Annotated in this window: 44 protein-coding genes and 1 tRNA gene (1 of these 45 cut by a window edge); 21 read left to right on the top strand and 24 right to left on the bottom strand. The window is 37.8% G+C overall.

The window, feature by feature from the left end; translation table 11 throughout:
* A protein-coding gene (locus AC5YDM_RS12240; RefSeq protein WP_496152367.1) for a glycosyltransferase crosses the window boundary here: on the top strand, positions 1-69 show its final stretch. The gene continues 660 nt to the left of window position 1, outside the view; 69 of the gene's 729 nt are visible here — the last part of the coding sequence; its start codon lies beyond the left edge, outside the window; its stop codon occupies positions 67-69.
* Positions 70-177: 108 nt separating this feature from the next.
* On the opposite strand, the gene zapE is transcribed toward AC5YDM_RS12240, so the two are convergent.
* Positions 178-1,338, bottom strand: coding sequence for a cell division protein ZapE (gene zapE, locus AC5YDM_RS12245; RefSeq protein ID WP_496152368.1), 1,161 nt, complete (start codon positions 1,336-1,338; stop codon positions 178-180).
* A gap of 113 nt (positions 1,339-1,451) precedes the next feature.
* Positions 1,452-2,459, bottom strand: coding sequence for an AraC family transcriptional regulator (locus AC5YDM_RS12250; protein WP_496152369.1), 1,008 nt, complete (start codon positions 2,457-2,459; stop codon positions 1,452-1,454).
* 155 nt (positions 2,460-2,614) lie between these two features.
* Here AC5YDM_RS12250 and AC5YDM_RS12255 point away from each other — a divergent pair, with 155 nt between their 5' ends.
* Together AC5YDM_RS12255 and AC5YDM_RS12260 are read left to right on the top strand one after the other, a co-directional pair.
* Positions 2,615-4,147 (top strand): flavin-containing monooxygenase, encoded by a 1,533-nt coding sequence (locus tag AC5YDM_RS12255; protein ID WP_496152370.1) that lies wholly within the window; start codon positions 2,615-2,617, stop codon positions 4,145-4,147.
* Between the two features lie 124 nt (positions 4,148-4,271).
* On the top strand, positions 4,272-5,180 hold the full coding sequence (locus tag AC5YDM_RS12260; RefSeq protein ID WP_496152371.1) for a LysO family transporter: 909 nt from the start codon (positions 4,272-4,274) through the stop codon (positions 5,178-5,180).
* Positions 5,181-5,262: 82 nt separating this feature from the next.
* Here the strand turns inward: AC5YDM_RS12260 and AC5YDM_RS12265 are convergent, their stop codons facing one another.
* Both AC5YDM_RS12265 and msrB read right to left on the bottom strand, forming a co-directional pair.
* On the bottom strand, positions 5,263-5,745 hold the full coding sequence (locus tag AC5YDM_RS12265) for a glutathione peroxidase (RefSeq protein WP_496152372.1): 483 nt from the start codon (positions 5,743-5,745) through the stop codon (positions 5,263-5,265).
* A complete protein-coding gene (gene msrB / locus AC5YDM_RS12270; RefSeq protein WP_496152373.1) occupies positions 5,742-6,161 on the bottom strand; it encodes a peptide-methionine (R)-S-oxide reductase MsrB in 420 nt (139 codons plus the stop codon). Before msrB ends, AC5YDM_RS12265 begins: the two co-directional genes overlap by 4 nt.
* A gap of 227 nt (positions 6,162-6,388) precedes the next feature.
* On the opposite strand from msrB, the gene AC5YDM_RS12275 reads away from it, so the two are divergent.
* The 12 genes from AC5YDM_RS12275 (at position 6,389) to AC5YDM_RS12330 (ending at position 23,956) form a co-directional block, all read left to right on the top strand.
* On the top strand, positions 6,389-7,819 hold the full coding sequence (locus AC5YDM_RS12275) for a pyridoxal phosphate-dependent aminotransferase (RefSeq protein ID WP_496152374.1): 1,431 nt from the start codon (positions 6,389-6,391) through the stop codon (positions 7,817-7,819).
* A 191-nt stretch (positions 7,820-8,010) separates the two neighbouring features.
* Positions 8,011-9,069 (top strand): asparaginase, encoded by a 1,059-nt coding sequence (locus tag AC5YDM_RS12280; protein WP_496152375.1) that lies wholly within the window; start codon positions 8,011-8,013, stop codon positions 9,067-9,069.
* Between the two features lie 275 nt (positions 9,070-9,344).
* On the top strand, positions 9,345-12,914 hold the full coding sequence (gene dnaE, locus AC5YDM_RS12285) for a DNA polymerase III subunit alpha (RefSeq protein ID WP_496152376.1): 3,570 nt from the start codon (positions 9,345-9,347) through the stop codon (positions 12,912-12,914).
* Positions 12,915-12,950: 36 nt separating this feature from the next.
* Positions 12,951-13,805: an RNA methyltransferase gene (locus tag AC5YDM_RS12290; protein ID WP_496152377.1), complete on the top strand. Its 855-nt coding sequence runs from the start codon at positions 12,951-12,953 to the stop codon at positions 13,803-13,805.
* The gene (cysE, locus tag AC5YDM_RS12295) at positions 13,798-14,610 is read left to right on the top strand and encodes a serine O-acetyltransferase (protein ID WP_496152378.1); all 813 of its coding nucleotides are present in this window, start codon (positions 13,798-13,800) and stop codon (positions 14,608-14,610) included. The genes AC5YDM_RS12290 and cysE overlap by 8 nt, the downstream gene beginning before the upstream one ends.
* 108 nt (positions 14,611-14,718) lie before the next feature.
* A complete protein-coding gene (locus tag AC5YDM_RS12300) occupies positions 14,719-15,633 on the top strand; it encodes an ABUW_2363 family tetratricopeptide repeat lipoprotein (protein WP_496152379.1) in 915 nt (304 codons plus the stop codon).
* Between the two features lie 141 nt (positions 15,634-15,774).
* The gene (locus AC5YDM_RS12305; RefSeq protein ID WP_496152380.1) at positions 15,775-17,784 is read left to right on the top strand and encodes a lipase family alpha/beta hydrolase; all 2,010 of its coding nucleotides are present in this window, start codon (positions 15,775-15,777) and stop codon (positions 17,782-17,784) included.
* A 188-nt stretch (positions 17,785-17,972) separates the two neighbouring features.
* Complete coding sequence (locus AC5YDM_RS12310) at positions 17,973-18,443, top strand: hypothetical protein (RefSeq protein WP_496152381.1); 471 nt, start codon at positions 17,973-17,975, stop codon at positions 18,441-18,443.
* A 238-nt stretch (positions 18,444-18,681) separates the two neighbouring features.
* Positions 18,682-21,303 carry a DNA mismatch repair protein MutS gene (gene mutS / locus AC5YDM_RS12315; RefSeq protein ID WP_496152382.1) on the top strand — a complete coding sequence of 874 codons (2,622 nt, stop codon included), beginning with the start codon at positions 18,682-18,684 and terminating at the stop codon, positions 21,301-21,303.
* 629 nt (positions 21,304-21,932) lie between these two features.
* Positions 21,933-22,256 carry a ferredoxin FdxA gene (gene fdxA, locus AC5YDM_RS12320; protein ID WP_496152383.1) on the top strand — a complete coding sequence of 108 codons (324 nt, stop codon included), beginning with the start codon at positions 21,933-21,935 and terminating at the stop codon, positions 22,254-22,256.
* Between the two features lie 130 nt (positions 22,257-22,386).
* Entirely contained in the window at positions 22,387-23,106 is a 720-nt protein-coding gene (locus AC5YDM_RS12325; protein ID WP_496152384.1) for a D-Ala-D-Ala carboxypeptidase family metallohydrolase, read from the top strand.
* 184 nt (positions 23,107-23,290) lie between these two features.
* Entirely contained in the window at positions 23,291-23,956 is a 666-nt protein-coding gene (locus AC5YDM_RS12330) for an O-methyltransferase (RefSeq protein WP_496152385.1), read from the top strand.
* 314 nt (positions 23,957-24,270) lie between these two features.
* Here the strand turns inward: AC5YDM_RS12330 and AC5YDM_RS12335 are convergent, their stop codons facing one another.
* The 13 genes from AC5YDM_RS12335 to cysS form a co-directional block, all read right to left on the bottom strand.
* A complete protein-coding gene (locus AC5YDM_RS12335) occupies positions 24,271-25,113 on the bottom strand; it encodes a universal stress protein (RefSeq protein WP_496152386.1) in 843 nt (280 codons plus the stop codon).
* A gap of 123 nt (positions 25,114-25,236) precedes the next feature.
* A complete protein-coding gene (locus AC5YDM_RS12340) occupies positions 25,237-25,872 on the bottom strand; it encodes an acyltransferase (RefSeq protein ID WP_496152387.1) in 636 nt (211 codons plus the stop codon).
* Positions 25,865-26,461 (bottom strand): IMPACT family protein, encoded by a 597-nt coding sequence (locus AC5YDM_RS12345; protein ID WP_496152388.1) that lies wholly within the window; start codon positions 26,459-26,461, stop codon positions 25,865-25,867. Before AC5YDM_RS12345 ends, AC5YDM_RS12340 begins: the two co-directional genes overlap by 8 nt.
* Positions 26,462-26,597: 136 nt before the next feature.
* Positions 26,598-27,785 carry an HlyD family type I secretion periplasmic adaptor subunit gene (locus AC5YDM_RS12350; RefSeq protein ID WP_496152389.1) on the bottom strand — a complete coding sequence of 396 codons (1,188 nt, stop codon included), beginning with the start codon at positions 27,783-27,785 and terminating at the stop codon, positions 26,598-26,600.
* Entirely contained in the window at positions 27,782-29,920 is a 2,139-nt protein-coding gene (locus AC5YDM_RS12355) for a type I secretion system permease/ATPase (protein ID WP_496152390.1), read from the bottom strand. Before AC5YDM_RS12355 ends, AC5YDM_RS12350 begins: the two co-directional genes overlap by 4 nt.
* Positions 29,917-31,401, bottom strand: coding sequence for a TolC family outer membrane protein (locus AC5YDM_RS12360; RefSeq protein ID WP_496152391.1), 1,485 nt, complete (start codon positions 31,399-31,401; stop codon positions 29,917-29,919). The genes AC5YDM_RS12355 and AC5YDM_RS12360 overlap by 4 nt, the downstream gene beginning before the upstream one ends.
* Before the next feature lie 195 nt (positions 31,402-31,596).
* Positions 31,597-32,343 (bottom strand): LPS export ABC transporter ATP-binding protein, encoded by a 747-nt coding sequence (gene lptB, locus AC5YDM_RS12365; RefSeq protein WP_496152392.1) that lies wholly within the window; start codon positions 32,341-32,343, stop codon positions 31,597-31,599.
* Positions 32,343-32,906 carry a lipopolysaccharide transport periplasmic protein LptA gene (lptA, locus tag AC5YDM_RS12370; protein WP_496152393.1) on the bottom strand — a complete coding sequence of 188 codons (564 nt, stop codon included), beginning with the start codon at positions 32,904-32,906 and terminating at the stop codon, positions 32,343-32,345. The genes lptB and lptA overlap by 1 nt, the downstream gene beginning before the upstream one ends.
* Positions 32,893-33,438 carry an LPS export ABC transporter periplasmic protein LptC gene (lptC, locus tag AC5YDM_RS12375; RefSeq protein WP_496152394.1) on the bottom strand — a complete coding sequence of 182 codons (546 nt, stop codon included), beginning with the start codon at positions 33,436-33,438 and terminating at the stop codon, positions 32,893-32,895. Before lptC ends, lptA begins: the two co-directional genes overlap by 14 nt.
* Positions 33,439-33,475: 37 nt before the next feature.
* Positions 33,476-34,015, bottom strand: coding sequence for a KdsC family phosphatase (locus AC5YDM_RS12380; protein WP_496152395.1), 540 nt, complete (start codon positions 34,013-34,015; stop codon positions 33,476-33,478).
* Between the two features lie 3 nt (positions 34,016-34,018).
* Entirely contained in the window at positions 34,019-34,996 is a 978-nt protein-coding gene (locus tag AC5YDM_RS12385; protein ID WP_496152412.1) for a KpsF/GutQ family sugar-phosphate isomerase, read from the bottom strand.
* Positions 34,997-35,280: 284 nt separating this feature from the next.
* A tRNA-Gly gene (locus AC5YDM_RS12390) sits at positions 35,281-35,356 on the bottom strand.
* A 62-nt stretch (positions 35,357-35,418) separates the two neighbouring features.
* Positions 35,419-36,840, bottom strand: a complete 1,422-nt coding sequence (cysS, locus tag AC5YDM_RS12395) for a cysteine--tRNA ligase (RefSeq protein WP_496152396.1) — start codon at positions 36,838-36,840, stop codon at positions 35,419-35,421.
* An 807-nt stretch (positions 36,841-37,647) separates the two neighbouring features.
* Here cysS and AC5YDM_RS12400 point away from each other — a divergent pair.
* Positions 37,648-38,463, top strand: a complete 816-nt coding sequence (locus tag AC5YDM_RS12400) for a M48 family metallopeptidase (RefSeq protein ID WP_496152397.1) — start codon at positions 37,648-37,650, stop codon at positions 38,461-38,463.
* Positions 38,464-38,572: 109 nt separating this feature from the next.
* Here AC5YDM_RS12400 and AC5YDM_RS12405 read toward each other — a convergent pair whose 3' ends face one another.
* The gene (locus AC5YDM_RS12405) at positions 38,573-39,403 is read right to left on the bottom strand and encodes an SDR family oxidoreductase (RefSeq protein WP_496152398.1); all 831 of its coding nucleotides are present in this window, start codon (positions 39,401-39,403) and stop codon (positions 38,573-38,575) included.
* Positions 39,404-39,734: 331 nt separating this feature from the next.
* Here AC5YDM_RS12405 and AC5YDM_RS12410 point away from each other — a divergent pair, with 331 nt between their 5' ends.
* Positions 39,735-40,745: a pirin family protein gene (locus AC5YDM_RS12410; RefSeq protein WP_496152399.1), complete on the top strand. Its 1,011-nt coding sequence runs from the start codon at positions 39,735-39,737 to the stop codon at positions 40,743-40,745.
* Positions 40,746-40,958: 213 nt separating this feature from the next.
* Here AC5YDM_RS12410 and AC5YDM_RS12415 read toward each other — a convergent pair whose 3' ends face one another.
* The 3 genes from AC5YDM_RS12415 to AC5YDM_RS12425 are packed head-to-tail and all read right to left on the bottom strand — an operon-like array spanning position 40,959 to position 46,872.
* Entirely contained in the window at positions 40,959-41,729 is a 771-nt protein-coding gene (locus AC5YDM_RS12415; protein ID WP_496152400.1) for a lysophospholipid acyltransferase family protein, read from the bottom strand.
* A gap of 53 nt (positions 41,730-41,782) precedes the next feature.
* On the bottom strand, positions 41,783-42,898 hold the full coding sequence (locus AC5YDM_RS12420; protein WP_496152401.1) for a beta-ketoacyl-ACP synthase III: 1,116 nt from the start codon (positions 42,896-42,898) through the stop codon (positions 41,783-41,785).
* 47 nt (positions 42,899-42,945) lie between these two features.
* On the bottom strand, positions 42,946-46,872 hold the full coding sequence (locus tag AC5YDM_RS12425; RefSeq protein WP_496152413.1) for a DUF3418 domain-containing protein: 3,927 nt from the start codon (positions 46,870-46,872) through the stop codon (positions 42,946-42,948).
* 338 nt (positions 46,873-47,210) lie between these two features.
* On the opposite strand from AC5YDM_RS12425, the gene AC5YDM_RS12430 reads away from it, so the two are divergent.
* On the top strand, positions 47,211-48,215 hold the full coding sequence (locus AC5YDM_RS12430; RefSeq protein WP_496152402.1) for a pirin family protein: 1,005 nt from the start codon (positions 47,211-47,213) through the stop codon (positions 48,213-48,215).
* A gap of 364 nt (positions 48,216-48,579) precedes the next feature.
* The gene (gene ahpC / locus AC5YDM_RS12435) at positions 48,580-49,143 is read left to right on the top strand and encodes an alkyl hydroperoxide reductase subunit C (RefSeq protein WP_496126487.1); all 564 of its coding nucleotides are present in this window, start codon (positions 48,580-48,582) and stop codon (positions 49,141-49,143) included.
* Between the two features lie 102 nt (positions 49,144-49,245).
* Here the strand turns inward: ahpC and AC5YDM_RS12440 are convergent, their stop codons facing one another.
* Positions 49,246-50,379 (bottom strand): low temperature requirement protein A, encoded by a 1,134-nt coding sequence (locus tag AC5YDM_RS12440; RefSeq protein WP_496152414.1) that lies wholly within the window; start codon positions 50,377-50,379, stop codon positions 49,246-49,248.
* A 350-nt stretch (positions 50,380-50,729) separates the two neighbouring features.
* On the opposite strand from AC5YDM_RS12440, the gene AC5YDM_RS12445 reads away from it, so the two are divergent.
* Positions 50,730-50,939 (top strand): KTSC domain-containing protein, encoded by a 210-nt coding sequence (locus tag AC5YDM_RS12445; protein ID WP_496152403.1) that lies wholly within the window; start codon positions 50,730-50,732, stop codon positions 50,937-50,939.
* A 106-nt stretch (positions 50,940-51,045) separates the two neighbouring features.
* On the opposite strand, the gene AC5YDM_RS12450 is transcribed toward AC5YDM_RS12445, so the two are convergent.
* Entirely contained in the window at positions 51,046-51,636 is a 591-nt protein-coding gene (locus tag AC5YDM_RS12450) for an O-methyltransferase (protein ID WP_496152404.1), read from the bottom strand.
* Between the two features lie 36 nt (positions 51,637-51,672).
* Complete coding sequence (locus tag AC5YDM_RS12455; RefSeq protein ID WP_496152405.1) at positions 51,673-51,894, bottom strand: DUF1653 domain-containing protein; 222 nt, start codon at positions 51,892-51,894, stop codon at positions 51,673-51,675.
* Between the two features lie 319 nt (positions 51,895-52,213).
* Between AC5YDM_RS12455 and ahpF the strand changes: the two genes are divergently transcribed.
* Positions 52,214-53,757: alkyl hydroperoxide reductase subunit F (ahpF, locus tag AC5YDM_RS12460; protein WP_496152406.1), on the top strand; the 1,544-nt coding region annotated here is incomplete at its 3' end.

Here is a 53,757-nt window from a genome sequence, read left to right on the forward strand (position 1 = left end):
ACTTTAGATGATTTCCCAATGCGAAATGAAGATCGTGAGTTCTATAGGAACCTGCATAAGCAGTATTAACTTAAAATTTAGGTTAATGATTTATATAAAATTAAGCCTAGAAAAGACTAACTATTCATCAACAAAAAAGGAGACCTAAAGTCTCCTTTTTCTTAACTAACTCTAAGTTTACAACTGTTCTACAGCAGTTTTATCATTTGAAGTAATTTGCTTATGTTCAGATTGTAAGTATTCATCTGACTGCATTTCTAACAAACGTGAACGTGTACGTTCAATTTCAAAAGCTAAACGCTCACCACTATAAATATCAATAATATTGGCATGAGAAGTCAAAATGAGTTTTACACCACGATCATAAAACTCATCGACCAAATAAATAAAACGACGTGTCCCTTCAGACAACACATCATTCAAATCAGGTACATTGCTCACCAAAATCGTATTATAGATATTCGCAATTTCAATAAAGTCAGCAGGACTGCGTGGTTTCATACACAGCTCTCTAAAGTCACACCACAATACATCTTCTGTATGTCCAATCGTTTCAACAATACGATTGTTAATAGTAATTGGTTCTTCGCTCACCGTTTGAGTTTGAGTTAAAGCAGCAAATCGTTGCGCAATCCAAACTTGGTGATCATGTGTTAAAGGCGATTTAAACAACTGTGCCTGCTTTAAAACACGTAAACGATAGTCAACACCTGCATCAACATTCAGAATCTTACAATTTTTCTTTACCATCTCGATGGTTGGAATGAATCGATCACGGTGAATACCATTTTTATATAAACCATCTGGAGCAATATTCGATGTTGCCACCAAAGTAATGCCACGATTAAATAGTTTTTGGAACAGATCACTAATAATCATTGCATCAGTAACGTTAGAAACGAAAAACTCATCAAAACAAATCACGACCGCATCTTTATAGATTTGGTCAGCAACAATATCCAATGGGTTCTGTTTACCTGAGTTTCTATTTAATTCTTTATGTACGTGTTGCATAAAGTGATGGAAATGCATACGCATTTTACGGCGAAATGGAATAGATTCATAAAACTGATCCATTAACCATGTCTTACCACGACCTACACCGCCCCACATATACACACCTTTAGGTGGTGTTTGGCGGCGAAAACGACGAAATGCTTTTTTAGATGCTTTGTAGCGATTGATCAACTCTTCCCAGACACGATTCAACTCATGTACTGCTTCAGCTTGAGCATCATCAGGCATAAATTGACCTGAAGATATCGCTTGTGCATATCTTTCAGATGGCGAATAAATGGTGCTATTGCTCGTATTTGGTACTAAATTTTGATCTGACATAACATTTATATACTATTTTTGGGCTAGTGAAATTATATAGAAATATTTAAAGAGTTAAATAAAACTTTGGGCTTAGCAAATACCTAATGATATTAAATTTTATCCACATTAGGTTATTTTCGATATTGACGTGGACTTTGACCAAACCAACGCTTAAATGCATGATTAAAAGCAGCAGATTCGGAATACCCAAGCATTTCTGCAATACGCTCAACTGACACACTCGGATCATCAATCAACTTCAGTGCTTTCTGACGAATCAATTGCTCGCGTAGATCTTTATAACTGGTCTTTTGCTGCTGTAATTGATGACGTAAGGTACGCTCAGGAATATTCAAAGCTTGAGCAGTCTCTGCCATACTCGGAATATAACCCCGCTGAATATCTAAAAAATCACGCACACTTTCAATCAAAGTACTTTGCAATGTATCTTCTTGAAATCGAGCGATCTCCATCTGACACTTATCTTCATATAAGCGAAATGTAATCGCATCTGAAGATGGAATCCCGACATCCATAATGCTCGATTGAAAAACAAATCGTGCATATGGACAGTTAAAATACAACTCTCGACCATAATACTGTTGGAACTTGAACAGCATATCGGCATCTTTAGGCGGTGGAAATGGCAATTCCACTCTAATTTCAGGAAAAACCAAGCCCGCCATCATGTGGATTTCCTGAAGAAATTTAAGCGTTCCTGAAATTTCACTCTGTGCCCGAAACAACCCAAGTGGCTGATCTAATTGCTTAGATTGATACTCTAAAGCAACACAATCCGATGATTCTTTTAACAACAACTGACCCGACAAATGTGTCAAAGCTTGATATTGAATGGCATTTTTTAAAGCTTTTTCTACAGTTGAACTGGTAAGCAACAACATTAACAACGGCCCATATCCTGCTAATGCATAATGTTGCCCGATATCCAACCCTAATTCAGGATGAATATCTTTCGCAAGTGTACGTAAGATATCCCACTCTAAATCTGCATGAATCACAGCACTGGGGTCAAAAGCATTCGCATTTAAACCAATTTGCTTTAATCGTTGATCCACAGGTATTCCTGCTTGGCGCATTCCGTGTATCAAATACATTAAACCTAAAATTGATCGCTTCATAACTCATGCATTAAAGATGATATCCCTTGTTTTTAAACTAAATTCCACTCAAACGATATTGCCGAAAATATCAATTTCACCTGTCGTGAATATCATGTTGTTTTCTACCAAGTTTGTTTATGATGTTTGAAAAGAAAAAATATGGAATTAGATGAATGCAAGCAAGTCATGCTCAAAATCAATCAGTGCAAATAACACAAAGCACATTAGACTCACCACAAAAATTCAAAGTTGCAATTATCGGCTCAGGTTTTGGTGGACTTGCAGCTGCCATCAAGCTCTTAAAAAGCGGTATTGATGATTTTATTATTTTAGAAAAAGCAGATGATGTCGGTGGTACGTGGCGTGAAAACCAATATCCTGGCGCTGCGTGTGATGTTCAATCCCATATGTATTCTCTGTCTTATGCTCCAAAAACGGATTGGTCAAAGCGCTATGCTGAAGCACCTGAAATTTTTCAATATATTCAAAACCTAATTCAAGATTTCCAACTCAAGCCCTTCATCCGCTTCAATCAAGAAGTCACTTCAACACGCTATGATGAAAACTTATGCCAATGGCAGGTTGAAACCAAAGAAGGCTCAACAATCCAAGCCCAATTTTTAATTTTTGCTTCAGGACCTTTACATGTCGCACAAATTCCAAAAATCAAAGGGATTGAAAAATTTAAAGGAAAAGTTTTCCACTCTTCACATTGGCAACATGACTATGATTTAAACGGCAAAAATGTTGCTTCTATCGGTACAGGCGGGAGCGCAATTCAATACATTCCTGAAATTGCTCCTCAAACCAAACAACTTTACGTATTCCAACGTACCGCTGCATGGGTCATCCCACGTGATGAACGTGCTTATAATCCACTAGATAAAAAACTATTTTCAAAATTTGATTGGTTTCGTAAGTTACACCGTGCTCGACTATATTGGTCAAACGAATCTCGAGTTGTTCCAATTGTAAAACCGCAAATGATGAAAGCAGGTCAAAAGCTTGCTGAATTGTTTATTCGATACCAAGTGAAAAACAAAACAATTGCTGCAAAACTTACCCCGGACTACACCATGGGCTGTAAACGTATTTTGGTGTCTAACAAATATTTTCCTACTTTTAATCGTGAGAATGTGGAATTAGTCACTGACGGCATTCAAGCGTTCACCGAAGACAGCATCATCACCAAAGATGGCAAAGAGCGTAAAATTGACTGTTTAATTTACGGTACAGGCTTCATTACAGACCCTAGAATTTATCTCAAATCATTTGAATGTTTTGGTGAAAATGGATTAGAACTTAAAGAGGCATGGAAAGACGGCGCAGAAAGTTTTTATGGTATAGCAACCAAAGGTTTCCCCAATTTATTCCAATTGCTAGGTCCTAATACTGTTTTAGGTCATAACTCTGTGATTTTCATGATTGAATCACAAGTGAATTATATCGTTCAGCTCATTCAATCTGTCGAAAAATCTCGTACGCAAGCAGTTGTGGTGAAAGACAAAGTTCAAGATGAATTTAATGCACATATTCAGGAGCAATTCGCCGGAACAGTGTGGCAATCAGGCTGTGTGAGCTGGTATCAACAAGAAGGTGGCAAAAACTTTTCATTGTGGCCATCTTATACGTGGAAATATTGGCTAGATACTAAGAAACCCAATTTAGCAGATTATCGTTATTTGAGCCCTAAGGTTCAAAACTGAAATTTCGCCCAATATCAAAGCTGAATATACGCATATAAATCCTATGATTATGAATAAAAAGTCATATACGCTTAATCATTAATCGTCATAATAAGTAGGAATACATTTCCTGCTTATTAATAACATGCAATCTCTTTGGCTTATTTTCCAACTTTTATTCTGTTTATTCTTAGGGTTTCTTTTCGCAAAACGTTTACCAAAATGGTTTGAAGCACTGTGTTTTAAAGTTCTACCTTATTTTACCTACTTATTATTGATTGCTATTGCCATCGAGTTTTCACATACATTAAATAATATCGAGAGCCCAGAATTAATTCTCAGTAATGCAATTATAATTGCATTACTTACATCCATTGGTGCTTTTGGTTGTTGCTACCTACTTTATAAAATGATTGGTGTACAACCCACTCAAGGTAAAGTCTCAACCGATTTGCTTTTTAAGTCCTTAATCAACATCAGTTATGCTTTCATCGCATTAGGCATTGGTTACGCTATTGCAGAAATTGGCTTAGCTTTTAATTATCAAATCATATTAAGCTCCTGGAACCTACTGCTGATCTTTATGTTCTTGATTGGTTTAGATCTAGCCTACTCTCCGCTGGATCGCTCTTGGCTCAATTGGAAAATTTTACTGGTTCCATTAGGCTGTATCGTCGGGTCACTGCTGGGCGCATTTGCATCTCTCCTGTTCATTCAAAATATTGGTCTAAAAGATTTGATTATGCTCTCGCAAGGCTATGGTTTTTATTCAATGACAGGAATTGTTGTCACTGAATTAAGAAATGCTGAATTAGGCAGTGTCGCATTGATGAATGATCTTTTCAGAGAAATATTTGCAATTTTATTTATGTATTTGATTGGCTGGCGATATCCACGTTCTGCCATTTCTTCTGCAGGCGCAACCGCCATGGATGTGACTTTACCAATGGTAAAGCAGTCATGTGGAAATGAGTTTATACCGCATGCCATGGTGAGTGGTTTTATACTTTCTGTACTCGCACCCATTGTGGTGAGTTTATTGGCTGCATTCTAAATTTGGATCATATTAGAAAAATCATGCAATAAAAAAATCAGCTCAATTGAGCTGATTTTTGTATTCATTCTCTGAATTCTTATTATTTAGCCAAAGCTTTTTGTATATCTTCTTCTAAAGCATCAGGCTTGGTGGTTGGAGCATATCGATTCAAAACTTTCCCATCTTTGCCAATTAAGAATTTAGTAAAGTTCCATTTAATGCCACTTCCTAAAACCCCTTTGCTATTATTGGTCAGGTAACGAAAAATGACATGTGCATTTGCGCCTTTCACATCAACTTTGGCAAACATTGGGAAAGAAACACCATAATTTTTTTGGCAAAAACTTCCAATCTGGTCATTTGAACCTGGATCTTGTCCCCCAAATTGATTACAGGGAAATCCCAAAACCTCAAAGCCTTGATCTTTATATTGTTGGTATAATTTTTCTAAGCCTGCAAATTGTGGAGTAAAACCACATTTACTTGCTGTATTCACGATTAACAACACTTTTCCAGCGTAATCGGAAAACTGTTTATTTTGTTCATTCAACAGCTCAGCTTCGAACTGATAGATGTCTGTCATGGATAGGTTTCCTCATCATTTTTTTCTTGTGTCTTGAGTTCTAATGACGCTGAATTTACGCAGTAACGTAGCCCTGTAGGCTCTGGACCATCTTCAAACACATGTCCTAAATGCGCATCGCAGTTATGACAAATAATTTCAGTACGGTACATCCCTTGCGTAAAATCATCTTGTTCTTCAACAACCGTTGGTGTGATTGCTCTAAAAAAACTTGGCCAACCACAACCACTGTCGTATTTGGTTTCAGATGAAAATAACTGTTCTCCACAGCAACGGCAAGTATAAATTCCCGATTGTTTCGTATTCCAGTATTTACCTGTAAAAGCTTGTTCAGTCCCCTTCTGACGGGTGATACGAAACTCTTCAGGAGATAACTCTCTTTGCCATTCACGGTCTGATTTATTGATCTTACCCATGATTACGTCCCTTTATATCGTGCTTTAAAATAGGATAATCCTATATTTACGTCATTCATTTTCAAATTTCTAGTCTTTATTTTACAAATTACAAAAGATATTAAAATGACATCAAAAGCAAAAAGGAAGCAAAATAATTTCTACAAAGTAAGCAAATATTCATTAACACACTTTTTTGTAAGCAAAATAAGTGTTAATCTAGTGCAATTCTTGCTCAGGATTAAAAAATGTCGCAAAAAAAAAGCGTAATTTTTAAAAATCTGCTTCCTGTGATTAAACAATATCAACAGGCAGGATTTACGCACGAAAAAATCGTTGGTTTACTCAGAGATGAACATCAACTTGATTTAGTTACAACAGAGACATTTAAAAGCTATTTATATCGTTATGCAAAAGTGACCTCCACTCAATCAGAGAACATTAAAATGCCGAACACATTCCTATCTCCACGCGAAATAAAAAAATCGTCTAAGCTCGAGCATGTATGCTATGACATCCGTGGACCTGTGTTACGTGCCGCCAATGAGATGGAAGAAGCTGGACACAAAATTATTAAACTGAATATTGGTAACCCTGCTCCATTTGGTTTTGAAGCGCCACAAGAAATTATTAACGATGTAGCGCTTAATCTTCCAAATGCAATTGGCTATACAGATTCCAAAGGGATTTTCCCTGCACGTAAAGCCGTGTGCCAGTATTATCAACAAAAAGGCATTTTCGATATGCATGTCAATGACGTGTATATCGGTAACGGCGTATCTGAGCTAATCGTAATGGCAATGCAAGGCTTGCTGGATGATGGCGATGAAATGCTTGTTCCAATGCCTGATTATCCATTATGGACTGCAGCCGTAAATCTTTCAGGTGGTACGGCGATTCATTATAAATGTGATGAAGAAGATAACTGGTATCCAGATATCGCGGATATGGAAAGTAAAATCACACCTAATACGCGTGGTATTGTCATTATTAATCCTAATAATCCGACAGGTTCAGTTTATCCACGTCACGTATTAGAGAAAATTGTTGCTTTAGCTAAGAAATATGACCTGATTTTATTTGCAGATGAAATTTACGACAAAATCATCTATGACGGAATTGAGCATGTTTCTGTAGCAGCACTTGCTGGCGATCAACTGTGTGTTTCATTCAATGGTTTATCTAAATCATATCGAATCGCTGGTTTCCGTTCAGGCTGGATGGCAATCACAGGGAATAAAGCACGTGCAGCCGACTATATCGAAGGTTTAGACATGCTCGCGTCTATGCGTTTATGTGCAAACCACCAAGCTCAATATGCGATTCAAACTGCATTGGGTGGTTATCAGTCGATTAACGATTTAATCCGTCCAGGTGGTCGTTTATACGAACAGCGTAATATCGCTTGGCAAATGCTGAATGAAATTCCAGGTGTGAGCTGCGTTAAACCTGAAGGTGCGATGTACTGCTTCCCTAAATTGGATCCAAATGTTTATCCAGTTGAAGATGATGAACAATTGATGCTGGATCTACTTCGTGCTGAAAAAGTGTTATTGGTACAAGGTACGGGCTTTAACTGGCCAACGCCCGATCACTTCCGCGTAGTTTTCCTGCCTGCTGAAAATGAGCTCAAAGAAGCCATTAATCGCCTAGGTCGTTTTTTATCAAAAATGCGTTAATGTCGATACAACAGAATCATCAATATAAAAGCCCTGATTTAAACATCGGGGCTTTTTTGGGTTTATCATTTTAAATGATCAAGTTTATTTTCATATTTCAATTCTGATATATCACTTCATTCTCAATATCGTTTATGGTCAAAGTGGTACAAAAAATGCTTGGAAAGTATAGAATTTAATAAGGATAGATCATGAAAAAAACATTAACAGCATTAACCCTTAGCTTAGGCTTACTTCTACCGATCACCAGTTTTGCTAAAAATAATGTGGTTGTGGTTGCCACTGGTGGCACGATTGCCGGCGCAGGTGCGAGTTCAACCAACAGCGCGACATATACAGCTGCAAAAGTTCCTGTCGATCAACTCCTTACCGCAGTTCCTCAAATCCAAAATCTTGCGAATGTTAGCGGTGTTCAAGCCATGCAAGTGGCTTCCGAAAGTATTACGGATAAGGAATTACTTTCGCTTGCACGTCAAGTAAACGATCTCGTCAAAAAATCTGACGTCAATGGAGTCGTGATCACGCACGGTACAGATACTTTAGAAGAAAGTGCATTCTTTTTAAGCTTAGTGGTGCATACCGATAAACCCATCGTACTTGTAGGCTCAATGCGCCCTTCTACTGCGCTATCCGCTGACGGTCCATTAAATCTTTATAGTGCAGTCGCTTTAGCCGCAGATGATACAGCCAAAGGTAAAGGTGTTTTCATTCTAATGAATGACAGTATTTTTGCTGCCCGAGATGTGACTAAGACCATTAATTTACACACCGATGCTTTTGAAAGCCAATGGGGTGCATTAGGCACATTGATCGAAGGTAAATCATATTGGTTTAGACAATCGACTAAACGCTTTAATAACAGATCAGAATTTAATATTGAAAATATTAAAGGCGATGCATTGCCTTTAGTTCAAATCGTTTATGGTTCAGGAAATATGGTGCCTGATGCTTATCAAGCCTATGCTAAAGCAGGTGCGAAAGCGATCATTCATGCAGGTACAGGCAATGGCTCTGTGGCTAAGAATATTGTACCAACTTTAAATGAACTCCAAAGCCAAGGGGTGCAAATCATTCGTTCTTCACGTGTTCCTAAAGGTTTTGTACTCCGTAATGCTGAACAACCCGATGACAAATATGGATGGGTTGTTGCGCACGACTTCAATCCACAAAAAGCGAAACTTCTTGCTGCACTTGCACTTACAAAGACCAAGGATGCCAAAGAAATTCAGCGCATTTTTTGGGAATATTAATTTAAAATTTTAAAAACTAGAACTTGAAGTAAATCTATAAATAAAGTGTCCACGTTGGGCACTTTTTTGATTTCAAAATTATAAATAAGGATCTTCTTTTTAAACACGCCCAATCTGAACTTTATTCTTACAATAGAGTTAACCGTCATTAAATAGGTTGTAAAATATGCAAAGACTTCGATACGCTTAATTTAAAATATCAAAAGCATCGTTTTGCCATCACGGATGAAGTAGAGCGTGTTAAAATATTTTTTGATCTAGCGAAGGATTCATTTATGCAGTTTGTTCATCTTGGTATTCATACAGAGTTTTCGATTACAGAATCGATTGTACGTATACCTGATCTCATGAAATCTGCAGTAAATGATCAAATGCCTGCGTTAGCAATGACTGATCTTTCAAACTTACACGCGGCCGTAAAGTTTTACACCTCTTGCCTAAAAAAAGGGATTAAACCTATTTTAGGCGGTGTTATTCGGCTCAATGATGAATCACATCGTGTGACTTTGCTGGCAATGAATAATTCGGGCTGGCGTAGTTTAACTGAGATCATTTCCCGTGGATTCATTGAAGGTCAACAACTCAGTATTCCATGTGTAAAAAAAGAATGGGTACTTGATCAGTCCAATGACATCATCGCCTTACTGGGTATGCAAAGTGATGTCGGGGAAATGCTCTGCTCAGGTAATCCACAAAAAGCTGAACCTTTATTAGAAGAATGGATCGCGAAATTCGGTAATCGGGTTTATCTTGCGCTAACGCGTACAGATCGCCCAAATGAAGAAGCATTTATACAAGAAGCCGTAAAATTAGCGGCCAAGTACCAAATTGGTGTTGTAGCACATAATGACGTGCACTTTATCAATGCCGAAGATTTTGAAGCACATGAAGCACGCGTCTGTATTGCAGATGGTTACGTATTAGGTGATAGTCGTCGCCCACGTACATACAGCCCTGAGCAATATTTCAAAACTTCAGAGCAGATGGTCGAGTTATTTTCAGACTTACCAAGTGCAATTGAAAACACAGTTCAGATCGCAAAACGCTGTAATGTTGCTCTGCAATTGGGTAAATATTTCTTACCTGATTATCCAATTCCTGAAGGTCATACCATCGACACTTTCTTTGCACATTTGTCTGAAGAAGGTTTAGAAGAGCGACTGGCTCATTTATACCCTGTCGAACAACGCGATGAAGATTGGCCTGATATTCGTAAAGAATATGATGAGCGTCTGGCATTTGAAATTAAGATCATTAACTCAATGGGGTTCCCAGGTTACTTCCTCATTGTCATGGACTTCATTCAATGGTCTAAAAACAATGGTGTTCCAGTGGGGCCAGGACGTGGTTCAGGTGCAGGCTCATTGGTTGCGTATAGTTTAAAAATCACAGATTTGGATCCACTTCCATACGGATTGCTTTTCGAACGTTTCTTAAACCCTGAACGTGTTTCAATGCCCGATTTTGACGTCGATTTCTGTATTGCTGGTCGTGACCGTGTGATTGATTATGTGGCACGTACCTATGGACGTGATGCAGTATCGCAAATTGCAACTTTCGGTACGATGGCAGCCAAAGGTGCGATTCGAGATGTTGCCCGTGTATTGGGTAAATCCTATGGTTTAGCCGACCGTATTTCTAAGATGATTCCAACCAAGCCTCTTGGTTTGAACTTACTAGAGTCCATTGAAGCAGAACCACAATTAAAAGACATTGTGACCAACCCATCCAACCCCGATAACGATGATGCTGCCGAAATTTGGGAAATGGCACTCAAACTAGAAGGGATTACCCGTAATACAGGTAAACATGCAGGCGGTGTCGTCATCGCACCGACAAAAATCACTGACTTCTCGGCGGTGATGTGTGAAGAAGATGGAACTGGTCGCGTTGCTCAATTCGACAAAGACGATGTTGAATCTGCTGGTTTAGTTAAATTCGACTTCTTGGGTCTACGAAACTTAACGGTTATTGAAGATGCCATTCAGCATATCAATCAGCGTATGCAATTCGAAACACCGTTAAAAATTGAAAATATCCCTTTAAACGATAAAGCAGCCTATTCAATCTTTGCAGATGCGAATACCACTGCGGTATTCCAGTTTGAATCCGTGGGCATGAAAAAGATGCTGAAAGAAGCACGCCCATCGAAATTTGAAGAAATTATTGCATTCGTATCGTTATATCGTCCAGGTCCAATGGATTTGATTCCTGACTTTATCCATCGTATGCATGGTGGTGAGTTTGAATACCTACATCCTTTGCTAGAAGGCGTTCTTGAGCCGACTTATGGAATTATGGTGTATCAAGAACAGGTGATGCAGGCAGCGCAGTATTGTGCTGGTTATAGCCTTGGTGGCGCAGACTTACTTCGTCGTGCAATGGGTAAGAAAAAACCAGAAGAAATGGTGATACAACGCCAAATCTTTATTGAAGGTGCCGCTAAAAAAGACATTGATGAGCAAACAGCAAACCATATCTTCGACTATATGGAAAAGTTTGCAGGATACGGCTTTAACAAATCGCATGCAGCAGCCTATGCCCTAGTTGCATATCAAACGGCGTGGTTAAAAGCCCATTATCCATCGGAGTTTATGGCTGCTGTTCTGACATCGGAAATGCAGAACACGGACAGTATTGTATTTTTGATTGATGACTGTCGAAATAATGGACTTGAAGTTCTACCACCTTCGGTAAATATGTCGATTTACCAATTCCATGCCACAGATGAAAATACCATTGTGTACGGTTTAGGCGCGATTAAAGGGGTTGGCGAAGCAGCAATGCAGTCGGTGATTGATTCGCGCAAGCAACTCGGTCCTTTTAAAGATCTATTTGATTTCTGCCATCGTATTGATCTAAAGAAAATCAATAAACGTACATTAGAAGCGTTAATCCGTTCAGGTGCCTTAGACTGTTTAGGTATTGAGCGTTCAAGCTTAATGGCGCAACTGCCAGAAGCTGTGCAAGCAGCCGATCAAGCACGTTCGAACCGTGAATCAGGCATCATGGATTTGTTTGGTGAAGTCGAAGAAGTTCAGCGTAAACCTGCAAAACCTGTGAAGCCTTGGTCTGATGAAGTTCGTCTAAAAGGCGAAAAAGATACCCTAGGTTTATATTTAACAGGTCACCCGATTGACGTTTATCGTCCTGAATTAAAGTCATTTATTTCACAAAAAATTAATGAATTGACGCCAACACGTCGTGGAGTGACTACTGTATTTGCAGGTTTAGTGGTTGATGTAGCGAACTTCCCGAACCGTATGATGGTCACCCTCGATGATGGTACATCTCGTATTGAAGTATCAGCCAATCATGAACGCTTCCAACGCTTTAAAGATATTATCGTCAATGAACAAGTGGTGGTGATTGAAGGTGAAATTTATGAACGCGAAGGTTTTGATCGCCCTATGGGTCGATTAACCAAAGCCTTTACCTTAAATGAGATTCGTCAGAAACGTGCCAATAGCATTCAGATCAAACTTGATGCTGAGCATATGAGTAAAACACTCAGCTCTGATTTGCAGAAAATTATTCTCCCTTATTGTAATGTGGATATGTGTAATCACATTCCACTACACATTCTTCTCGATTATCCATATGCGACTGCTGAATTGCATCTCGGTGTGAATTGGAAAGTTGCTCCTTTAGATGCACTTCTTTCACAACTCCGTGATTACTTCGGCAAAGAAGCACTGTATGTGGAATATCAAGTCAAATCAAAAGCGGCAAAGAGTAAAGCTGCAGATCCAAATCAGACTTATCAACTTGCACCACCTCCCAATGATGTAAGCATGGATGAAGCCATGGATCTGTATCAAGCTGAAGTCAGCCAATACTCTTAAACCGTCGCTAAATTACTGCTCAAATTTGGAATAATTATGGATATTATTGATAATGCAGCTGTTTCAGCGCATTTAAGCCATGTACGTATTGTTATGGTTAACACGACGCTTCCTGCCAATATTGGTAGTGCTTTACGTGCCATGAAAACAATGGGGCTGTGCAAATTGGTTCTGGTTTCACCAAAAACCTACCCTCACCCTGATATTGATGCATTAGCTGCAGGTGCGACAGATCTGATCGAACAAATTGAAATCGTAGAAACATTAGAAGACGCGATTAAAGATTGTCACATCGTATTTGGTACCAGTGCACGTAGTCGCACCATCCCTTGGCCATTACTGGATGCACGCCCTGCCGCACAGAAATCCATGAAAGCGGTGCTTCAAGAACAACAAGAAATCGCTGTCATCTTTGGTCGTGAAGACCGTGGACTCACCAATGAAGAACTCGCTCTAGCAAATTTCCATGTCACCATTCCTGTTAATACCGAATATGGTGTATTGAATGTCGCTCAAGCCATTCAGATTATTTGCTATGAAATGCGCATAGCAGCCACTGAGTTGATGGAACATGAAGTCGATGATAAAGCGACCATGAAAGTGACTGAAGATGATACGATGGAATGGGACGAACCTTTGGTCACTCATGAGCAAATGGAGCAGTTCTACCCACATATTCAAAAAATGCTTGAAGAAATTGAATTTTTAGATCCAAAAAATCCACGATTATTACCATTACGCTTGCGTCGTTTGTTTGGACGTATACAATTAGATCGTATGGAATACCATCTACTTAGAGGTATTTTCAGTCGTGTTCAAGCATTGAACAAAGGGACATGGAAAAAATCCAGTACAGATCAAACAAAAACTGAGGATCAAACAAATGCTTAAACAGCTCAGAGAAGATGTCAAAGCTGTATTCGCGCGAGATCCTGCCGCTCGAAATACATTTGAAGTTTTAACCACCTATCCAGGCATCCATGCACTGATTATGCATCGTGTTGCGCATAAACTCTGGGTAAAAGAATGTAAAACTTCAGCGCGTATGCTTTCTTCTTTTAGCCGTTTTGCTACAGGTATTGAAATACATCCAGGTGCAAAAATTGGTAAACGCTTTTTCATTGATCATGGTATGGGTATTGTGATCGGAGAAACAGCGGAAATTGGTGATGATGTTACGCTTTATCATGGTGTGACATTAGGTGGAACCACTTGGAATAAAGGCAAACGTCACCCAACACTTGAAGACGGCGTTATTGTCGGTGCGGGTGCTAAAATTCTAGGACCATTTACTGTTCATAAAAATGCTAAAGTCGGTTCAAATGCCGTCGTTACCAAAGAAGTACCAGAAGGTGCAACGGCTGTAGGTAACCCTGCCCGTTTCATTTTAAAGAACAAACCTGTTGAAAATGATCAAGAGTCACGCCGTCGTGATTATGCTGAACAAATTGGTTTCCAACCTTATGCAATGACACAGGATCAATCAGATCCAATGATCGATGGTATGCGTGTACTCTTAGACCGTATTCAACAAAATGAAATTCGCATGAATACGCTCTGTCAGCGTCTTTCGATGATTGATCCAACTTTTGACAAATCACAACCTGTTCAACGCCCATTTAGCGAAGAAGAGTTAAAGATTATTGAAGAAGTACGTCGTGAATGTGAAATACAAACACTTCAATCTAAAGCTTAATGTAAAAATTTAATAAAGAAGCTGAATTAAGGTTGCATGTTGTTAAGGCATTTTTTAGACTGACCAGCATGCATTTATTAACACTTACAAAAATTATCGGAATCTCTTATGACCATTAAACCGTTGGTATGTGCCATTGTTGCTTCTACATTTCTCGTTGCATGTAGTTCAACTTCAGTGAAAAACAACAACAAAAACACTGATCCAATCTACTATACCGAACCTGATTTAAGCGCACCTTTTTATGCACTTAATCCTTTTGATTATACCAAGCCCCCTGTATTTGAACTTGAGTTGAAAAAAGCTGCTGCGGCTCCGCTTAACAAACTTGAAGTTACCGATCCAAAAACACAGAAAAAGTTAATCCTAGATACTAACAAACTGATTATTCCGACCGTGAATAGCAATACACGCGCGATGAAATATGCCGTGTTAGCGGGTCAAAACGAAATCGACATTACAGAAATTGATGATTTCTTACAAATGGTTGAAGGTAAAGCTCGTCACTACCCACCTCGTTTTACCGATCGTCAAGAACGTAAAGGTTTTGAAGATAAACTAAAACAAGTTTCTGCTGAGCTAGATGAACTTGCTACAAAAGATAAAGCCTCTTTTGATATTTTAGTTCGTGCATTCAAAGCAAGTATCATGGGACGTAACCTTGATTTAGGATCAAGCTATACCACGAAGTCTTTGAAATATGCTTCTCAAATTTTAAAGCTTAATAAAAATGATGCTGAAGCAAACTTCTGGTTTGGTTTCTCACTTTCAGAAGGGGGCGGTCAAAAAGAAGCAATCCCATACATCGATAAAGCCATTAAAGCAGGCGTTCAAGAAGCTTACTTAGTTTCGGCGAATAACTTTATTTATTTAGGTCAAAAGAAAAATGCGATTCAGACTTTGAAAAATTACAAAGTCAAATATCCTGAAGAAGGTGAAATTGCAGATCGCTTAATCGCTGAAATCGAAAAACAAGGTCGCTACAATGTTTGGCAGATTTTAAATAACCCTGCTAAATCTTAATTTAAAAAAATAATTGTAGAAGCTAAAAAATAGACTGATTATTCAGTCTATTTTTTTTGAATGGTCATTTTTAATTTCAAAAATTTCACGTATGATTTTAAATGACTTATTTATTCAACGACGACGATGCTAATCAATAACGTGATAAATCGTAGAATCAACAACAAAAAATTCATTGTCCTCCTTGCCAGCATCCCGCTTTTCATGAGTGGCTGCCAAGTCGTCAGTGTGAAAAATCAAGCACTCAATGTCTCGATTGCCAATGAACGTGACAGCATTTTAACACGTAAAAAAATGAGTGAAGCGAGCCTCAATGTTTTATCCATGACCGGTGGTGAAGCAGATATTTGTACAGATGATCCAGAAAAATGTACAACTGAACTTAAAAAGATTCCTCAAATTCAAGACGAACAGCTTCTCTCGACAGCTAGCGAAGCATACTTAACTAAAGCCTTAGCATTGAGCAATAAGTCAGAATGCTCAATGGGCTTAATAAATAAGTATCAATCTGAAGAAAAAAAGGCAGCGCATCAAAAAACCTATAATGAATGCCTAGATCAGCAATTGTTATTACTTGATCAAAGTATTCGATACAGCTATGCCTATTTATTTAAAACCAAACGCCATCCGAGTGAGCGTTTATTTGATAACCGCCAAGTACAAATCCGAGATTTTTACAACCAAGCACTCGCTAAACTCATTACCAATTATGGCTTACGCTATACACAAGAACGCGTACCTAGAGAAATAAAAGTCGGGAAAAGTATTTATAAAGTCAATTACAGCGACTATCCCCAAATCGCCAATACCAAACTCGATAGTTTAATGTCGAGCTATAATTTCAACTTTTCAGGTTTAAGATCGACCAACCGTCGCGATGGTTTCGGTGCAGAATTCGTTGCCACACTTCCTGCACCGAGTAATGATGATGTCGGGAAATATCTTGTTGATCCAATGAATCACCAATATAAAAATGGGGTCAATCCCAATATTCATGAGCCTCGTTATTTATCAGTCACGATTACTGCTCAACCCCAAGTCAGCAATACAGTTGACGATATTTTATACAATCCAAATTTTCAGCTCAATATTTTCGATCCTTATAGTGTTGAGAAGCTTAAAATTGGCAATAACTCATACCCTTTAGCTGCGAATTTCTCTGCACCGTATGGATTGTGGCTTGCGGAAAATAAACTTGGCGCAGCAGCTTACCTCAGTTTAATTGACCGTGATAACAGCATTACCATGCCACAACTGTTTAAATTAGAACCTTATAATCCAAATAAGAAAATCATTGTTCTTGTTCATGGTTTGGCGAGTAGCCCTGAAGCATGGATTCGTTTGACCAATGATATCATGGGAGATCAAGTTCTTCGTGAACACTACCAAGTCTGGCAAGTTTTCTATTCGACTAATATGCCGATTTTAGAAAGCCATTTTCAAATTGACGCGTTGATCCGACAATCCTTTGCAACGCTAGATCAGAATTCACCCTCTGCTAAAAATGCTGTACTCATTGGACATAGTATGGGCGGAATTATTTCTAGATTATTAGTCAGTCAAGCGGACTTAACTCAGCCTGCTTTAGCTTTGTTTAAATCTCAACAAATTCAAAGATTCAAAAATGAACCTTTGTTTAAATCACGTTTACAAATTAATCCCATTACCAACTTTGATCGTGCAATTTTCATCGCATCTCCGCATAAAGGAACTGCTTTTGCTGACCGCTGGTTTACCAAAGCTGCGCGTAGAATTATCAAACTTCCAGGTGCTTTTTTAGGTGCTTTTGCCGACAGCTTGACTGAACGAAATGTCAATGTTAAAGATTTTGTGAAAGATTTAGGTCATGGTTTAATTCAGAATGGTCCAAGTGACCTCAGTCATAGTTCTAAATTTACTGAACTGACTGAAAATGTGGTGCCTACTGATAAAATCATTTTCCATAGTGTGATGGGTAATATCACCGATAGTAAAGATCCTAAAGTCATGAATGATGGAATCGTGCCTTATGAAAGTGCACATTTAAAAGGTGCTGCTTCCGAACTCATCATTAAAGGTGGACATTCAATTCAAGAAACTCCAGAAGCGGTTTTGGAATTACGTCGCATTTTGAGACTTCATTTAACTGAACAGGGTTTATATAAGCCTTAATCTTTAGATAAGTATGAAAGAAACATACTCCTAAGGTACATTGCTCTGTGTACTCTACAAATTAACTATAAAACTGCTCCTCCTAAGAAGGGACTACGACATTTTATGTCGTAGTCCCTTCCCCTTACTATTGTTTAGATTATTTAAACAAATATATTTAAATATCTAACCACAATTAAGGATATAACATGTTTTTCGATAATGATTTTAATGAACGATTATTAGCTTTTGCTCGTAATATTGCAGCCCTACTCCTTGTTGGAGGATTTGCACTACTAATCTTATATCGTGCTGATACCAAAGCCGATCTATCTCTTTATCAATACTGGGTTTTGAACTTTCTTGGATATACCATGTTGCTTTGGTCTGCATACTTGGCTTTAAGTAATGTTACCGTTCTATACCATGATTTTAGAAAATATTTAATACGATGTGTTGAGTGTTTAGATTCAACAAAATTACCGCCTAGCGATCAACAAAAATCGACTCTAAAACTGACTCAACTACTAATGAGCCATTCAACACTTAATGTATTTTTATTTACTCTAAGATATCTAGCCATCTGCGTAATCGGTTTTGCATTTGTTATGGTTTATTTTATAGGTATACTCGCCAGTCTTAACCAACAAGCCAAAATTTTAGGTTTTATTTCAGGTTAAATCATAAATTTTATAACTTTGTTATTTTATTCCTCTACATTTATAAGTGATCTCGGATTGTATAAATAGTGCCTGATCACTTTTAACTATTGCCATTTTTACTAAAAAATCAAGGATGCAATTATCGTTTTTTTTAAGTTTTTGATAGAATCGATGCTTATCATATTTTTAAATATGCGTAGTTTAACTTAGGCTATTTATCTTTAAAATAACATCATCATATTAGGATCTTAACTTTATGAGCTTTATGGAAAACATGACTGACTTTTCTACGCTGACCCCTATGATGCAGCAGTACATGTCCGTAAAAGCCCAACACCCTCATTCGCTAATGTTTTATCGAATGGGAGATTTTTATGAGTTATTTTTTGATGATGCCCACAAAGCAGCAAAATTACTCGGTATTACCCTGACCCATCGTGGTAAAGCCAATGGCAATCCAATCCCGATGGCAGGTGTGCCTTACCATGCAGCTGAAGGTTATTTAGCGCGCTTAGTTAAAAAAGGCGAAACTGTCGTTATCTGTGAACAAATTGGTGAAGTAACGGGTAAAGGACCTGTAGAACGTGGTGTGGTCAGAATCATTACGCCAGGGACACTGACAGATGATGCTTTGCTAAATGCACACCAAAGTTCAAATTTAGTTTCAATTGCGATTCATCAAAATCAAATTGGTATTGCTCTGCTTGATTTAAGTGCAGGTATATTTAAAGTACAACAACAAGAATTTAAAGCTGAACAATTACCTCTTGAGCTTGCTCGACTGATGCCAAGTGAATTGGTGCTGAATGAAGACATTCAAGATCAAGCCTTACTTGAACAGATTAAATCACTTATTGAATGTCCTATCACCAAAAGACCAAACGTGGACTTTAATTTAAATAATGCCCAAAAAACGCTATGTGATCAGTTGGGAGTATCGACACTTTCTGGCTTCGGAATTGATGAACTTCCACTTGCCAAAGTCGCTGCAGCAGCGCTGATTCATTATGCAAAAGAAACGCAAAAAACAGCACTTCCCCACATTCGTTCGATTAAATTAGAACAAAGTAGTGATTTTATTGCACTTGATCCAGTCACTCGACGAAATTTAGAAATCATCGATCCTTTATTTGAACACGGCACTTCACTTTTCAATTTAGTCAATGACTGTCAAACAGCAATGGGCGGGCGCTTATTAGCACGTACCTTAATGCAGCCATTGCGCGATACTGCTTTACTTGATCAGCGTTTAGATGCGATTGAAGTACTACTTAAAGGTTATCATGAAGCACCTGTTCGATTAATTCTAAAAGAAATCAGTGATATTGAACGCGTATTGAGTCGAATTGCTTTAGGCAGTGCTCGTCCACGAGACTTAGTTCAACTTCGCCAAGCCTGTGCGCAAATTCCTTTTTTACGTAATGCCATACAGCCTATTGTTTCTCAAAATCAATCTACACTCATTCAACAACTCAATGATGAACTCGGTGATTTTAATGGTCTGCATTTACGATTAATGAATGCCATTGTTGAAAATCCTCCTGTTTTACTACGCGATGGAAATGTCATTGCTGAAGGTTTTGATAGTGAGCTAGATGAGCTTCGTCAGATCCGAGATCATGCAGGACAATTCCTCATTGATCTTGAAATCAGAGAACGTGAAAATACAGGAATTAATACGCTCAAAATCGGTTATAACCGCGTGAGTGGCTATTATATTGAATTAACCCGTGCTCAAGCAGAGCAAGCTCCTGATTCCTATATTCGCAGACAAACACTGAAAAATGCCGAACGCTATATCACACCTGAGCTAAAATCATTCGAAGATAAAGTTTTATCCAGTGAGTCACGTGCGTTGGCACGTGAAAAGGCATTATTTGAAATGCTTCTCGATGAACTCAGACAAGATATTGGCAATTTACAAATGATGAGTGCTGCAATCGCACAAATTGATTTATTAAGTAATTTTGCTCACCAAGCGCGTTTGTATAGCTGGAATCGTCCAGAATTCAGCCCAGAAATTGGCATCCAAATTCAGGCTGGTCGCCACCCTGTGGTCGAATCGCTGATTAAGACACCTTATACACCTAATGATACTCAGCTCGATTTTAACCATCGTATGTCGATTATCACAGGTCCAAATATGGGCGGTAAATCGACTTTCATGCGACAAACGGCACTGATTAGTTTATTGGCTTATTGTGGCAGTTATGTCCCTGCCAAGGCTGCAAAATTAGGTCCAATTGATCGTATCTTTACCCGTATTGGTTCTGCGGATGACCTATCATCTGGAAAATCGACCTTTATGGTGGAAATGACAGAAACCTCTCAAATCCTTCATCACGCAACCAATCAATCGCTTGTACTGATGGATGAAGTAGGTCGTGGCACAAGTACCTACGATGGACTATCACTTGCTTGGGCATGTGTGCTTGATTTAACTAAACGTATTCAATGCTTGTGCTTATTTGCAACGCATTACTTTGAATTGACTGAACTCAGTAAAGAACCCTGTATTGAAAACTATCATGTGACTGCTAAAGAAATTAATGGTCAGTTGATTTTATTACACAAAGTTCAACATGGACCAGCAAGTCAAAGTCATGGTCTACAAGTGGCTAAACTAGCAGGCATTCCTGAAAGTGTGATTAAAGATGCACAGCATCGTCTCCGTATTTTAGAGAAAGAACAACAGCCTCAAGTCGTTCAAAACGATCTATTCTCAAATTTGCAAGAACCAGAAGTGATAGAGAAAGTCATCGAAGTTGAAAAATCATCACCTGCTCTCGATGCTTTAAAGGATTTAGATCTTGACGATTTAACTCCGCGTCAGGCACTGGAGCAACTTTATCAACTGAAGCAGTTATTAAAAGCTTAATTTCATTACAAAGTTTATTTTGAATTAAAAGCACTGTATTTCATTTTTTGCTTTGAATAGCTTTGGATAATTAACTTTGACCTTTTATTTCAAAGTTCTTATATTTATTAGGCCAATGATCAACTGATCGCTTAGATCATTGGCTTAGGTTTTTCAATCTCATTTTTGAAATACGATCTTAATATCATGCTTTGACAAAATAAGGACCTAATCAGGATTAAGGATTTCAAAGAACATTTTTTGCAAATTAAATCCATTAATCTGCATAGCAACTTAATTCACTAAGAACACGCTTCCAATATATTTATCCGATCAAGCCTATAAATCCCAATCTATCGAATGTTCCATTGAAACCCTGCTCCTCTGTTCTTAGCGTTCATGCATTTCATTCTCTAATCATTTTTACGTACCATCAAACGATAAAGAATTATCATAAGTACGTCTATGAACTGTACTGTAGATGATCTGTATTATCAATTTCACCTCATTTTAGTCACATTTGTATAAATAAAATTGATTTAGCAGGTTCTTCTATATTAAATATCAATAAAAGGAATTGTTAGTTTGTCGCAATTTCCCTAAAATACAGCATTCGATATTAGAACCATATTTTTTAGGTAGCTGACGCCATGACCTTCGTTGTCACTGAAAATTGTATTAAATGTAAGTACCAAGACTGTGTGGAAGTATGTCCTGTTGACTGTTTCTATGAAGGTCCAAACTTTCTTGTCATCAACCCAGATGAATGTATTGACTGTGCTTTGTGTGAACCAGAGTGCCCTGCAAATGCAATTTTCTCCGAAGATGAACTTCCAGAAGGTCAAGAAGTCTTCATTGAACTCAATGCTGAACTTGCTGAAAAATGGCCAAACATCACTCAGATTGGCGATCAACCAGAAGATCGTGAAGAGTGGAACGGTAAACCGAACAAGTTACAACTTTTAGAAAAATAAGTTTTAAAAAGATCAGCTTTAGCTGGTCTTTTTTTATACCGAAATGGTACATTTTTTTGCAATTTATGCCAAATTCATCCTCAAATTTAGACTAAACTAGATGCTTAGTTAAACTCAGTAAATACATATAATGAAACAAATCTTGAAGGGATTCGTAAGTCTCAGTATGATTTCACTGATGCTCATCGGATGTACATCTTCTCCTAAAAAAGGCAAAACAATACTTACGCAGAATGGTCAGCGTATTTATATTCCACAAGAAAAAATATTTTTAGACCGACCTGTAAAACCTAAAATAATGCCTCAATCTTATAGTTCATGGCTTATACAAGGTGATAATCAATCACGTGTACGCGAATATGAAAGATTCCTTGAAAGTCATGATGTAGGCAATATAGTTCCAAGTTTTGAATTACTCAAATCTGCACGAGATTGGCAGAAATGTGGTAAATCAGAGTATATGGTACCTAGCCGTGAAATTTGGGCGAATCAGCTTCCTACCCTAAAAGTATTCAAATACTTAGTTGCGTCAAAAGTACTGACTGAATTTGAAGTGACATCGGTTTATCGAGATTTACCGTTAAATCAATGCGCTGGTGGAGCGAGTTCTTCGCGTCATTTGTATAATTCAGCAATTGATTTCAGAATCGGACCTGAATATCCACAACCAGGCGATTATGCATTTATTGAAAATTCAAAATTCAAATTATGTCAATTTTGGCAAAATCATGGTCAAAGCTTAAATATGGGACTGGGTTTGTATTCTTCTGGTCAAATTCATATTGATACTCAAGGTTATCGTACTTGGGGACCCGATTTAACCCGAAATACCTCTCTTTGCCATTTCTAGATTTAGCTAGAAAAAAGAGGTCTCTAGACCTCTTTTTTTATTTTTAAAATATATCCATCTTAAGATTTATAACTTCATAAAAAGTATATAACTACAGCTCAATAATCATGCAGTAAGTCTTACAAAAATTGCACTCAGAATTTAATCGACTACAATGCACATATCGCAAATCAGGTAATCAACAATGCAACAAACATGGTCAGATATCGATGCTTATATCGAGTCACACTTAATTCCAGAAGATCCCATTTTAACGCAGACTTTAAAAAATACTGCGGACAAAGGTTTTCCTGACCATTTGGCTGTTGCAGCGAATCAAGGTATGTTGCTGCAAATGTTGATTCAAATGAATAAATGCAAGCGTGTTCTTGAGCTCGGAACTTTTGCTGCATATAGCACTATGTGGCTGGCTCGTGCATTACCTGAAGATGGTTATATTCTAACAATCGAAGGTCGTGACACACATGCTGCACTTGGGCAAGAAAACATTGATAATGCTCAACTCCCTCAAAAGATCGAACTTAAAGTAGGTCGTGCAGCTGATATTTTACGTTCACTTCCACAAGATTTTGAACCCTTTGATTTTATTTTCATTGATGCCGACAAACAAAGCTACCCAGAATATCTTGAACTCAGTTTACAATTCTCACATTCAGGCACCATTATTGTTCTAGATAACGTGATCCGTGCAGGTGATATTTTAGATCCGAACAATGTAAAACCAAGCATTGAAGGCATTCGTGAAATGTATCGTTTGATGCAAAATCACCCGCGTTTACTCTCTAGCACTGCCCTACAAACCATTGGTAGCAAAGGCCATGATGGTTTTGCCATTGCGATTGTTAAATAAAAATATATAGCCGTATTAAAGTCATTTATTTTAATCGTAAACAAGCCACTGTCATCAGTGGCTTTTTAATGTAATTTTATTCATATTTTACCATCAAGTTATCCCCGAATACTGTGAGCATATCTGTGGATAAAGTTGTAATAAAATTATAAATATATGTTTTTTATAGATAAATAAAATTAGAACACAAATTAATCAACATGCTCATTTCAAGATTATCCTTCAAAGAAAGAGTTTTCAGTCCAAATTGAAGATTCACTATTCAAGCAATAAAACCATCCAAATGAGCTAAATAATTAGTGCCATTTATAGTTCTATTTTGCCACCAACAATGGCACAGGTGAGTTCCTAAAAATATTCGTCGTAATACTACCAAGGAAGAACTGACGAACTTTACTGCGACTATAGGCCCCCAAAACAATCAATTGAATCTGATGTTCATTTTGATAATCTAAAATATTTTCAGCGACATCACCATAGCGATATTCAACAACGACATTCAAACCTGCGTTATGTAAGAACTCTGTCGGAATTTCCAGTACTTCTGGATGATCTCCCACATAAAGTAAATGACATTGTAATTGTTTCAACAAATCACTTTTAGCGACTCGCTTCATCATATCTTTACAAGTAGGTGAATCTTCATAGGCAAAAATAAAGCGTGTTGGTGGCTTGAAGGTTTCCCCTACTGTCATCACAGTACATTTTGCACCGCGAATAAAGTTTTCAACATTACTACCAATACTTTTTTGCTTTTCAGCCGAGCGCTCACCCACACGACCAATCAAGACAATATCTTGCTCATTTAATACATGAAAACTCTGTTCTAAAAAATCACCTTTCTCTTGGATTTGAGTGGCTTTAATCCCGTATTTTTCTTGAATAAGTTCTGAAATATGCCCTAATAAATTATTACTATAATCTAAAGCTAATTCACTTTGCTTTTGTTCTAGTTCAGCCAGCTCCTTAAGTAACATCGCATTACTTTCAAAACCAATCACCCCACTAATTTCACCAAGGTGATAACTTGCAGGGTAATAATCTAGAACTTGTAGGAGAACCAACTCTCTCTGCGTTTGCTGCGCCACCCAAGCTGCTGCGTCCGCTACAGCATTGATACATGGGGATGAGTCGATACATGCAATTACACGATTCATAGTGCCTCCCTACAACGATACGTCATTTTTGTATTCATTTTAACTTAGCATAAGTTTTCAGCGAATTAAGCTATTTTGTGTAATTCTTTTTAAATCATAATATTAATTTTATATTTTTAAGGTTCAATCTCTTAAACGAATGAACTTCGCAGGATTACCAGCCACGATTTCATTCATATTGACGTCTTTGGTCACCATACTGTTCATACCAATCACAGCATGATCACCAATGCGAACACCATCTTTAACGCCCACATGTGCGCCTAACCATACGTCTTTCCCAATTTCTATCCCTTGCGAACGAACGGGTTGTTTGTAAATAGATTGATCAGCTTGCATACCATGATCAAAAGCATATAGATGACAATAGGCTGCCAATCTGGCTTGATCATGAATTTTGATCCCAACTCGACCACCGTCTAAAATACAGTGATGATTAATGGCGACTTCACTTCCTATTTCTAATGGACCATGCAAAGTACAATCTGCTGCGATAAAAGTATTATCACCAATGATAATTTTTCGACCCGGTTCTGCAAAAATATGCGCTAAGGGTGAAATAAAGCTATTTGTACCAATTTCAACTGTTTCCATATCCATTAAATAGGCTTGATATTCTTTTTGCCATTGATCAGCCCAGCCTCGATTTTTCGGCTTCAAGCTCCAATACAACCATGGCATATAGTTTAAACGATGCTTATGTTGTTCACGGTATTTAAGTAACCGAGTATCCTCTGTTTGAATATTACGATCAGTCATTCACGTGTTCCTCGATCTTTAACTGTTCTCGTCCACGAGTTACATCTTGTATTTTTAATTCTAAGCCTGAAATTTGATGAATTTGTAATTTAGCAGTCACTTCAACGCCTTCACTGGTATAAGCTTCCTGAAATTCAATATTTTGATGCTTTAATTCATATTGAAAAATCGACCACTCATTAAATAGACATTTGAATCGTACTATTTTTTTTTCAATTAATTCGATCTTCTCAGCTTGAATTAAACACTGCCCAGCACAGCCACCATATGCTCGAACTAATCCGCCTGTACCCAGCTTAACCCCACCGTACCAACGATTAACCAGTACGATCACATTGGTCAAATCATTCCCCTCAATCACTGCCAGTATCGGTCTACCCGCAGTTCCTGATGGCTCACCATCATCATTAAATCGAACCGTATGTCCCACTTTCCATGCCCAACATTGATGAGTTGTGGAAATATCTTTGTGTAGCTCTAAAAAATCTTTGGCTGCTTGCTCATTTTCAACGGGAGCTGCGATAGCTTGAAAACGACTTTTTTTGATGTCTTCTTCAAAATAAATTTCATTTTCAAGGGTAAAAGGCATTTTATAAAGTTAAACAATGGAACATATTGACATTATAACTGCTTTGAATCTGGATATTTTAAGATTCAATAAAAAAGCCCAAACAACTGAGGTTTGGGCTTAAATTTTCATAAAAAAGATTAAAGATCGTTAAATTCTAACGTTCACGTAAGGCTTCTTTGGCTTTATTGAATGGTTTTAACAAGTATTCAATAATCGTTTTAGAACCTGTTTTGATGTCTACAGATGACACCATACCCGGTGTAATCGCAAAAGCTTTACCAGCTTTGTTATACAATTTATCTGTATCAGTACGGATATAAACACGATAGTAGAACTGATCTTGTTTTACTTCATCACGTAAGGTATCTGGTGAAATCACAGTAACCTTGCCTTTTAGTCCACCATAAATAGAATAGTCATATGCTGTGATTTTGACTAAAGCCTCTTGACCAGGATGGATAAAAGCAATATCTCGTGGAGAAATACGTGCTTCAATCAATAACTGCTCATCCAGCGGTACGATTGTCATCAATTTACCATTTTGTGGAATTACACCACCCAATGTCATGACATCAATTTCTTTCACTACACCACGAACAGGTGCTTTGAAAATTGTACGATTTAGACTGTCAGACTTACCTAGAACCACTTGTTGTTGTGTTTCAACATCAGTATTGGCTTTAGACAATTCTTCACGCGCCTGAACATAATACTGGTTTCTTACATCATTCATTTGGTTTTGCAAATCATTTGCAGAGCGTTTTAAACGTAGAACCTCAACTTCACTGGCAGCACCTTTAGCAACCAATGGCTCTGTCATACGAAGTTCTTGTTGAACCAATGCAAGTGCTTCTTTCAAACCTGAAATTGACTCTTCCATATTCGCACGACGAGATTGATAAAGCTGAGTCTCTTCCTGAACCAATTTTGGATCTTTTAAAACAGGTTCTGGAAATGCTAAAGCCGTACCATTTACTTCAGCACGTAAACGCGCCACAGTTGCTTGAGATGCTGTTAAAAGCGACGTCGACTCCCCTACATTAGATGCAAAACGTGTCGGATCTAATTGCGCTAAAGTTTGACCTTTTTCGACAATGTCACCTTCTTTCACATCAAGCTTGGTTAAAATACCACCTTCAAGTGACTGAATAACCTGTTCTTTCGATGTCGGGACAACCTTACCTGTACCTTGAGAAACTTCTTCCAATTTGAATAAGCTTGCCCAAATAAGTAGTACCAGTAAGCCAATACCTACGATCCAAATGGTAATACTGACCTTTGGAAGTGGTGGTTCAAGCTGAGAAACTTTCAGTGAACGTTCATTTTTTAATTCTTCGCTCATGATCTAGCCCCCGAATTTGAACCTTGTGCTTGCATATTATTATTTAAAATCTGATCACGTGGTCCATCCATAACGACACGACCTTCGTTCACTACAATGATACGATCCACCAACTCTAAAACTGCACGACGGTGTGTAGCAACAACCATAGTACGGTGACCCAACCAAACTTTCATATGATCAATCAATTGTTTTTCTGAAACATCATCAATGGCAGCTGTTGGTTCATCCAAAAGTAAAATATTTGGCTGACAAATTAACAGTCGAGAAAGCAAAAGAGCTTGACGCTGACCACCAGAGAAACCAACACCACCTTCAAGGATAATATGATCTAAACCTTCTTTCTTTTCTTGAATGAAGTTGATCGCACCTGTAACCGTTAATGCTTTAATTAAATCATTGTCTGTTGCAAGTGGAGCACCCAGTGTTAAGTTTTCACGCACTGTACCAAAAAATAGATGTGCATTTTGGTTCAAAAGACCTACGTCACGACGAACGTCAGACGGATCAAGTAACGTGATATCAATATCATCCAGTTTTACCTTACCTTGAGTAGCGGTCTGCATGCCTGAAAGCAATTGTAAAATTGTAGATTTACCTGCACCGTTACGCCCAAGAATCGCAATCTTTTCACCAGGATTAATCACTAACTTAGGAATAATCACACTTGGTTTAGGGTCATCTTCGCCATATTTAAAGACAACACCGCTTAACTCATATTGACCATTCAGAACTTGACGTTGAATAAGTTGTTGGCGCTCTGGATGATCGACTGGTTTTTTCATCAACTCGTCAAGCCCTTGTTTGGCTGTTTTGGCTTGTTGATAGCGACCGAGTACACCTGTAATTTGCGCAATTGGTGCCAACATACGCGAAGATAAAATTGAACAAGCAACCAACGCACCTGTGGTCATATCGCCTTTCATTACCGCGAAACAACCCACTAAAACTACAATTGCAAATGTCAGACCTTGGAGTTTTTGAGTCCACAAACTCAATACACCTACAATTTTTCGTTGTTTCATGCTTACCGTTGCAGAAACATCATTCATGTGATTCCATTGGTTTTGGAAACGCGATTCAGCACGTAAAAGTTTAATATCTTCAATACCTTGAACAGCTTCGACCAATATCGCATTACGAATCGAAGATTCGCGCATACCCTCTTGTGCAAGTGCAGCAAGCTTCTTCTGAACCAATAATCCAGGAATAATCATCAATGGAACAACCACTAAGATTACCCAGAATAAATTGCCACCAATGAGCCAGAAGATTCCTAGGAATAAGAAGAAGAAAGGTAAATCAGCGAAAGCCGTTATCGTGGTTGAAGTAACCAACTCTCGAACACCTTCAAGCTCACGAACTTGAGAAATAAATGTTCCTGTAGATTTTGAACGTTCACTATTTTTAATTCGGAGTGCATGACCAAAAACTTTGTCTGAAATACGCAAATCAGCACGTTTACCAATCATATCTGACAAAATTAAACGTGAGTATTTGAGCGCAAATTCGAAAATTGCCGCTAGCAACACACCACCTGCTAACACCCACAATGTAGGAATAGATTGGGCTGGAATCACACGGTCATAAACGTTCATGGAGAAAACAATCGTAGCTAAAGCCAAAATATTTGCCAACATTGAGGCAAACATAATATCGATATAGCGTTTCCAGTCTTTTAAAACAATTTCCCAGAACCAACTTTTTTCATAAGGTTTAATATATTCATCAATTCGTGCATCAGGTACTGAGGTTTCAGGACGAAGTACATACACTCGGTCGATCAGCTGGGATAGCATTTCAGCGCTAAATGTTTGCGCTAAACCTTCATCACCACTCAATTGAACACTGACCTTTCCAGTGGCATCAGCTTTATCAATGACACCAACTTGACCGTCCTTAAATCCAACTAAAACGGGCAAACGCCACGGATTTAAGAGATCTGAGGTAAATTCAACTTTACGAAGGTGTAAACCGACTTGGCGAGTCATTAATGCTAAAACATCATCGATACTCTGATTTTGATTCCAATTAAGCTCTAAGCGTATTCTTTCAGCAGAAGTTTCAATACGGTAATGCTTTGCTACAGTCAAAACACCCTGTAACCATGGTTGATAATTTATTCTTGTATTCATGGTTGTATCTCTACCCCTTGAATGGAAAGGTTATTAAGCTGATAGACATCTCGGGATTTACCTGCGGCAGAAACGTACTGCACTAAATTGTCGTATATGTCATAACGTGCGGATTCTATTTGTGTGTTTGCACTATGAATAGCTTGTTCAGCATTTAATAAATCAACTGCTGTACGCGTACTCAATTTATATTGTTCTTGATACAACTCTTTGGTTCTCACTGATGTCGCCTGTTGGGCAACCAATGTTTTCATTTGTCTTTGTTTATTTTCAATTTGTTCTTGAGCTAATCGAATATTATCAATCGTTTGCAAATAAGTTGCATTCACACGAGCTTTAGCAGCCTCTTCAGCATAACTTGCTGAACGCGTTTGCGAAGCTACTGCACCACCTTGATAAAAATTACTGGTAGCTTCAAGCATAATAGAGCTATCCGTTCCATCATCTTTATTATTGTTTGGATTGACACCATTGATGGCTCTATTGACACCACCACGAACACTAATCGTAGGATAACGCGTTAAATTCGTTTGTTTCTTCTCTGAAGCAGCAACATCGACTTGTGCTTTAGCCAGCATCATTGAAGGAATTTTATTAAATTCAGGATCACTATAAATATTTGATCGAGAAATCAAACTTTCAGGAATATCAAATTTGATGCCTGCTATATCAGAACCTAATAGCGTTTTTAAACGCTGTTTATATAAATTCAATTGTGTTTCTTGCACAATTAAATTCGATTGAGCCGCTTCTAAATACGATTGCGCTTGAATTGGATCGGCTTGACTACTAATACCAGCCTTAGCACGCAAATTTGCGATTTCAGCAATACGCGATATACCACGAATCTGCTCCTGCGCAATGCGAGTCACTTCTTCATAGCGTCTAATATTGACAATCGCATTGGCAACTTGAAGTGCGATTTGATCTATAGCAACCAAAACTTCTGCTTGAGAAGCCATTAAACGGGCTTCTTGTGTGGTTACAGCACTTTTAACTTTGCCGAAATCATAAAGCATTTGAGTTGCATTAAGATTGATTAACTGACGACCACGCTGATCACCACTGGTCATATCACCTGTAGAAATTCCAGCACTTAATTGAGGATAGTAACCTGCTTTAGCCACATCAATATTAGCATTTTGAGAAGCAAGTGCAGAAATACTTTGGGAAATTTCAGGATGTCGTGATACTGCAATTTGTACAGCATCAAATAGTGATAACTTAGAACCTGTAATTTTTCTACTTGAAGATCCAATGCCTTGAGAACCACTTGAAATCAAAGGTAAATTTTGAACTTGAGCTGGATCATATTCAAATTTACTCAACTCATTCAGCTGAACTTTACGAAAATCTTCAGAAGATTTAGGTGTAAAAAGGTTCTGAACATTGTCTTTTACAGATTGAAAATTAACTTTGGATTGTTCTGCCTGAGCTTCTAACGAATGTAGACTTAACAAGACCACCGTTAATTTCAACATTCTATGCCGTTTTAAGCTGTTTTTTTCCACATTTTTTCTCATTTTAAATTATTTTGAGATGAGCGTCACATAAGCTGGCTTATTCTACATACTATTATAATATTTCTAAACCCATTATGGCTTTGAAGCCTTATTTTGGTAATTTACAATGTAAACACTTATAAAACAAGATATTTTATAAGTGTTTATCCTGATTTATACCGTAAAATCTTCACCTAAATATACTTTTCTCACGGTTTCATCCGCGAGCACTTCATCTGGTGTTCCTTCAGCAATCACAGCACCTTCGCTAACGATATAGGCATGTTCACAAATCTCCAAGGTTTCACGCACGTTATGATCTGTAATCAGAACCCCAATACCACGATCTTTTAGATTCCGAATAATATCCTTAATATCCCCAACGGAAATCGGATCGACACCAGCAAAAGGTTCATCAAGTAACATAAACTTTGGATCAGCAGCCAGAGCACGTGCTATTTCAGCACGACGACGCTCTCCACCAGAAACACTCATTCCCAGTGAATCTTTAATATGGGTGATTTTAAAATCCTCTAACAACTCTTTTAAACGTTGTTGGCGCTGTTGTTTGTTCAGATCTTTACGCGTTTCCAAGATCGCCATAATATTGTCAGAAATCGTCAGTTTTCTAAAAATAGAGGCTTCTTGAGGTAAATATCCAATCCCTTGACGTGCACGTTCATGCATTGCCAAATCAGAGATATCTAGATCATCGAGATGGATTTCACCTTTATCCATTTGTACCAGTCCAACAACCATATAGAAACTGGTTGTTTTACCTGCACCATTGGGTCCTAATAGACCAACAATTTGACCACTTTGCATCTCAAAAGAGACATCTTTCACCACCCAACGCTTGCTATATACCTTAGCAAGGTGCTTGATCTTCAGTGTTTGCACTTGATTTACTGGAGCTTGCATTAATCGCGCACTCCAGGAGAACCTTTTGAAGCTGATGGTGGAATGATGATTTGAACACGCCCTTTAGAACCTGTTGCACCCGAACCACCTGAAACTTCAATGTCGCCTTTATTCATGCTGTATTTCAATGTATTACCACGGATACTCGCACCATCCTGATATAGATAAGCATTACCAGATAAATTTAAAATACCTGTTTCAGCGTTATATACAATTTTCTGTGCTTCTCCGCGTGCAATACCACGATTGGTTTCAAGTTGCTGTTGAAACTTTGCAGGACTACCTGTTGCAGTAATCGTACTCACTTGTTTATTCGAATTTAAACTAGCCACAATTGATGCAGCATTGATTTTCATCGTTCCTTGCTCAATCACAACATTACCTGTGTAAGTGGTAATTCCCGTTTTATCATTATATGTCGCACGATCTGCCAATAACGAAAGTGGTTGATTACGATCGCTTGGCAATGCATAGGCAAAGACTGACAATGCACTTAATCCCACTCCAAGGACCGTGTTTTTAAAATTAGATAAAATCCAAGAGTGTTGTTTAATTTGGTGCATATTTTCCTCGAATATTAAAGAATTCGTATTGCCCTGTTGTCAAATCCGCTTGTAAACCTTGACTAATAAACTGACCATTTGGCGCATCAACAATCACTTGATTTTTAGTCTCAAGCGTTCGCGAATCTGGATAAGCTGTCAACTCATCCGTATTAAATACAATCTCACCTTGAGGACCAAACTGAGTTGCTTTTACATCTTGTGAAAGGATAACTTTTTTATTGTCATCATAACCCTGTACTTTTTTTGCATAAAAAGTAGAGTCAACCTTCCCAGCATTGTAAATTGATGCATTAAGATTATTCAATTGCGAAGACTGATTTTTCATATCTTGCTGAAGATCATCCACAGTTGCTTTAACATACAAATGACCTTGTTCATTGGTTTGCAATAAATGAACACCCTTCGCCGAATAAGTCATAGACTGCGCTGAAGCCACATCTAATTTATTGCCTTTACCACCGTAGTAGTAGTAACCACCGCTTATTGCAGCAATCAGTACTGCTGTGACATATAAGACTCGAGTATCCATAAATCATCAACTTTATTGAATATGTCACACTAAGACATTAATGCGGTACGGCTGCGTATTTTTCAAGTAATTCTTGATAAACACCTTTAGAGGTTAAAAGCATATCGCAAATTTCACGAACTGCGCCACGACCACCGTATGCTTGAGTAACAAGATCTGCACGACGTCTAACTTCAACATGTCCATTTGGTACAGTGACTTTCATTCCAGCAATTGCAAATGCTGATAAATCAGGCCAGTCATCCCCCATATACAAACAATCTTCAGGTGAAATACCAAACTGCGCGCACGCTTCTTTCAATGCAACGCCTTTATCTTCACGACCTTGGTAAACCAAGTCAACACCGAGATCAGTCATGCGTTTTTCAACAATATTACTCTTACGACCAGTAATAATAATAACTTTAATTCCGGCTTGTTGAACCAACTTCATACCTAAACCATCACGAATATCGAATGATTTAATTTCATCACCAGAATTTGTTAAGGTTACAAATCCATCACTCAAAATACCATCTACATCTAAAACCAAAGCTTCAACATGACGTGCTTGTTCTAACAAAACATATGATGCCATTACTTAATTTACCCCAGCCTGAATTAAATCATGCATACCAATTACACCAATCACTTGATTGATTTCATTCACTACAACAAATTGATTAATCTTTTTCTCATTCATCTGTTCAAGTGCCGCAACCGCTTTCGCATCTTCAGAGATGGTCATTGGACTACGAATCATCACATCAGACACGGCTAAATTGACATCGAAACCTTGTTGTTTATCAATTAGTCGACGCAAGTCACCATCTGTGAAAATACCGAGTAAGACATCATTATCATCGACAATTGTGGTTAAACCTAGACGTTTATTAGAGATTTCGTATAAGACTTTATTCATTGGTGTATCTGGCGAAACTTTAGGTAATTCTTCACCTGTATGCATCAAATGTTTTACATGAAGCAAAAGGCGTTTTCCTAAAGCCCCAGCAGGATGAGACATTGCAAAATCATTTGCTGTAAAACCACGCGCATCTAACAATGCCACTGCCAATGCATCACCTAATGCTAAAGTTGCAGTGGTACTCGAAGTTGGTGCTAATCCCAATGGACATGCTTCTTGAATATTACCCAATGTTAATGCGACATCAGCATTTTGAGGCATTGGTCCTTTATCATCACCTGAGATTGTGATTAAAGGTACACCCAAATGCTTGATCAGTGGCATCAACATCATAATTTCATCACTCTTACCTGAGTTCGAAATTGCAATCAGCACATCACCACGAACAATCATCCCCAAGTCGCCATGACCTGCTTCACCCGGATGCATGAAAAATGAAGGTGTGCCAGTTGAAGCAAAAGTAGCCGCCATCTTACGACCAATATGCCCTGATTTCCCCATACCTGTAATGACTAAACGCCCTCTACATTGCAAAATGATTTCACATGCTTGAGTGAAGCGCTCATCAATTTCACCTGAAAGAACCTCTAATGCTTTCTGTTCAATTGCTAATGTTTCAATCGCAACTTTTTGGAAATCAATTTGATTAGGCATATTTTCTGAATTCAATTTCTTAACCTTTACTCAGAACTGAACGATCTGATGCAAATATATCTGTTTTAGAATTTTATCATATCTGTCGAATTTGAATGATCAAAAACTTATATTTTTCACAAAACTACAGCTTAGATTACAAATACTCAATTTGACTGAGTTATCTCCATGAAAAATTAACGCTTCACTTTAATCATTTAAAATTTTAGGACTTATTTTATTGTGCGCATAAAACCTGCACATAAAAAAAGTCCTCACCGTATGATGAGGACTTTTTCGTATTCTGGAGCGGGAAAGGAGACTCGAACTCCCGACCCCAACCTTGGCAAGGTTATGCTCTACCAACTGAGCTATTCCCGCAATGAGGTGAATTATAGAGAATTCCACCTCAGTGTCAACTACCTATTCAATCATTTGCTTATTTAATCAGCACGACGCCAAATCGTACCTTGACGCGTGTCTTCCAAGACCACACCTTGATCAAGTAAAGATTGGCGAATTTCATCTGCCCGTGCAAATTCTTTCGCTTTTTTGGCATCAACACGTTGTTGGATTAAATCCTCGATTTGCTCAGCTGTTAATCCTAAAGCTTCCTGTCCAATATCTGACTTTAGGAAGTCATCTACATTATGCTGAACTAAACCCAAAATATCTGTCAAATGACGTAAAGTTGCATAGTAAACCGCAGCTTGTTCAGCATTCTCATCTTTAACAGACGTATTTAATGCTTTGTTAATTTCAAACAATACAGCAATTGCTTCAGAAGTATTGAAATCATCACGCATCGCAGCATTGAAACGCTCAACAAAAACTTCATCAGGTACCGCTGTAACTTCAACACCATAGCTTTGTTGATACGCTTTAAACGAATGATAAAAACGCGATAAGGTATTTTTAGCTTCTTTTAATGCAGCATCAGAAAAATTCACAGGACTACGGTAGTGTGAAGACACAATAAAGTAGCGAATCACTTCTGGATGGAACTTTTCCATCACATCACGAATCGTGAAAAAATTGCCTAATGATTTAGACATTTTCTCGCCATCAACATTGATGAATCCCACATGCATCCAATAATTCACATATTGTTCACCTGTTGATGCTTCCGATTGTGCAATTTCATTCTCATGATGTGGGAACGTTAAATCTGAACCACCACCATGAATATCAAAATGATTACCTAAGCAACAAGTTGACATTGCAGAACATTCAATATGCCAACCCGGACGACCATTACCCCATGGCGAAGCCCATGCAGGTTCATTCTCTTTTGCATGTTTCCAAAGCACGAAATCAAATGGATGCTTTTTCTCAACTTCTACATCTACACGTTCTGAAGCACCTGCTTGCATGTCTTCTAACTTACGACCTGACAAACGACCATATTTTGCAAATTTTTCTACTTCAAAATATACATCACCATTTGCAGATGGATAAGCTGTGCATTTATCAACCAGATTACCAATCATATTTTGCATTTGATCAATATAGTCTGTCGCACGCGGTGCTTCGTCTGGATGCACACAACCTAGACTTTCTGCATCAGTATTCATTGCATCGATGAAACGATCGGTCAATTGCGTAATGGATTCACCATTCTCATTGGCACGCTTGATAATTTTGTCATCAATATCCGTAATGTTACGAACGTACTTAACATTCCATCCTTGACTACGTAGAAAACGAATAATGTAGTCAAATGCAACCATGACACGCGCATGCCCAATATGACAATAATCATAGACTGTCATACCACAGACATACATATCGATATGTCCTTCTTTGCGGGGAACGAATTCTACTTTTTTACGTTGCTCTGAGTTGTAAAGAACAAAAGGCTGCATAGGTTTTCTAAATGCTAAATACAAAGATGGCTCATCTTAACCTAAGCACTATTATTCATAAAGTTTTCAGGAAAATTTTTATCAATACGACAAAAGCTCTCTATGCTTTTAATCCTTCTCTCTTAGCTACTTTCAGTACCTATATCTTTAACTCATAATTTACACCATTAAAATAAATCCAGCATTATTTAATAACATTTACAACCATCAAAAAAATATCAAACCAATAATGTGACAAACATCACAAAACAACAGTTTTGTTAAAAAACTATTATTAAGATTTAATGTGGATTTTAGAGATCATAAATCACAATAACGTGATGCAATTAACACTTAATTAATAATTATTTTAAAATTTAGACCAAAGTATAATCAATTTTTTCAATACCATTAAAAACATTCAAAATTTTTAGCATCTAATAAAATAAATACCAATAACCCCTAAATTATTAAGTAATACTTAAATTAAAATGAATAATACATTTTTAATATAACATTATACTTATTATATTTAAGTGCGTTTTTTAATCAAAATAATTAAATTATTTAATTTTATTATTCATGTAGTTATATTAAATCATTAAACCCAAAATCAAAATAAAGAGTAAAAAATTAAAATAACACCTCAAAAGTGAAGTTAATCACAGTTTATTAGCACACATATAAACTTGATCAAATTTATTATAAAAATAATGTTTGTTTAATTTAAATAAACATTGGACAATAATCATACAAGTTAATCATGACTTGTTTTAATTATTAGCAGATTTCCAACTGTCATTAACTATCGATCAAAAAGGTGTGTTCATGAAGTCTTTAACTCTTGGTGTATTAACAACATTATCTCTAGCATTTACAGGATGTGTTAGTACGACATCTGTCGGAACTTTAGGCGCTGAACGCAAACAGTTAATGATTATTCCAGAAGGTGCTTGGAATAAAATAGCTGATCGTAATTTCAAAAAATTTGAGAAAAAAGCCAAAGATAAATCTCTATATATTGTCGATGCACGATTAAATAATATTTTGGCGCGTCTGATCCCACATGCGAATGAGTATGTAGAAAATCGTAAAAAGCCGATCAATTGGAAAATCAATGCGAACCTAAGCAGCAAACCGAATGCGCATTCATTTCCAAGTGGTCAAATTATTGTAAACACTTCTGTTTATATGTTTGAAGATTTAAGCGATGATGAGTTAGCAACGTTAATTGCACACGAAATGGCACATATTCTTCGTGGACATAGCCGTGAAAAAGCATCGCTATACACAGCGACAAACGTTGCATTATTAAGCACAACGATGGGTGCAGGCTACGCACTGGGCTTAACAGGTGGCGTGAGTGGTAACTATGGTGTATACATGCCGCATAGTCGTCAACTTGAACACGAAGCGGACTTAATCGGCTTAGATTTAATGGTTCGAGCTGGCTATGAAGCTCAAGCATCTCTTTCATTTTGGGAAAAGTTCGAAGCTCAACTCAAATCACGTAACTTAGACAACAAAACGCCAACGTTCCTAGCAAGCCACCCTCAAAGTGAGCACCGTAAAGAAATGTTGCAAGATCATATTCTAGCGATTGAAAGCCAAAAATCTGGTCCTACATTCAGTGCTAAAAACTAATTTAAGATATTAACCTAAAATACGAATAGCATTACTTCGATATAAAAAAGTCAGCTACGGCGGACTTTTTTGTTTTCATTTTCTACTTCTCGTTTTCTATTTTTAGCAATTAAGGATCTACGAATAAATCCACCATCAATTCATCATCGGATGGCTCGACACGATATTGCTCAAAATCAACAACACCTTTTTCTCTTAAAATTTCCTCATCAATGAGTAAACGACCCGTTAAGCTTCTATTTTCACTGATCATAATTTGGTAAGCAGCATCAGCCATAATCGCAGGTGTTCGTGCTTTGGTAAATAGCTCACGCCCACCTAAGGAAAACTCAATCGCAGCAGTAGCAATAATGGTTCTAGGCCACAAAGCATTGACACTAATACCATAATTGCTGAATTCTTGATTCATACCAATCGTAAGCATACTCATACCGTACTTGGTAATGGTATATGGAGAATGCACTGCAAACCATTCTTCTTTCATATTCATGGGTGGTGACAAGCTAATAATATGTGGGTTTGCACTTTTCTTTAAATAAGGCAATGCTGCCTGGCTACAAACCATTACCGCACGCGTATTGACTTGGTACATCAAATCAAATCGATTTGGATCAAGACTTTCTACACCATTCAGGTTGATTGCCCCAGCATTATTGATCAAAATATCTATGCCACCAAAATGGTCAGCAGCCTGCTTCATCGCATCAGTAACGGCGGATTGATCTCTAACATCCAACTGAATCGCTAAAGCCTGACCACCGGCCTCTTCAATTTCCTTCGCAACAGAAAAAATGGTACCGCCTAACTTTGGATGTTCTGTTGTCGTTTTTGCCGCAATAACAATATTTGCACCATCTTTTGCCGCTTTCAAAGCAATTTCACGACCAATTCCACGGCTCGCACCTGTAATAAATAGGGTTTTTCCATTTAATAACATCATTCCCTCTGCTTTTTTGATTGTTTGAATATTGATTTTTTAATGTACAAAATAAAATGAGCATTGCCTAACAAGTTTTTGAACCCTTGAGTCGTCCACATAAATATAATGCTATTTTCTTTAGATCCTTATTTTGCTAGCCAAGATTACCCACCATCTATCTTATTATTTTGTATCACTTTTAATCTATCTAAATAAATAGCAATTTGTACTATCAAATTTGCAACAGTGTTTTGCATAAGCAAATACGGTAAATCTTAAAAAAATATGTTTCAATTCAATGAAAGAAGTTTAATAACCCATGTAATAAATCAGAACGAGATTGGAGCCCGATATGACAAATCCAGCCATTTACAATATTCAACCGATTGAATTTCGCTTAGACCTTAAAGACCCTTTTTTATTTACAGCGCATCATATTGATCACTTCCCAGAAGGAAATGACCAACTTGGGCCTACCCGTCCTTCGACACCTGAAAAACCTTATCAAATGTATTATGGTGATGTTGTTCCAGGTTTCCCTGAACATCCTCATACTGGTTTCGAGACGATCACACTGGTTGAAAGTGGCTATGTAGACCACTTCGACTCATTGGGTAATAGTGGTCGTTATGCAACAGGCGATGTTCAGTGGCTCAGTACAGGTAATGGTGTCGAACATTGTGAAATGTTCCCTTTAGTCCATCAAGATAAAGAAAATCCATTTGAATTATTTCAAATTTGGTTTAATTCATCACCTGATGAGAAAAAAGAAAATGCCGATTATAAGATGATGTGGCGTGAACACATTCCTCATGTCATTCAAACCGATAACAATGGTGGTAAATCGGATGTCCGTGTAGTATCTGGACAGTTTTTAGGGACAGATGCAATTTCACGTCCACCGCATTCATGGGCAGCGGCAAAAGAAAATAAGGTGAATATTTTTATGATTCATCTTGATCCACATGCTGAATTGAATATTCCTGCGACAACATCGAGCTCAACTAGATTTGCTTATTTTTACCAAGGTCCTGAGTTATTGATCGAAGGTGAAACTATTCCCTTTAAGCACTTGGTTGAATTAAAACCTGACCAAGCAATTCACTTGAAGAATACTGATCAACCTGCACATATCTTATGGTTGGAAGGTGAGCCAATTAATGCACCCGTTGCCATGCGAGGTCCATTCGTATTGAACTCAGATGAAGAGCTTACGGTTGCATTTGCACGTTATCGTCAAACCCATTTTGGTGAATGGCCTTGGCCAAGTCCAGCACCAGTATTCAAACGTGAGCAAGAACGCTTTGCCAGTTATGATAAAGGCTCTGTAGTCGAGTATCCTGAACAGATGATTAAAGCTTAGAATCAGAAATAAAAAAAAGCCCAAAGAGGAGTACTTTCTTTGGGCTTACTAAACTTTATTCAACAAATTTAATATACATTATTTTCATATAATGGAAACCTATTTTTTCTATTTTTTTAATAAACAACTGAATTACAATAACTTAAATTAACTATTAGGTTAATTTTCATGTGAATTATGTCAAACTTTTAAATCAATTTCTAAATTATATTCTTAGTGTTCAGTAGCTCTTCTTATCTTTAAATCATCTATAGCAGTGTAAATTTGTTGTTGTAAATTATCTCTAAACACTTGAAGCTCCTGCTTAGAATTTAAGTCTGAAGTAGCTAGACGCGGAAGAAAATCAAAATAAAAAGGAATTCGTTTTGGAACAATATTCTTAGGGATTGAGGGAATCACCTCACCCTGTCTAAAAAACTTCCCTAGAGTGGGTACGCTTAATATTTTTTGAAACCATTTTTGATCTAATAAGCTATTTGCATCATAGGCAAGATCAAATACATCATCTCCACCTAATGCAACAAAAGGGGCAATATCATAACCGTATTCTTGAGCAAGCTCTAAGAAACCATAGCGCTCTTTCCAGATCAGTTGATACTCTTCCCCTTTTCGTTTAACGACTTCACGACCGCCGCCCGGAAAAACTAAAATTGAGTAACCTTGACTCATCGCTTCACGTGCATTTTCCCTTAATCCCTGTACTGCTCCCATTCCTTCAACCATTTTGCGCCATACAGGTACTTTAAAATGGATATGATCACCTAAGCTCACAATTGCAATTTTATGTTCTGTAAATAAATAGTCGATCAAAACAGGAGAATCCAACACCCCATAAATCGTATGATTTCCAACATACATCGCAGGTTTAGACGGATTAATATTTTCAGTACCTAAAAATGTAGGCTTAAAATAAAAGCGTTGTAACAAACTTCCTAATCGAATGAGTTTCGAATTATGACGAATGTACAACGCTTTATTTTTCATACTTTACTCTCTAATCGGAGTTTTGATCAGTTTACTGAAATAACTTCGAGTAACTAAGCTACGTGCTTTTGAACCAGTACAGAACCTACTGAATACCCAGCACCAAATGAACACAACACACCATATTCACCATCATTCACTTGATCAGCGGTACGATGCAAAGCGATGATGACACCCGCAGATGAAGTATTGGCGAACTCATCTAAAATAATAGGTACAAGTGCTGGGTCAGCTTCAGCAACTTCTTTACCCACAACTAATTTTAGAATCAATTCGTTCATTGAAGCATTGGCTTGATGCAACCAGAAGCGTTTCACGTTTGCAGGCTCAATTTCATTTTTTTGCAATTGCTTAGTGATCATCTTCGCAACCAATGGACATACTTCTTTAAACACTTTACGACCATCTTGACGGAAGCGTTTATCATCCGCATTGGTCGTTTCACTTGGATTTAAGAAACCAAAGTTATTACGAATATTATTTGAGAATTGAGTAAATAGATTGATATCTAATACTTCAAAACCAGACTTGGTTTCTGTTTCTTCAATAATCGACGCTGTTGCGACATCACCAAAAATAAAGTGGCAGTCACGTGAACGGAAATCTGTATGTGCAGAAGTAATTTCTACGTTGACCAATAACACACGGCGAGCGCCTGCTTTGATTGCATCATACGCTTGTTTGATACCAAAAGTTGCTGCTGAACATGCAACGTTCATATCGTAAGCATAGCCTTGAATGCCGAGCGCAGTTTGAATTTCGATGGCTACAGCAGGATAAGCACGTTGTAGATTCGAACATGATAAAATCACTACATCGATATCTTCAGCAGTAACACCCGCATTTTCCATTGCTTGTTTAGCAGCAATCACACCCCATTCTGCTTGAAGTGAAATCTCATCATCTGCACGTTCACGAAGGACAGGACGTAGGCGATTCGGATCTAAAATACCTGATTTTTCAGAAACGTAACGACGTTTAACCCCTGATGCTTTTTCAATAAATTCTGCACTTGAACCACGGCGAGCTTCTAATTCACCTGCTGCGATTTTTTCCGCATTTTCTGCGTTGTACAGTTCCACATAAGCATTTAAACCTTCGACCAACTCTTCGTTAGTAATGACATTTTCTGGATGAAATAAGCCAGTACCTGTAATACGAATGCCCATGTAAAACTCCTTCTTTCAATTCTCTAAAATTTCAAATTAACACTATCTTAACTGATTCCCAGACGTTCCCATAATTTTTGTAGGCGCGTCGGTGAAATTGGCATTTTGGTTTTCATCGGCTGTGAAAACAAAGAAATACGTAATTCTTCAACCATGAAATACAACTCTTGCAGTCGTGTATCATTTTTATACTTAAATAATTTTTCCATCCAAGGATCAACTTGTTGAATGGCAGCATCATCTCTTAGCAAATTATTAGGTAATCGTTCTAAACGCATCACCAATGCTTTTAAGTAACGTGGATATTCAATCCATACTTCAACAGGTTTGCTATAGACAAAATCGGCAAGATTCATCAAATCCAACTGATCTTCTATATCATCCATATTTTTAGCAAATACAGATTGATCAAGCACCATTAAGCGACGACGAACATCTTGCCATTGAATATAAATATCACTCATATGTTTCAGTGCTTCTTGTCCATGAGTTAAAAACTCTTTTTTGACTTTCACAAGAAGATTATTGTATTCCGCTTCATTGATTGGCAATTCTTGAATCGACATTTGCAAGGTGGCATAGACCAACATCTGCTCTAACTTGGCTTTATCACCGAGTGGTGAATAAGCTAAAGCCAAAGGCTTAGATATTTGTTTTTTCAACTGTCGAATCAAATCACCCAACTGCATATAAATCAATCGAATAATACCATTACGATGTTGGCGAATCGCTTCCTTTTGATCATTAAAAGTCTGAATCACGATACCCGACTCATCTTTTGTTTCAAGTTGATCAAATGACTTCGTCGGAACCAATGCTTGATATTGCTTAACCACCACACCTGTTACTTTCTGACTCGCTTCAAATACAAAGGATTCAGGGAAAGTTTTAAACTCGCCTTTCAGTTGTTTCACTGGACTATGCGTTTCAGTACGACAACGGGCTTTTAACTCCGCTAAATCACGCCCCTTTTCAATCACACGCCCTTTTTCATCGATCACTTTAATCAGTGGCAGTAAATACTCTTCAATCCGATCAAAGGAAAAGTCTTTTTCCGAAATTTGTTCACCACGTAATTGAAAACCTAAATAGCTAAAAATATGCTGATTCAAATGTACCGCATCGATCTTAGCCATCAGTTTACGCGCAGTATCTGGAATCGGAACCAAGTTACGTCGTTTGTCTTTAGGTAAAGCTTTAAGCAATGCTTCGATTAAGTCCTGACGCCAACCTGGAATGCCCCATGACCAAATATTTTCATCTACTTGTGCTAAAGCTTGAATTGGAATTTTGACTGTTGCACCATCTTCATCATGACTAGGATCAAAACGGTAACTAGCTGCCAGTCTTAACTCCCCATTTCTCAAATAATCAGGAAATTGTTGCGTGGTCGGACGATCATTCATCCATAGTGCATCATCATCTACAAATAGATAACGTGGATCTTTAGGTTCAACCGTTGATCGCCAATCTTCAAATGTACGACGGCTTGCAACCTCTTCCGGTACTTTTGAAGCATAGAATTGATAGATGGTTTCTTCATCAACCACCAAATCACGACGGCGCAATTTATCTTCTACACGCTCAACTTCTTCTAACTTGAGTAAATTATGCTTTAAAAATGGCGGTGTAATTCCAAGATTACCCGTGGTTAGACCATCTCTTAAGAAAATCTCATGTGCCGCAGGTTGATCAACTTTTTCATAATTCATTAAACGCTTAGGTTCAATGATGAGTCCAAATAAAGAAATTTGATCATACGCATTCACCACACCTGCTTTCTTAGACCAATGTGGTTCAAAATAATGATGCTTGAGCAAATCACCTGCAGCCAATAAAATCCACTCAGGTTCAATTTTAGCCAGTGTTCGAATATACACTTGAGAGGTTTCTACCATCTCAAATGCCATAACCCATGGTGTATTGGTTTTATGCAGCGATGATGCAGGGAAAATACGTGCTTTTTGCTGACGAACAGCCATAAAGACATTGCGTTCATCTGTTTTATTGGCAATGAAAGACAGTAACCCGGTTAGTAATGCACGGTGTAGATTTTCATAATCGGCTTTTTTCTCATTAAAAGACAACTTTAAACCTTGTGCCAAATCCACCAACTGCTCATGGGTTTTCTTCCATTCGCGTAAACGCAACCAGCTCAAGAAATTATTTTTTGCGAATGTACGACGCTTGTTCTCACTCATATCACGATTGGCAACGAGGGTTTCCCACAGTTTGATATAAAATAAGAAATCGGAGTCTGCTTCACGGAACAGTGCATGTTTTTGATCTGCTTGCATTTGTTTATCAGCTGGACGCTCACGTGGGTCTTGTACAGCCAAAGCAGCAACGATAATCAGTACTTCATTCAAAACACCAAAATGTGCACCACCTAAAATCATACGAGCCAGTCGTGGATCAATCGGCATTTTTGCCATTTGCTGACCGATTTTAGTCAGTTTATCAGTACTTTCTGATTGCTGATTTTTATGACTAACAGGCGTTTTGAGTTGTTTTGTATCTGTATTTGCAGCTACCGAATCATTTTCCAAATCGGCTTTCGGAACATTAAATTTCTTTTCAGTCATCGCTCCAAGTTCAACCAGAAGCTTTCGACCATCATTTACCAAACGATGATCAGGTGGCTCAATAAAGTCAAAATCCTCAAATGAGCCTAGACCTAAACTCTGCATTTGCAAAAGAACAGATGCCAAGTTGGTACGTTTAATTTCAGGTTCAGTAAACTCTGGACGCCCTAAAAAGTCATCTTCTGAATACAGTCGAATACATACACCGGGTGCAATACGACCACAACGTCCTTTACGCTGGTTCGCAGCAGCTTGAGAAATCGCTTCAATCGGAAGTCTTTGCACACGTGAACGGTAGTTATACCGTGAAATACGGGCAAAACCACTGTCAATCACATAACGAATATTCGGTACGGTTAATGCAGTTTCCGCAACGTTGGTCGCAATAATAATTCGACGACCACTTCCCCCTGGGTTAAAAATTTTCTGTTGTTCAGCAATGGCTAAACGAGCATATAAAGGTAAAATTTCAGTGTGCTTCGGACCAAACTTTTGCAAGGTTTCTTGTAATTCACGAATCTCTTGTTCTGTGCTTGCAAAAACTAAGATATCTGCATGTTCAGGGTGCCCTTTTTCTTGAGCATCTTTAAAGCATTCTTCTACCGCGGTGACTACAGCACGTGGTAGATTTTCTTCAAAGTCATCAAATTCATCATCATCACTACCACCGACACTCATTTCTGAGATTGGACGGTAACGCAATTCAACGGGAAAACTACGACCTTCGACTTCAAAAATAGGCGCATCAAAGAAATAACCACTAAAGCGATTTACATCCAAAGTCGCTGACGTAATGATGACTTTTAAATCACGACGCTTATGAAGCAGCTGTTTTAGATAGCCCATGATAAAGTCAATATTGAGTGAGCGTTCATGTGCTTCATCAATAATGATCGTATCGTATTTGGTCAGAAACTTATCATTGGCAAGTTCAGCCAACAAAATACCATCCGTCATCAAACGAACAATGGAATCTTGTGAGCCTTGCTCATTAAACCGGACTTTGAAGGAAATAGATTCGCCGAGTTTCTCGCCCACTTCTTCAGCAATACGCTGCGAAACAGTTCTTGCAGCTAAACGACGCGGTTGAGTATGTCCAATTAAACCTGTGAGTCCACGACCTGCCATCATGGCAATTTGAGGAAGCTGTGTGGTTTTACCCGACCCTGTTTCACCTGCAACAATGATCACTTGGTGCTTTTGAATTGCTTCGACCAATTGGGGAGCATATTGGGTGACAGGTAGATCTTGATTGAGTTTAATCGTCGGTAAACGTGCTAAACGCTTTCTAACTTGATGATTTGATTTTTCAAATAATTCTTGAAATTTATCAGGATTAGCGTCTTTGCCTTTTTTCAGCCTATTTAAACGATGGCGATCTCGTACCATAACCCATTGATCGACATTAAACTGATTTGGCACAGATCAACATTCCTGAAATTAAAATTGAACCAAATATTTTACGCTGTTCAACGCATTAGGGATAGCACTCAACAATTCAATTCATTTGTTTTTTTGAAATAAGATACTTTCAATGTACTCAAAAAAGCATCAACCACTTAAAAATGAATCATGTGTTTTACTGGAATCAACTTAGAACCACAGAAAATCACAGCTGATATAGATCGTCGTTTTAACGAGTTGAAAATATACAAAATGCCCTCATATTTCTGTGAACCAATATACATTTTGAATTTTCTTAAATGTATCAGAATAAGGAAAATATGATGTCAAATAACGTAATTTATAGAACTGAAGCGATTCAACAACAACTTCGCCTCAAAGATCCATTTATTTTGACTATGCATCATGTTGACCATTATCCAACTGGAAATGAAAAAATGGGACCAACCATCCCTCCAACACCTGATGCTCACTATAGTATGTATCATGGTGAAACTGTGCCAGGTTTTCCTGCACATCCACACACAGGATTTGAAACGATCACCCTCGTTGAACAAGGTACAGTTGATCATTTTGATTCTCTAGGAAACTCAGGACGTTATGCTGATGGTGATGTGCAGTGGCAAAGTACGGGGAATGGTGTAGAACATAGCGAAATGTTCCCTCTTGTACATCAAGATAAAGTCAACCCTTTGGAGCTTTTCCAAATTTGGTTTAATTCATCGCCTGCACAAAAGAAAGAACAAGCTGTTTATAAAATGCTATGGCGTGAAGATATTCCTCATGTAAAGCATACAGATGATCAAGGGAATCACACAGATGTCCGTGTAATTTCAGGTCAATTTAATGATCAGCATAGTTTGACACCACCACCTTACTCTTGGGCAAATGCTCAGGAAAATAAAGTGAACATTTTCATGATCACTTTGGATGCTAACGCTGAAATCGTGATTCCAGCAACCAGTTCAAGCTCTACTCGATTTGCTTATTTTTACGAGGGAGATACTTTGGATCTTGCCGGACAAACGAATTCTATAAAACGTTTGTTGGAGTTAAAACCTGATGCTGAAATCCTTTTAAAAAATGGTGCAACTTTAGGTAAAGTTTTATGGTTAGAGGGCGAGCCTATTGGTGCGCCAGTAGCAGCTCACGGACCTTTTGTTTTAAATTCTGAACAAGAGTTAAAAGTGGCATTTGCACGCTATTTTGATACGCAATTTGGTGGTTGGCCTTGGCCGACTCCTGCACCAGTGTTTAATGCTGATCAAAAACGGATTGCAAGCTACAATAATGGTGAGCAAATTGAATACCCTGATCAAAGAGTATAAAAATCCATGATCTAAAAAAGCCAATCCGTGGATTGGCTTTTTTTATTTCAAAATAAACGCACACCAAGTGATTAAATTTCAGACTAATAATATATTTTTATAACTATTTATGAATCATTCACTTGAAATTCACCTTGAATGGCTTCATGTTGAAATCGTTAGATGAAAAATGACCTTTTGTCATGCAGCGTTCATATTTACGATGCTAAATGAACATAAAGTAATGATTCCTTGAAATAGTTGACGTAAATTTTCCAAATTCGGTTTTTCCGATTTTTGTAATGTAAAAATACTGTTTCAGCAATAACAAAAGTTTCGATACTCTATTGGAAATTAAATACAAACCTCAATCATGGAGACAATGATGAGCTTAATTAATACTGAAGTAAAACCATTCGCAGCTACTGCTTACCACAACGGTCAATTTGTTGACGTTACTGAAGCTGATCTTAAAGGCAAATGGTCTGTAGTATTCTTCTACCCAGCTGACTTCACTTTTGTTTGCCCAACTGAACTTGGCGACCTTGCTGACAACTATGCTGAATTCCAAAAATTAGGCGTGGAAATCTACGGTGTTTCTACTGACACTCATTTCACTCACAAAGCTTGGCACGATACTTCTGAAGTAATTGGTAAAATCCAATACCCATTAATCGGCGATCCAACTTGGACTCTTTCTAAAAACTTCGAAGTTCTAATCGAAGCTGCTGGTCTTGCTGACCGTGGTACTTTCGTTATCGATCCAGAAGGTAAAATCCAAATCGTTGAAATCAACGCTGGTGGTATTGGTCGTGATGCTTCTGAACTTCTTCGTAAAGTTAAAGCAGCTCAGTACGTACATGCTCACCCAGGTGAAGTTTGCCCTGCTAAATGGAAAGAAGGCGAAGCTACTCTTGCTCCTTCAATCGACTTAGTTGGTAAAATCTAATTTCTAATTAGATCAAACTGATTCAAAAAACCACGCGATAAGCGTGGTTTTTTATGGTCTAGATTTTAAGTATTAGATCACTTGAAAAGAGAGCCATTTCATTTAATCTAAGGGTTGAATTAACCACTTTGACAACACTAAGCGAAATGCAAATACGATTGCCATCGCAAATACACAATACCCAATATGTGAAATCATGAATGGAATCGCAAAAATGACAATGACACTAATCGGATAAAACCATTTTCCGAAACCCGTGAGATAAGGTAAATCACGTAATAACCATAAACTAATACTATATAAAATCACTGTCAGCGCAATGATACAGCCTTCATAACGATCAGAAATATCAGCATGCCCTACAGATACATCGACAGCCGCGGCTAAAGCTGCGCCCGCTGCTGCAATACTGACAAATATAAAGAAATGTCCATATCCCCATATAAAAGTATGTTTTTGATTTCCTGCTCTCACCTCTGCATTTCGATCAAAATACATCCACCACATCGTAAACATCATCATGACGCCACCGATGGTTAAAAAAATTAGTTCTGTATTGATCACTTGATTTTTTAAGGCATCAGAAATCGCATAAGAACTAGCAACGATCGACTCACCTAAAACAATAATGGTTAATAATGAATATCGCTCAACAATATGCTCAGAATGCCAAGGCGTTGCTCCATGCTTTTCTGCAAAAATTGGTACACTCATCTCAGCAATTGCCAAAAGTATGAATAAATAAATCGTAAAATTCACAGGTGAGAAGTGAAAGAAAAGCCAAAAGACTTGAATAACACTGATACCAATCACGTATCTGTAAATTGTCGATTTACGTTCTGGATCATGTTTAGCTGCACGAATCCATTGGCAAACCAACGCTAACCTCATAATCACATAGCCGACAATAATGATATCAAAATCTTGCTTTTGAAATGCTTCGGGTATCCCTGCAGCAATGACCAAAGCACCCAGCATTTGTACCATGGTAATGACTCGATACAACGCATCATCATTATCATAAGCGGAAGCAAACCAAGTGAAGTTCATCCATGCCCACCACAGTGCAAAAAACACCATCAGATACAAAGCCAAACTTTGTAGTAAATGATCTTCCACAATGGCATGATGAAGCTGTTGTCCTGCTGTTGCGATTGCAACCACAAAGATTAAATCGAATAATAATTCTAATGATGTTGAAACCCGATGATTTTCATTTACATCACGTGCGGGCATCGGCTTTAAGCCTTTAAAAAAGAGTGAAGCCACGTTTTTTCCTTTTTTATTTTGGACTAGACTCAAATTAAATGACGTAAATTGAAATCGAATAACCAAATCCGAATTCAGTCTTCATCTATTAGAGTCATTATGTTCTTTGAATAGTGATGTTGTTATTTTAAACGATCTCTCTCGATTTTTGAGCAATCACTCATCCATAAAATAGAAAACTAAATCTCAAAAATACATGATTATAAGTAAAAAAATCTGTTATATATAAGATTCAGGTTTAAATGATCAATCTATGATTTAACAGCTAATCTGAAACTTTGATGTGAAACATTAACGATTCAATTCAAGGAGATGCTATGGGAACAGCCCTTGCTGTAACGACTTGGAAATACAATTCAACTTCACGCTATTTAAAAATTTTTTATAATAATGGCTCAGGTGAGCTTTATCACCCAGTTCCTCAATTTGTCTATGACAACCTACTGCGTTGTAATGATAAAACTGCTTTTGTCCACAAATACCTAGAGTACGATCTACATTTTTCTCGTGTCACTTTACAGTGCTAAATGGCTCACTCACGTTAAAATAATTTCTTAAACCAACTCATTTTTCTTATCTTAGCCTTCAAAAAAATCAGAGAAATTTCTCTGATTTTTTATTATCTTTGATAAGTTATATCGCAGTTACAAATAACAACCCTGCCCCAAGCGCAACAGTCTGATGCATAAAGCGTTGATCCTGATCAATCAGTTCAATAAATGCTGCAACATCTTGAGCATGTGAAATCACGTTATCTACAACCAAGACACTTCCCTTTCGATCCAACATGTTCGATAAAGCGTGCCAATATTTTAAATACTCACTACGTTCGGCATCCAAAAGAATAAAGTCATAAGGCTTCTGTGATAACTCAAGAAATGTCAAAGCATCCATATGATGAAATTGAATATATTCTTGTAAACCTAATGCGTCAGCATTCTTTTTTGCAATCTCGATTCGACTCAAATCAACTTCAATTGTATCAACCTTGCCCTGAGTGCTTTTGACTGCGTCTGCTAACCATAATGTTGAATATCCTGTAGATGTCCCAATTTCGAGTAATGATTTTGAACGCTGAATTCTAACTTGCAGTGCTAGAAAAGACGCAGAGTCTGGCTCAATATTCCTATATCGATCAATTCGGTCATTTTGAGCTGCATCATAAGCACTAAATTCAGCATAAATGTCTTGCATCTTGGATATGAAATGTTGATCTAAACTCATGTCTTAGCCTTATTGTTATTTATATTTTAAACCTTGTTAGATGACTTCTTGAATCAACTTAAAACGCTCTACTTCTCGATCATCTGGTGTCGTAATCATTTCAGTGAACATGCTTAAAGGTCTTACCCAAATCGAGTAATCACCATATAAACACTGATAAACAACTAATTTTTCTTCGGTTTCACTATGCGTTGCAACATTCATCACTTGATAAAGTTGACCTTTATAATGTTGATATATGCCTTTCTTTAAGCTCATTGTACTTAATCTACACATTCATGTTCATTAAATTATAACATTGCCCTTTTATTTTATAAGAATTTAACGAACTTATCTTTTTAAATGATTTCCTGATTTTTTAGCGTATTTTTACTTCATTATCACTTGAATTTTCTTATACTTAGCTTCATATAGTGTTTAATTTTCCTTTTTGATATTTGGCATCTAAATTTTCATACATAGGATTTTAATCCATAAAACCGATTGTTTAAATAAAAACAAACTGTTTTACCTATTTAATAGATTTAGCTATGATTCCCTTATCAAATAAACATTTACTCCTTTGGAGACGTTAGCAATGTTAGATCAAAATACTTCAGCTCAATTAAAAACACTTCTTGAACGCCTTGAAAGCCCAATCGAAATCGTGGCAACTTTAAATGGTTCAGATAAATCAAACCAAATTAAAGAATTGGTTGAAGAAGTGGCAGCGTTGTCTGCACTAGTGACTGCACGTTTCGATGGTAAAAACAGCCGTGCACCAAGTTTTGGTATCGCGAAAGCGGGTGAAGAACCTCGTGTGTACTTTGCGGGTTTACCGATGGGTCATGAGTTCACATCTTTGATCTTGGCATTGTTACAAGTATCAGGTTATGCACCTAAAGTATCTGATGAAGTGTTGGCTCAAATTAAAGACTTAGGTATCAAATCAAACTTTGACGTATTTGTTTCTTTAAGCTGTCATAACTGTCCTGACGTGGTTCAAGCATTAAACTTGATCGCGATTAATAACCCAGGCACAACTGCAACGATGATTGATGGTGCATTCTTCCAAGACGAAGTTGAAGAACGTAAAATCATGGCTGTTCCAATGTTATTCCAAGACGGTGAACACATTGGTCAAGGTCGTATGACTTTGGAAGAAATCATTGCCAAGTTAGATACCAACTCTGCTGCTAAAGATGCTGAGAAGCTCAATGCCAAAGAAGCATTTGATGTATTGGTGATTGGTGGTGGTCCTGCGGGGAATACAGCTGCAATCTATGCTGCTCGTAAAGGGATTCGTACAGGTATCGTGGCTGAGCGCATGGGCGGTCAAGTGATGGATACCATGGATATTGAGAACTTTACCTCAGTTCAAAAGACTCAAGGTCCTAAGTTTGCTGCTGAAATGGAAGCACATGTACGTGAGTATGGTGTCGACATCATGAACCTACAACGTGTTAAATCGATTGTCGGTGCAGACCAAACCACTTACGGTAATGTTGAAGTGACTTTGGAAAATGGTGCAAAACTTGAATCGAAAACAGTGATCCTGTCTACAGGTGCACGTTGGAGAGAAATGAATGTACCGGGTGAAGCTGAATACCGTACTCGTGGTGTTGCTTATTGTCCGCACTGTGATGGTCCATTGTTTAAAGGCAAACGTGTTGCTGTGATTGGCGGTGGTAACTCAGGTGTTGAAGCGGCAATTGACCTTGCAGGTATTGTTGAGCATGTTACTTTGGTTGAGTTTGATACGAAACTTCGTGCTGACCAAGTTCTTCAAGATAAATTGAACAGCTTGCCGAATACCACAGTGATCAAGAATGCGTTATCGACTGAAGTTGTGGGTGATGGTAAACAAGTGACTGCACTTAAATACAAAGATCGTGCAACAGATGTTGAGCATTCAGTTGAGTTGGCTGGGATCTTCGTTCAGATTGGTTTATTACCAAACACGGATTTCTTAAAAGATTCAAATGTTGAATTGACTAACCGTGGTGAGATTATGATTAATGATCGCAACGAAACCAATGTGAAAGGTGTATTTGCTGCGGGTGACTGTACCACTGTTCCTTATAAGCAAATTATCATTGCTACAGGTGAAGGTGCGAAGGCTTCTCTATCTGCTTTTGATTA

This window comes from Acinetobacter sp. CY81, from assembly GCF_059515925.1.

What these genes read in the sequence shown, in the direction of transcription:
- AC5YDM_RS12380 (WP_496152395.1), bottom strand. Translation starts at nt 34,015, where the DNA reads ATGGCATCATATGTTTTGTTAGAACAAGCACGTCATGTTGAAGCTTTG.
- AC5YDM_RS12345 (WP_496152388.1), bottom strand. Translation starts at nt 26,461, where the DNA reads ATGCCTTTTACCCTTGAAAATGAAATTTATTTTGAAGAAGACATCAAA.
- AC5YDM_RS12440 (WP_496152414.1), bottom strand. Translation starts at nt 50,379, where the DNA reads ATGCCCGCACGTGATGTAAATGAAAATCATCGGGTTTCAACATCATTA.
- AC5YDM_RS12330 (WP_496152385.1), top strand. Translation starts at nt 23,291, where the DNA reads ATGCAACAAACATGGTCAGATATCGATGCTTATATCGAGTCACACTTA.
- AC5YDM_RS12340 (WP_496152387.1), bottom strand. Translation starts at nt 25,872, where the DNA reads ATGACTGATCGTAATATTCAAACAGAGGATACTCGGTTACTTAAATAC.
- AC5YDM_RS12325 (WP_496152384.1), top strand. Translation starts at nt 22,387, where the DNA reads ATGAAACAAATCTTGAAGGGATTCGTAAGTCTCAGTATGATTTCACTG.
- lptA (WP_496152393.1), bottom strand. Translation starts at nt 32,906, where the DNA reads ATGCACCAAATTAAACAACACTCTTGGATTTTATCTAATTTTAAAAAC.
- AC5YDM_RS12350 (WP_496152389.1), bottom strand. Translation starts at nt 27,785, where the DNA reads ATGAGCGAAGAATTAAAAAATGAACGTTCACTGAAAGTTTCTCAGCTT.
- AC5YDM_RS12385 (WP_496152412.1), bottom strand. Translation starts at nt 34,996, where the DNA reads ATGCCTAATCAAATTGATTTCCAAAAAGTTGCGATTGAAACATTAGCA.
- AC5YDM_RS12420 (WP_496152401.1), bottom strand. Translation starts at nt 42,898, where the DNA reads ATGGGCATTCGTATTACAGGTACTGGCTTATTTCATCCAGAAAATGTC.
- AC5YDM_RS12255 (WP_496152370.1), top strand. Translation starts at nt 2,615, where the DNA reads ATGCAAGCAAGTCATGCTCAAAATCAATCAGTGCAAATAACACAAAGC.
- AC5YDM_RS12405 (WP_496152398.1), bottom strand. Translation starts at nt 39,403, where the DNA reads ATGATGTTATTAAATGGAAAAACCCTATTTATTACAGGTGCGAGCCGT.
- ahpC (WP_496126487.1), top strand. Translation starts at nt 48,580, where the DNA reads ATGAGCTTAATTAATACTGAAGTAAAACCATTCGCAGCTACTGCTTAC.
- cysE (WP_496152378.1), top strand. Translation starts at nt 13,798, where the DNA reads ATGCTTAAACAGCTCAGAGAAGATGTCAAAGCTGTATTCGCGCGAGAT.
- AC5YDM_RS12280 (WP_496152375.1), top strand. Translation starts at nt 8,011, where the DNA reads ATGAAAAAAACATTAACAGCATTAACCCTTAGCTTAGGCTTACTTCTA.
- AC5YDM_RS12415 (WP_496152400.1), bottom strand. Translation starts at nt 41,729, where the DNA reads ATGAAAAATAAAGCGTTGTACATTCGTCATAATTCGAAACTCATTCGA.
- mutS (WP_496152382.1), top strand. Translation starts at nt 18,682, where the DNA reads ATGAGCTTTATGGAAAACATGACTGACTTTTCTACGCTGACCCCTATG.
- AC5YDM_RS12430 (WP_496152402.1), top strand. Translation starts at nt 47,211, where the DNA reads ATGTCAAATAACGTAATTTATAGAACTGAAGCGATTCAACAACAACTT.
- AC5YDM_RS12355 (WP_496152390.1), bottom strand. Translation starts at nt 29,920, where the DNA reads ATGAATACAAGAATAAATTATCAACCATGGTTACAGGGTGTTTTGACT.
- AC5YDM_RS12410 (WP_496152399.1), top strand. Translation starts at nt 39,735, where the DNA reads ATGACAAATCCAGCCATTTACAATATTCAACCGATTGAATTTCGCTTA.
- AC5YDM_RS12360 (WP_496152391.1), bottom strand. Translation starts at nt 31,401, where the DNA reads ATGTTGAAATTAACGGTGGTCTTGTTAAGTCTACATTCGTTAGAAGCT.
- AC5YDM_RS12290 (WP_496152377.1), top strand. Translation starts at nt 12,951, where the DNA reads ATGGATATTATTGATAATGCAGCTGTTTCAGCGCATTTAAGCCATGTA.
- AC5YDM_RS12275 (WP_496152374.1), top strand. Translation starts at nt 6,389, where the DNA reads ATGTCGCAAAAAAAAAGCGTAATTTTTAAAAATCTGCTTCCTGTGATT.
- AC5YDM_RS12310 (WP_496152381.1), top strand. Translation starts at nt 17,973, where the DNA reads ATGTTTTTCGATAATGATTTTAATGAACGATTATTAGCTTTTGCTCGT.
- lptB (WP_496152392.1), bottom strand. Translation starts at nt 32,343, where the DNA reads ATGCAAGCTCCAGTAAATCAAGTGCAAACACTGAAGATCAAGCACCTT.
- AC5YDM_RS12335 (WP_496152386.1), bottom strand. Translation starts at nt 25,113, where the DNA reads ATGAATCGTGTAATTGCATGTATCGACTCATCCCCATGTATCAATGCT.
- fdxA (WP_496152383.1), top strand. Translation starts at nt 21,933, where the DNA reads ATGACCTTCGTTGTCACTGAAAATTGTATTAAATGTAAGTACCAAGAC.
- msrB (WP_496152373.1), bottom strand. Translation starts at nt 6,161, where the DNA reads ATGGGTAAGATCAATAAATCAGACCGTGAATGGCAAAGAGAGTTATCT.
- AC5YDM_RS12300 (WP_496152379.1), top strand. Translation starts at nt 14,719, where the DNA reads ATGACCATTAAACCGTTGGTATGTGCCATTGTTGCTTCTACATTTCTC.
- AC5YDM_RS12450 (WP_496152404.1), bottom strand. Translation starts at nt 51,636, where the DNA reads ATGAGTTTAGATCAACATTTCATATCCAAGATGCAAGACATTTATGCT.
- lptC (WP_496152394.1), bottom strand. Translation starts at nt 33,438, where the DNA reads ATGGATACTCGAGTCTTATATGTCACAGCAGTACTGATTGCTGCAATA.
- AC5YDM_RS12445 (WP_496152403.1), top strand. Translation starts at nt 50,730, where the DNA reads ATGGGAACAGCCCTTGCTGTAACGACTTGGAAATACAATTCAACTTCA.
- AC5YDM_RS12250 (WP_496152369.1), bottom strand. Translation starts at nt 2,459, where the DNA reads ATGAAGCGATCAATTTTAGGTTTAATGTATTTGATACACGGAATGCGC.
- AC5YDM_RS12455 (WP_496152405.1), bottom strand. Translation starts at nt 51,894, where the DNA reads ATGAGCTTAAAGAAAGGCATATATCAACATTATAAAGGTCAACTTTAT.
- cysS (WP_496152396.1), bottom strand. Translation starts at nt 36,840, where the DNA reads ATGCAGCCTTTTGTTCTTTACAACTCAGAGCAACGTAAAAAAGTAGAA.
- AC5YDM_RS12265 (WP_496152372.1), bottom strand. Translation starts at nt 5,745, where the DNA reads ATGACAGACATCTATCAGTTCGAAGCTGAGCTGTTGAATGAACAAAAT.
- AC5YDM_RS12400 (WP_496152397.1), top strand. Translation starts at nt 37,648, where the DNA reads ATGAAGTCTTTAACTCTTGGTGTATTAACAACATTATCTCTAGCATTT.
- AC5YDM_RS12425 (WP_496152413.1), bottom strand. Translation starts at nt 46,872, where the DNA reads ATGGTACGAGATCGCCATCGTTTAAATAGGCTGAAAAAAGGCAAAGAC.
- zapE (WP_496152368.1), bottom strand. Translation starts at nt 1,338, where the DNA reads ATGTCAGATCAAAATTTAGTACCAAATACGAGCAATAGCACCATTTAT.
- AC5YDM_RS12260 (WP_496152371.1), top strand. Translation starts at nt 4,272, where the DNA reads ATGCAATCTCTTTGGCTTATTTTCCAACTTTTATTCTGTTTATTCTTA.
- dnaE (WP_496152376.1), top strand. Translation starts at nt 9,345, where the DNA reads ATGCAGTTTGTTCATCTTGGTATTCATACAGAGTTTTCGATTACAGAA.